This is a genomic window from Ignavibacteriales bacterium (assembly GCA_026390775.1).
Taxonomy (GTDB): Bacteria; Bacteroidota; Ignavibacteria; order Ignavibacteriales; family Melioribacteraceae; genus Fen-1258.
The window spans coordinates 1-57,671 of the sequence record JAPLFF010000007.1 but is presented as its reverse complement, the minus strand read 5'-3'; the positions used below and the strand labels follow the sequence as shown (position 1 = coordinate 57,671).

At 34.1% G+C, this 57,671-nt stretch carries 59 protein-coding genes and 4 tRNA genes (1 of these 63 running past the window's edge); 40 read left to right on the top strand and 23 right to left on the bottom strand.

The genetic code is table 11. From position 1 onward, the window contains the following. The 3 genes from NTZ27_05490 to NTZ27_05480 all read right to left on the bottom strand — a co-directional run. Nucleotides 1–973: the 5' portion of a hypothetical protein gene (locus NTZ27_05490; protein ID MCX6174186.1), read on the bottom strand. Its footprint begins 368 nt before the window's first position; only the first 973 of its 1,341 coding nucleotides appear in the window; its start codon is at nt 971–973; its stop codon lies beyond the left edge, outside the window. A gap of 19 nt (nt 974–992) precedes the next feature. Continuing rightward, the gene (locus tag NTZ27_05485; GenBank protein ID MCX6174185.1) at nt 993–1,451 is read right to left on the bottom strand and encodes a c-type cytochrome; all 459 of its coding nucleotides are present in this window, start codon (nt 1,449–1,451) and stop codon (nt 993–995) included. Between the two features lie 97 nt (nt 1,452–1,548). Further along, entirely contained in the window at nt 1,549–1,965 is a 417-nt protein-coding gene (locus tag NTZ27_05480) for a hypothetical protein (protein MCX6174184.1), read from the bottom strand. Nucleotides 1,966–2,212: 247 nt separating this feature from the next. Here NTZ27_05480 and NTZ27_05475 point away from each other — a divergent pair, with 247 nt between their 5' ends. The 19 genes from NTZ27_05475 to NTZ27_05385 all read left to right on the top strand — a co-directional run bounded on the left by NTZ27_05475 (nt 2,213) and on the right by NTZ27_05385 (nt 21,820). Next, nucleotides 2,213–3,571 (top strand): pyridoxal-phosphate dependent enzyme, encoded by a 1,359-nt coding sequence (locus tag NTZ27_05475; GenBank protein ID MCX6174183.1) that lies wholly within the window; start codon nt 2,213–2,215, stop codon nt 3,569–3,571. A gap of 89 nt (nt 3,572–3,660) precedes the next feature. Continuing rightward, complete coding sequence (locus tag NTZ27_05470) at nt 3,661–4,794, top strand: cystathionine gamma-synthase (protein MCX6174182.1); 1,134 nt, start codon at nt 3,661–3,663, stop codon at nt 4,792–4,794. Nucleotides 4,795–4,938: 144 nt separating this feature from the next. Beyond that, nucleotides 4,939–5,493: a transposase gene (locus tag NTZ27_05465; GenBank protein MCX6174181.1), complete on the top strand. Its 555-nt coding sequence runs from the start codon at nt 4,939–4,941 to the stop codon at nt 5,491–5,493. A gap of 467 nt (nt 5,494–5,960) precedes the next feature. Beyond that, the gene (locus NTZ27_05460) at nt 5,961–6,815 is read left to right on the top strand and encodes a T9SS type A sorting domain-containing protein (GenBank protein ID MCX6174180.1); all 855 of its coding nucleotides are present in this window, start codon (nt 5,961–5,963) and stop codon (nt 6,813–6,815) included. A 255-nt stretch (nt 6,816–7,070) separates the two neighbouring features. Then, on the top strand, nt 7,071–8,393 hold the full coding sequence (locus tag NTZ27_05455; GenBank protein ID MCX6174179.1) for a PLP-dependent transferase: 1,323 nt from the start codon (nt 7,071–7,073) through the stop codon (nt 8,391–8,393). Nucleotides 8,394–8,465: 72 nt separating this feature from the next. Then, a complete protein-coding gene (pgeF, locus tag NTZ27_05450) occupies nt 8,466–9,200 on the top strand; it encodes a peptidoglycan editing factor PgeF (GenBank protein MCX6174178.1) in 735 nt (244 codons plus the stop codon). Then, the gene (locus NTZ27_05445) at nt 9,201–10,118 is read left to right on the top strand and encodes an EamA family transporter (protein ID MCX6174177.1); all 918 of its coding nucleotides are present in this window, start codon (nt 9,201–9,203) and stop codon (nt 10,116–10,118) included. Next, nucleotides 10,115–10,483 (top strand): dihydroneopterin aldolase, encoded by a 369-nt coding sequence (gene folB / locus NTZ27_05440; protein ID MCX6174176.1) that lies wholly within the window; start codon nt 10,115–10,117, stop codon nt 10,481–10,483. The genes NTZ27_05445 and folB overlap by 4 nt, the downstream gene beginning before the upstream one ends. Further along, entirely contained in the window at nt 10,473–10,976 is a 504-nt protein-coding gene (folK, locus tag NTZ27_05435; protein ID MCX6174175.1) for a 2-amino-4-hydroxy-6-hydroxymethyldihydropteridine diphosphokinase, read from the top strand. Before folB ends, folK begins: the two co-directional genes overlap by 11 nt. A 1-nt stretch (nt 10,977) precedes the next feature. After that, nucleotides 10,978–11,622: a deoxynucleoside kinase gene (locus tag NTZ27_05430; protein MCX6174174.1), complete on the top strand. Its 645-nt coding sequence runs from the start codon at nt 10,978–10,980 to the stop codon at nt 11,620–11,622. A gap of 3 nt (nt 11,623–11,625) precedes the next feature. After that, on the top strand, nt 11,626–11,847 hold the full coding sequence (locus tag NTZ27_05425) for a hypothetical protein (GenBank protein MCX6174173.1): 222 nt from the start codon (nt 11,626–11,628) through the stop codon (nt 11,845–11,847). Further along, on the top strand, nt 11,847–12,941 hold the full coding sequence (locus tag NTZ27_05420) for a glycosyltransferase family 9 protein (GenBank protein MCX6174172.1): 1,095 nt from the start codon (nt 11,847–11,849) through the stop codon (nt 12,939–12,941). Before NTZ27_05425 ends, NTZ27_05420 begins: the two co-directional genes overlap by 1 nt. Further along, a complete protein-coding gene (locus NTZ27_05415; GenBank protein ID MCX6174171.1) occupies nt 12,928–14,487 on the top strand; it encodes a Ppx/GppA phosphatase family protein in 1,560 nt (519 codons plus the stop codon). The genes NTZ27_05420 and NTZ27_05415 overlap by 14 nt, the downstream gene beginning before the upstream one ends. 100 nt (nt 14,488–14,587) lie before the next feature. After that, the gene (gene asnS, locus NTZ27_05410; GenBank protein ID MCX6174170.1) at nt 14,588–15,886 is read left to right on the top strand and encodes an asparagine--tRNA ligase; all 1,299 of its coding nucleotides are present in this window, start codon (nt 14,588–14,590) and stop codon (nt 15,884–15,886) included. Between the two features lie 2 nt (nt 15,887–15,888). Continuing rightward, complete coding sequence (locus tag NTZ27_05405; protein MCX6174169.1) at nt 15,889–16,404, top strand: NADH-quinone oxidoreductase subunit J; 516 nt, start codon at nt 15,889–15,891, stop codon at nt 16,402–16,404. Nucleotides 16,405–16,509: 105 nt separating this feature from the next. Next, complete coding sequence (gene nuoK / locus NTZ27_05400) at nt 16,510–16,818, top strand: NADH-quinone oxidoreductase subunit NuoK (GenBank protein ID MCX6174168.1); 309 nt, start codon at nt 16,510–16,512, stop codon at nt 16,816–16,818. Beyond that, entirely contained in the window at nt 16,818–18,758 is a 1,941-nt protein-coding gene (gene nuoL, locus NTZ27_05395) for an NADH-quinone oxidoreductase subunit L (GenBank protein MCX6174167.1), read from the top strand. The genes nuoK and nuoL overlap by 1 nt, the downstream gene beginning before the upstream one ends. A gap of 94 nt (nt 18,759–18,852) precedes the next feature. Continuing rightward, nucleotides 18,853–20,379, top strand: a complete 1,527-nt coding sequence (locus NTZ27_05390; GenBank protein MCX6174166.1) for an NADH-quinone oxidoreductase subunit M — start codon at nt 18,853–18,855, stop codon at nt 20,377–20,379. Between the two features lie 10 nt (nt 20,380–20,389). Further along, nucleotides 20,390–21,820: an NADH-quinone oxidoreductase subunit N gene (locus NTZ27_05385; GenBank protein ID MCX6174165.1), complete on the top strand. Its 1,431-nt coding sequence runs from the start codon at nt 20,390–20,392 to the stop codon at nt 21,818–21,820. A gap of 1 nt (nt 21,821) precedes the next feature. Here NTZ27_05385 and NTZ27_05380 read toward each other — a convergent pair whose 3' ends face one another. Continuing rightward, on the bottom strand, nt 21,822–22,178 hold the full coding sequence (locus tag NTZ27_05380; protein MCX6174164.1) for a GIY-YIG nuclease family protein: 357 nt from the start codon (nt 22,176–22,178) through the stop codon (nt 21,822–21,824). Nucleotides 22,179–22,331: 153 nt separating this feature from the next. Between NTZ27_05380 and NTZ27_05375 the strand changes: the two genes are divergently transcribed. The 5 genes from NTZ27_05375 (at nt 22,332) to NTZ27_05355 (ending at nt 27,287) form a co-directional block, all read left to right on the top strand. Further along, nucleotides 22,332–23,897 carry an NAD(P)H-hydrate dehydratase gene (locus NTZ27_05375; protein ID MCX6174163.1) on the top strand — a complete coding sequence of 522 codons (1,566 nt, stop codon included), beginning with the start codon at nt 22,332–22,334 and terminating at the stop codon, nt 23,895–23,897. Then, nucleotides 23,848–24,297, top strand: a complete 450-nt coding sequence (locus tag NTZ27_05370; GenBank protein MCX6174162.1) for a VanZ family protein — start codon at nt 23,848–23,850, stop codon at nt 24,295–24,297. The genes NTZ27_05375 and NTZ27_05370 overlap by 50 nt, the downstream gene beginning before the upstream one ends. Before the next feature lie 127 nt (nt 24,298–24,424). Continuing rightward, nucleotides 24,425–25,372, top strand: a complete 948-nt coding sequence (locus NTZ27_05365; GenBank protein ID MCX6174161.1) for a YdcF family protein — start codon at nt 24,425–24,427, stop codon at nt 25,370–25,372. A 138-nt stretch (nt 25,373–25,510) separates the two neighbouring features. Next, on the top strand, nt 25,511–25,990 hold the full coding sequence (nusB, locus tag NTZ27_05360; protein MCX6174160.1) for a transcription antitermination factor NusB: 480 nt from the start codon (nt 25,511–25,513) through the stop codon (nt 25,988–25,990). Then, entirely contained in the window at nt 25,953–27,287 is a 1,335-nt protein-coding gene (locus NTZ27_05355; protein ID MCX6174159.1) for an MFS transporter, read from the top strand. The genes nusB and NTZ27_05355 overlap by 38 nt, the downstream gene beginning before the upstream one ends. On the opposite strand, the gene NTZ27_05350 is transcribed toward NTZ27_05355, so the two are convergent. After that, nucleotides 27,280–27,960 carry a M50 family metallopeptidase gene (locus NTZ27_05350; GenBank protein MCX6174158.1) on the bottom strand — a complete coding sequence of 227 codons (681 nt, stop codon included), beginning with the start codon at nt 27,958–27,960 and terminating at the stop codon, nt 27,280–27,282. The two genes, NTZ27_05355 and NTZ27_05350, sit on opposite strands and share 8 nt — an antisense overlap. Nucleotides 27,961–28,040: 80 nt before the next feature. On the opposite strand from NTZ27_05350, the gene NTZ27_05345 reads away from it, so the two are divergent. The 4 genes from NTZ27_05345 to NTZ27_05330 all read left to right on the top strand — a co-directional run bounded on the left by NTZ27_05345 (nt 28,041) and on the right by NTZ27_05330 (nt 30,568). Then, nucleotides 28,041–28,113: transfer RNA gene (locus NTZ27_05345), tRNA-Gly, on the top strand. A gap of 87 nt (nt 28,114–28,200) precedes the next feature. Then, nucleotides 28,201–28,275, top strand: a tRNA-Val gene (locus NTZ27_05340). Nucleotides 28,276–28,366: 91 nt separating this feature from the next. Beyond that, nucleotides 28,367–29,152: a TonB family protein gene (locus tag NTZ27_05335; protein MCX6174157.1), complete on the top strand. Its 786-nt coding sequence runs from the start codon at nt 28,367–28,369 to the stop codon at nt 29,150–29,152. Between the two features lie 195 nt (nt 29,153–29,347). Beyond that, complete coding sequence (locus tag NTZ27_05330) at nt 29,348–30,568, top strand: hypothetical protein (GenBank protein MCX6174156.1); 1,221 nt, start codon at nt 29,348–29,350, stop codon at nt 30,566–30,568. A 27-nt stretch (nt 30,569–30,595) separates the two neighbouring features. On the opposite strand, the gene NTZ27_05325 is transcribed toward NTZ27_05330, so the two are convergent. The 3 genes from NTZ27_05325 to NTZ27_05315 all read right to left on the bottom strand — a co-directional run bounded on the left by NTZ27_05325 (nt 30,596) and on the right by NTZ27_05315 (nt 32,969). Then, the gene (locus NTZ27_05325) at nt 30,596–31,996 is read right to left on the bottom strand and encodes a M20/M25/M40 family metallo-hydrolase (GenBank protein ID MCX6174155.1); all 1,401 of its coding nucleotides are present in this window, start codon (nt 31,994–31,996) and stop codon (nt 30,596–30,598) included. A 119-nt stretch (nt 31,997–32,115) separates the two neighbouring features. Next, complete coding sequence (gene rpmB, locus NTZ27_05320) at nt 32,116–32,355, bottom strand: 50S ribosomal protein L28 (protein MCX6174154.1); 240 nt, start codon at nt 32,353–32,355, stop codon at nt 32,116–32,118. Between the two features lie 122 nt (nt 32,356–32,477). Then, nucleotides 32,478–32,969: a ferritin gene (locus tag NTZ27_05315; GenBank protein ID MCX6174153.1), complete on the bottom strand. Its 492-nt coding sequence runs from the start codon at nt 32,967–32,969 to the stop codon at nt 32,478–32,480. A gap of 169 nt (nt 32,970–33,138) precedes the next feature. Between NTZ27_05315 and mtgA the strand changes: the two genes are divergently transcribed. Next, nucleotides 33,139–33,846: a monofunctional biosynthetic peptidoglycan transglycosylase gene (gene mtgA / locus NTZ27_05310; protein MCX6174152.1), complete on the top strand. Its 708-nt coding sequence runs from the start codon at nt 33,139–33,141 to the stop codon at nt 33,844–33,846. Nucleotides 33,847–33,857: 11 nt separating this feature from the next. Here the strand turns inward: mtgA and NTZ27_05305 are convergent, their stop codons facing one another. Both NTZ27_05305 and NTZ27_05300 read right to left on the bottom strand, forming a co-directional pair. Continuing rightward, the gene (locus tag NTZ27_05305) at nt 33,858–34,310 is read right to left on the bottom strand and encodes a hypothetical protein (protein MCX6174151.1); all 453 of its coding nucleotides are present in this window, start codon (nt 34,308–34,310) and stop codon (nt 33,858–33,860) included. 13 nt (nt 34,311–34,323) lie between these two features. Next, nucleotides 34,324–34,411 (bottom strand) — tRNA-Ser (locus NTZ27_05300). A 143-nt stretch (nt 34,412–34,554) separates the two neighbouring features. Between NTZ27_05300 and NTZ27_05295 the strand changes: the two genes are divergently transcribed. Next, nucleotides 34,555–34,641, top strand: a tRNA-Ser gene (locus NTZ27_05295). Nucleotides 34,642–34,772: 131 nt separating this feature from the next. On the opposite strand, the gene NTZ27_05290 is transcribed toward NTZ27_05295, so the two are convergent. The 10 genes from NTZ27_05290 to NTZ27_05245 all read right to left on the bottom strand — a co-directional run bounded on the left by NTZ27_05290 (nt 34,773) and on the right by NTZ27_05245 (nt 43,475). Then, nucleotides 34,773–35,525, bottom strand: a complete 753-nt coding sequence (locus NTZ27_05290) for a hypothetical protein (GenBank protein MCX6174150.1) — start codon at nt 35,523–35,525, stop codon at nt 34,773–34,775. Nucleotides 35,526–35,617: 92 nt separating this feature from the next. Then, nucleotides 35,618–35,986 (bottom strand): hypothetical protein, encoded by a 369-nt coding sequence (locus NTZ27_05285; GenBank protein MCX6174149.1) that lies wholly within the window; start codon nt 35,984–35,986, stop codon nt 35,618–35,620. Nucleotides 35,987–36,059: 73 nt separating this feature from the next. Beyond that, nucleotides 36,060–36,560 carry an NADAR family protein gene (locus NTZ27_05280; GenBank protein MCX6174148.1) on the bottom strand — a complete coding sequence of 167 codons (501 nt, stop codon included), beginning with the start codon at nt 36,558–36,560 and terminating at the stop codon, nt 36,060–36,062. 24 nt (nt 36,561–36,584) lie between these two features. Further along, the gene (locus tag NTZ27_05275; protein MCX6174147.1) at nt 36,585–37,661 is read right to left on the bottom strand and encodes a tyrosine-type recombinase/integrase; all 1,077 of its coding nucleotides are present in this window, start codon (nt 37,659–37,661) and stop codon (nt 36,585–36,587) included. Beyond that, on the bottom strand, nt 37,662–37,931 hold the full coding sequence (locus NTZ27_05270) for a helix-turn-helix domain-containing protein (protein MCX6174146.1): 270 nt from the start codon (nt 37,929–37,931) through the stop codon (nt 37,662–37,664). Between the two features lie 40 nt (nt 37,932–37,971). Beyond that, nucleotides 37,972–38,757, bottom strand: coding sequence for a hypothetical protein (locus tag NTZ27_05265; GenBank protein MCX6174145.1), 786 nt, complete (start codon nt 38,755–38,757; stop codon nt 37,972–37,974). Then, a complete protein-coding gene (locus NTZ27_05260; GenBank protein ID MCX6174144.1) occupies nt 38,757–40,151 on the bottom strand; it encodes a hypothetical protein in 1,395 nt (464 codons plus the stop codon). The genes NTZ27_05265 and NTZ27_05260 overlap by 1 nt, the downstream gene beginning before the upstream one ends. Before the next feature lie 149 nt (nt 40,152–40,300). Continuing rightward, nucleotides 40,301–40,729 (bottom strand): hypothetical protein, encoded by a 429-nt coding sequence (locus NTZ27_05255; protein ID MCX6174143.1) that lies wholly within the window; start codon nt 40,727–40,729, stop codon nt 40,301–40,303. Between the two features lie 223 nt (nt 40,730–40,952). Then, the gene (locus tag NTZ27_05250; protein ID MCX6174142.1) at nt 40,953–41,450 is read right to left on the bottom strand and encodes a hypothetical protein; all 498 of its coding nucleotides are present in this window, start codon (nt 41,448–41,450) and stop codon (nt 40,953–40,955) included. A gap of 183 nt (nt 41,451–41,633) precedes the next feature. Beyond that, nucleotides 41,634–43,475, bottom strand: a complete 1,842-nt coding sequence (locus NTZ27_05245) for a hypothetical protein (GenBank protein MCX6174141.1) — start codon at nt 43,473–43,475, stop codon at nt 41,634–41,636. A 177-nt stretch (nt 43,476–43,652) separates the two neighbouring features. Here NTZ27_05245 and NTZ27_05240 point away from each other — a divergent pair, with 177 nt between their 5' ends. The 4 genes from NTZ27_05240 (at nt 43,653) to NTZ27_05225 (ending at nt 47,351) form a co-directional block, all read left to right on the top strand. After that, nucleotides 43,653–43,946: a DUF5659 domain-containing protein gene (locus NTZ27_05240; GenBank protein MCX6174140.1), complete on the top strand. Its 294-nt coding sequence runs from the start codon at nt 43,653–43,655 to the stop codon at nt 43,944–43,946. Then, nucleotides 43,915–46,452, top strand: coding sequence for a hypothetical protein (locus NTZ27_05235; protein MCX6174139.1), 2,538 nt, complete (start codon nt 43,915–43,917; stop codon nt 46,450–46,452). Before NTZ27_05240 ends, NTZ27_05235 begins: the two co-directional genes overlap by 32 nt. 313 nt (nt 46,453–46,765) lie before the next feature. Beyond that, nucleotides 46,766–47,191 carry a hypothetical protein gene (locus tag NTZ27_05230; protein ID MCX6174138.1) on the top strand — a complete coding sequence of 142 codons (426 nt, stop codon included), beginning with the start codon at nt 46,766–46,768 and terminating at the stop codon, nt 47,189–47,191. Between the two features lie 25 nt (nt 47,192–47,216). Further along, nucleotides 47,217–47,351 (top strand): hypothetical protein, encoded by a 135-nt coding sequence (locus NTZ27_05225; GenBank protein ID MCX6174137.1) that lies wholly within the window; start codon nt 47,217–47,219, stop codon nt 47,349–47,351. Between the two features lie 393 nt (nt 47,352–47,744). Here the strand turns inward: NTZ27_05225 and NTZ27_05220 are convergent, their stop codons facing one another. Together NTZ27_05220 and NTZ27_05215 are read right to left on the bottom strand one after the other, a co-directional pair. Then, the gene (locus tag NTZ27_05220) at nt 47,745–48,962 is read right to left on the bottom strand and encodes a hypothetical protein (GenBank protein ID MCX6174136.1); all 1,218 of its coding nucleotides are present in this window, start codon (nt 48,960–48,962) and stop codon (nt 47,745–47,747) included. Nucleotides 48,963–49,139: 177 nt separating this feature from the next. Further along, complete coding sequence (locus NTZ27_05215) at nt 49,140–49,493, bottom strand: hypothetical protein (GenBank protein ID MCX6174135.1); 354 nt, start codon at nt 49,491–49,493, stop codon at nt 49,140–49,142. A 368-nt stretch (nt 49,494–49,861) separates the two neighbouring features. Between NTZ27_05215 and NTZ27_05210 the strand changes: the two genes are divergently transcribed. Both NTZ27_05210 and NTZ27_05205 read left to right on the top strand, forming a co-directional pair. Further along, a complete protein-coding gene (locus tag NTZ27_05210; GenBank protein ID MCX6174134.1) occupies nt 49,862–51,091 on the top strand; it encodes a T9SS type A sorting domain-containing protein in 1,230 nt (409 codons plus the stop codon). A gap of 98 nt (nt 51,092–51,189) precedes the next feature. Then, entirely contained in the window at nt 51,190–51,495 is a 306-nt protein-coding gene (locus NTZ27_05205) for a hypothetical protein (protein ID MCX6174133.1), read from the top strand. A gap of 447 nt (nt 51,496–51,942) precedes the next feature. On the opposite strand, the gene NTZ27_05200 is transcribed toward NTZ27_05205, so the two are convergent. Next, nucleotides 51,943–54,207: a T9SS type A sorting domain-containing protein gene (locus tag NTZ27_05200; GenBank protein ID MCX6174132.1), complete on the bottom strand. Its 2,265-nt coding sequence runs from the start codon at nt 54,205–54,207 to the stop codon at nt 51,943–51,945. Nucleotides 54,208–54,384: 177 nt separating this feature from the next. Here NTZ27_05200 and NTZ27_05195 point away from each other — a divergent pair, with 177 nt between their 5' ends. From NTZ27_05195 to NTZ27_05180, 4 genes are all read left to right on the top strand, one after another. Then, on the top strand, nt 54,385–54,687 hold the full coding sequence (locus tag NTZ27_05195) for a hypothetical protein (GenBank protein ID MCX6174131.1): 303 nt from the start codon (nt 54,385–54,387) through the stop codon (nt 54,685–54,687). A 324-nt stretch (nt 54,688–55,011) separates the two neighbouring features. Continuing rightward, a complete protein-coding gene (locus NTZ27_05190) occupies nt 55,012–55,989 on the top strand; it encodes a T9SS type A sorting domain-containing protein (protein ID MCX6174130.1) in 978 nt (325 codons plus the stop codon). A 78-nt stretch (nt 55,990–56,067) separates the two neighbouring features. Then, a complete protein-coding gene (locus NTZ27_05185; protein MCX6174129.1) occupies nt 56,068–56,589 on the top strand; it encodes an HNH endonuclease in 522 nt (173 codons plus the stop codon). A gap of 141 nt (nt 56,590–56,730) precedes the next feature. Beyond that, nucleotides 56,731–57,651 (top strand): ankyrin repeat domain-containing protein, encoded by a 921-nt coding sequence (locus tag NTZ27_05180; GenBank protein ID MCX6174128.1) that lies wholly within the window; start codon nt 56,731–56,733, stop codon nt 57,649–57,651. Nucleotides 57,652–57,671: the final 20 nt, after the last annotated feature.

The following is a 57,671-nucleotide window of genomic DNA, read 5'->3' as shown; positions in this document are numbered from 1 at the left end:
GCGATTCATGAATCCATGAACCTCGTGCGGATAACATGTTTGCACCAAATGTTTTTTCAAAATTCAGATCAAATCCAACATCTGAATATTGATCTGTTAGTCCTGAAATTCCGGCCGGATACATAGTAGCAGATAAACCGAACGTTCCAAGCTCCAAGTAACAATCTTCAAATTGTTTTTGAAGAGCTATGCGCCAGTAAGGAGCGAAGGATTTTAAAACTCCGGCTGATGTACTATCAGGCGGGTTATGGCTTCCTTGCTGTGCTGATTTATAAACACTGAATTCTGTGTACAGCAAATTATTCCACATACTGAAAACTCCAATTCCCGCAACGTTCTGTGCTAAACCTCCATCTATCAAAGGAGAAGCTGAAGGTGTGGGAGATACTGAAGAACCGGCATATGGGAATCTCCATGCTGGTACGGTATTCCATAAATCTTGAACTGTAGGATTATTATTTAAGGTTACACCGTAAGTAAAACTTTCTGAAGCCAATTCAGTTTGGTCTGCATATCTGATTTCTGCATTATCTAATTTGAATGCACCATCCTGATCGCTATAAGTAGCTTGAATAAAGCCACCAACCTTTGGTGTTAACGCCCCTGCTATAAAAAAGCTTAGTTGCTGTGGAAGTGAAAAATTTCCATTCTGCGTTGCCGGCTGTTCTTTACTTTTATAAGTATATGATGCCTGAAGCATTGCAGAAAACGGAGACGATTTTGGTAAACTTAGAATTGTTGTTTCGCTATCAGCTTGAGCCTGGATTGTTTCTGTGGCAACTAAAGTAAATCCGTTTAACTTAAATTGTCTTCCAAAAGCATTTAGCTCCGGAAAAATTGTATGACAAGCATTGCACGACATACCTGTTTGCCGAGCAAAACTGGGGATAGCTTGTGTTTGGTTGGAAAAAAATAAAAAAACAGCTAAAAGAAAAAGCGGACGAATAATACCTGTGTTTTTTTTAGGACCCATATTTTCCTCCTTTCAAGATTTATTTCTTATTTAATTGACGAATGTAGTTAACTAATGACCAGCGTTGTTTTTCTGATAGAGCTGATTTCCATGAAATCATTGGCGGTTTACCTGTAGTGATTTTCCAGTATAATGCGCCATCTGATTGTTCTTGAACCAGTTTAGATGAAAGATTTTTCGGTTTTGGATTTAATGCTGCGGCTGCCGGTCCATTGCCTTCACCTTTATCACCATGGCAACTGGAACAATTAGTATTGTATAAATTTTTACCATCTTTGATAGCCTTTGCATCTTCTACCAAAGGATTTTTTAATTTATCAACAAATTTAGGTGCGTTCCAATCAGTACCGCCAACTTGGTAGCATAATACTATTTCATCTTTAGCAGTTTTAAAATTTGTTCCCGTGGCTAAAAAGCTTGGAACAAGTACGCATAGAATTGCAAGGATTGTAATTTTTTTAATTAAATGGCCTTTCATTTTTTATACTCCGTTTAAAAATATTATGAAAAAGGTTACGTTTATAAATTTTACAGTACGCAAACCCTATAAATTAGTAAGTCAGGAAAAACAGAATTCAAATCAAAAAATTTTTCAATCGAATGACTTTTTCAATAGGAGGATACTGAGGGGACATGTTATTAAGTAAGAATGTTTTTCTGGTGATAAAAGTTCCAGGTAAGTGATCTATATGTAAGTTGGAATTGGCACGGTCTTGTATCCTATGTGGTTTTACGTAATCATCATAGTCTAATAAATCATAGTCGTAAGAATCCATATCAATATTATTTATTGCAGGAGATGATAAATTATTTTCAATTTGATAAGCGATAAGATTGGAAAATTCATTCTGCGAATTAGGTTTGATATCCTTCTCTTGACTTGTTGAATCTAAAGCGAGTGAAAAACTTGAACAAATAATAAATACAACCGTTACAATTAACGTTAGTAAAAATAATTTGTTTCTTTTATTTGCTATAAAGTCACTGTTCATTATTCGTATACTATTTTTTTTGATTTCTTTAATTTCGCAAACCACTGAAGATATAATCAATGTCACAAATCGTTTTGATGTAAATATTCATATTCGGTCACTAATTACATTATTTTATATTTATTATACTATAATATACAACTAAATCTAAAGAATTGAATAGTGCCGATATAGAATCCTAAAAGTTATTTAATTAATTTTCATTGCAATTTTTAAATGAAACTTTTTAAGAGAAAGGATAGCTTGTTTGGAATATAAAAATTCAATTCTAGATTTGATCGGCAAAACTCCGCTAATCAAACTTTCCAAAATTAATAAAGGTCTTAAACCACAGATCTTTGCTAAACTCGAATCCGCAAATCCTGGCGGAAGTGTTAAGGACCGCATTGGTTACAACATGATTGTTGATGCCGAGAAGAAAGGGATTCTAAAACCCGGCGGTTGTATTGTTGAAGCTACAAGCGGAAATACCGGAATTGGACTTGCAATAACTGCAGCTGTTAAAGATTATAAATGTATCTTCGTTTGTACAGAAAAAGTTAGTTCTGAAAAAATAAATTATCTAAAAGCATTTGGTTCCGAAGTAATAGTTGTTCCAAATACTTACGAACCGGATCATCCCGATTATTATGTTAATGTTGCAAAACGGATTTCAAAAGAGACAGGCGCTTTTTTTGCTTATCAGTATTCAAATCCATCAAATCCGGAAATACATTATAAAACAACTGGACCGGAAATTTGGGATCAAACCGATGGAAAGATCACACATTTTGTTTCAAGTATTGGTACAGGCGGAACAATAAGCGGTACAGGAAAATTTCTCAAAGAAAAAAATCCGAATATAAAAGTAATTGGTGCTGATCCGCTTGGTTCAATATTTAAACATTACAAAGAGACGGGCGAGATAATTAAAGGAACTCCATACCTCGTTGAAGGCATCGGGCAAGATTGTTTGCCAGAAAATGTTCACTTCCAGTACATTGATAAAATATTAAACATAAGCGATAAAGAATCATTTGCTGCTGCTAGAAGACTTACAAAAGAAGAAGGAATTTTCTGCGGAGGAAGTACCGGGACTATTGTTCATGTTGCTTTGGAAACTGCAAAAGATTTATCCGAAAATGATGTGATCGTTTTTATAGTGTGCGATACCGGTGAGCGTTATTTATCAAAAGGACACAATGTTGAATGGCTGAAAGATAACCGAATGCTCGATACTGAAATTAAAACTCTGCGTGATATTTCTTATGCCAAAAAGAAAAAAGGGAACGAAGATATTGTTTATGTTCACGATACAATCCTTGTTCGAGATGCAATTAAGATCATGAATGAAAAGGTATTTTCTTACATACCGGTACTTAATGAATTATTACGCCCGGTCGGAAGTCTCCGTGAGAGCAGACTTATTTCTAGAATATTAGATGACAAAAATATTATGGATAAAAATATTAAAGATGTTATGGAAGAAAGTTTTCTTGTTATAAATGCGAAGGCAAGTATAAATGAAGTTCGCCGGGCATTAAAAGATGCGCATGCAGTTTTAGTATCGGATTTTGGAAGGATCACCGATATTATTACACGTTATGATTTAATAGATTTTGAATGATGAAGCGTGAAAGGATTATTTTTTCTTAAGATTTTTTTAAACAACTTAAAACTAATAACTCATAATTATAAATTAATAACGAGAGTAACATGGGCTTTTCAACAGATGCAATTCATGCGGGACAAATTCCCGATCCGACAACCGGTGCAATTACAACGCCGATTTATCAAACTTCTACTTATGCTCAAGATGCTCTGGGCGTTAATAAAGGTTACGAGTATGGACGTACGCACAACTTAACACGCCAAGCACTCGAAAAAAATATCGCAACTCTTGAAAAAGGGAAGTACGGAATTGCATTTGCATCCGGACTTTCATCTGTTCAGGCAATTCTTGGATTAGTTAAATCGGGTGATCACTTAGTTGTTTCAAATAATGTTTATGGAGGCACTTACCGATTAATGGAATTGATCTTTAAAAATTACGGATTGGATTTTTCATGGGTTGACACAAGCGATACGAAAAATATTGAAAGCGCAATAAAGAAGAATACAAAAATAGTTTACATTGAAACACCGACTAATCCGATGCTTAACCTAACGGATATTCAAGCAGTTGCAAAAATTTGCAAAGCACAAAATCTTATTTGTGTAGTTGATAACACATTCATGACACCATATTTTCAAAAGCCATTGGAACTTGGTGCCGATGTTGTTCTTCACAGTACAACAAAATATTTGAATGGGCATTGCGATGTTGTCGGCGGAATGTTGATCACAAATGATGAAAAGATTCATGAGCGATTGCGCTATTTGCAGAATGCAGTTGGTGCGGTCCCTTCTCCTTTTGATTGCTGGCTTACACTCCGCGCAACAAAAACTCTTGCTGTTAGAATGAAACAGCATAACGAAAACGCAATTCAAATTGCCGAATACCTTTCAACTAAATCTTATGCGAAGAAAGTAATTTATCCCGGACTTAAATCTCATCCTCAGCATGAGCTTGCAAAAAAGCAAATGAGCGGATTCGGCGGAATGATCTCAGTGGATTTCGGAAGTCTTGATAACGTAAAAAAAGTTATAAGTAAATTAAAAGTAATTACTCTTGCAGAAAGTCTTGGCGGAGTTGAAAGTTTACTTTGCCATCCCGCATCAATGACGCATGCTTCCGTTCCGAAAGAAGAGCGTGATAAGTTAGGTATTACAGATGGTCTGCTTCGTTTTTCTGTAGGCATTGAAGATGTGGAAGATTTGATTACGGATATTGAACAAGCGTTGAAATAACATTTTTTTCGTCACGGTAGGACCGTGACGTCCGGGCTTGATGTGACGACCATTCACATCGGTGTCCGGACCATTCACATTGGTGTCCGGACCATTCACATTGGTGTCACGGACCATTCCGTGACACTTTAACTTTTGATTTATATGGGGCGTAGAGGAAGAACATATTTAACCGACGAGAATTTTTTCTTCGTTACTACTACAGTAGTTAAATTTCTCAATGTGTTTTCTGATCCAAAAGCTTGTGATCTTCTAATTGATAATATTAAATTTTATCAAACAAAATATCATTTTACAATTCTTTCTTATGTCATAATGCCTTCTCATTTCCATTGGATTGTTGAAGTGCAGCCTAAGTCGGGAACGATATCGGAAATTATGCGGGATATTAAAAAGCGTTCTGCGTGGGATATTATGGAATACCTGCAGCATAACAATTTGTATAATGAGGTTTTTGAAGCTGAGGCAAAACTATATTCTGATCAGGATAGAAAATTTTGGATGAAGAGATTTGATGATGAAGTGATAAGAAATCAAAAAATGTTGTGGACAAAGATAAAGTATATTCATAATAATCCGGTTAAAGCGGGAATTGTTGAGCGACCTGAAGACTATAAATACTCAAGTGCAAGAAATTATATTAATGACGATCATTCTATTCTTTTGGTTGATACTGAAATAGCCGGAATTGAATTATAATTTTTCTTCGCCACGATAGGACTGTGGCTTCGGGGCTACTTTTCTTCGTCACGGTAGGACCGTGACGTCCGGGCTTGATGTCAGACCATTCACATCGGTGTCACTGGGCATCCACATTGGTGTCACGGACCATTCACATTGATGTCACGGACCATTCCGTGACACTACTAACCACAGGCAATCTATATGTAGCTATTAAAAAAATATAAGTATTGACATAAATTTCCTTTTACGCTAAGTTGAGTTAGTACCAAAAACACTTCTTTAACTCGGGGTACTTTGTTTGAATAAATGAACAAAGAAAATAGATTTGCCTTTTTTGTCTTCACATTTTAAAAATAGTTGGAAACATCTATCCCTCATAGACGAAAGTATTTGTAAGGAGACTGATTGCTTATAATGTATATTATAGGAAACTAAATAAAGGAGGGCGTATGAAAGCGCTATCGAAATATTTTCTTGTTCTGTTGTTTTTCTGCCTTCCTGTTTTAACTCAAAGCCAAACTCAGGAGGTACAGTCTGTAAATGGATGGAAATATGGTCCATCGGCTGAATTGACGGATTTTTCTAAAACAAAATCTTTCTTTTTTACAGACCACAATTCGCAGGTATTTGTTAATTATGGAAGTACCAAATATCCTGCGTATTGGAATTTCCAAGTGACTTGGTATAAAGATTTTTCTGGACCTTTTACAACTCCGGATACAATATATCTAGATTGTAAGTTTCTCTCTGGTCTTTCTGGAATAAAAGAGATAAATGTTTACATTGCCGTTCAAAATTCAAACAAGTATTATTTTATTGGAACTCAACATATTTTACCTTCGAATTTTGTCTGGAAAGCATTATCTTGGGATATGAAAATGGTTAAAGATTTTGGGTTAAATTCTTTCACTAGGTTTTATATCGCATTTCAGATAGTAACTCAGGATTCTTGTTATGTGGGGGCTGACATTGTGGTGGATAATTTGAGAGGATATTACAATGATTCACTAAAAACTATCGTTTATGACACTTTTGGGGATATAACAAAAGTCACCGATGAAAATCGAATTCCAGAAGGATTTGTTTTAGAGCAAAATTATCCTAATCCATTCAACCCAACAACAAAGATTAAGTATTCCATTTCAACTTCTAGCCAAGTTAGTGTAAAAGTTTATGACCTACTTGGTCGAGAGATAGAAGAGTTAGTAAATGAGTACAAGATTGCTGGAAACTATGAAGTTCAGTTTAATGCTTCAAGTTTTCCTTCCGGAGTTTATCTGTACAAACTCCAATCTGGTTCTTTTATCCAAACAAAAAAAATGTTGTTCTTAAAATAATTAACTGGTGTTCTCAGAACCTCGAAGGTTTTCAAATAACCTTCGAGGTTGCCGGAAAATTTAGATTGCTTTATCATCATTCTTCGACAAGCTCAGAATGACGATTCGCAATGACAAACTTCAATCTTCTTATTACTCAATTGCTGTCACGGACCATTCCGTGACACTTAAACTTACTTCTTAATTCTTATTTCTTCCGACCAATTTTATTCCCATCCGTTATTTCCGTAATTTTGTTTAGTAAATGGAGGCAATATGTCGAACGAAACTAAAACAAAAAAGAAAAATCAAGTTGATGATTCAAAATATTCAATGGATACGCATCTTATTTATGGTAAGAATGTAAGTGATAGCTGGGACTACTCGCATCATGTAACCGCACCAATCTCATCCTCAACAACTTTCCGTTTAGATTCTGTTGAACGCGGTGCGCAAGGTTTTATGCAATTTGCAAATTCTGAACTGCTTGGTGATAATGCCCCGATCTTTATTTACGACCGTCTCGGTGAGCCGAATAAAGATATGCTCGAAGAAAATTTGGCTTATGTTGAGAAGGGAGAAACTGCCGTAAGTTTTGCAACAGGTATGGGCGCAATTTCTGCTATCCTTGGTGTTCTAACAAACAGCGGAGATGAAATTATTACTCACACAACTTTATACGGATGCACAATTTCTCTTTTCAATAATTGGTATCCCAAATACAAAATTAAAGTATCGCCGATTGATCTGACACAACCTAAAAATATTCTCAATGTTGTAACTGAAAAAACAAAAGTAATTTATTTCGAAACTCCAGCGAATCCTAACATAGAGATTGTTGATGTTCGTGCTCTTGCAAATGTTGTAAAAGATATCAACAAAACGCGCAATGAAGAAGATCAGATCAAGATTGTTGTGGATAACACATTCGCAACACCATTTTGCCAGAGACCAATCGAATTGGGTGCTGATTTTGTTGTTCATTCACTAACAAAAGGAATCGGCGGATTTGGAACTGATATGGGCGGTGTTGTGATCGGGAAGAAAAAATACCGTGATTTAATTCTGCTTTACAGAAAAGATTTTGGCGCAGTGCTTAATACAAAAAGTGCTTGGGCAATACTTACTTATGGATTACCGACTCTTGCACTTCGTCAGCGTCATCAAATTAAATCTGCTACACGTATTGCAGAGTTCCTTAATGCACATTCCAAAATTGAGTTCGTAAATTATCCCGGATTACCAGGTTCTAAGAATTATGAAATTGCAAAGAAACAGATGATAGATTTTAACGGCAACTTTGCGCCCGGCAGTATGCTTTATTTTGTTTTAAAAGGAAACTCTCCTGCTGATAGCAAAGAGAACGGAAGAAAATTTATGGATTACGTTGCAGATAACGCATACACTATGACTCTTGCAGTTTCACTTGGACATACGCGCACATTGATAGAACATCCAGCTTCGATGACGCACTCTATAGTTCCGCCGGAAAAATTATCTGAACGCGGAATTGATCCTGGCGGCGTTCGTTTGGCAATTGGTCTTGAAAACACTGATGATATTTTGCTCGATCTTGATGAATCACTAAAAGTAATTTAGCCCCTTACGACCCCCTTTAGTTCCCCATCCTTTGTTAAGGAGGGGGATATGGGGGAGGTCTAATAAAATAATATGCAAATAATTAAAAGTTCACTCTTTCAAAAATTTCCGGAAATTATTTTTGGCTTAAGTACAAAGATCGGATTGGATCGTACCGAGCCATTTTATTTTAACATGTCGCTCACTGTTGGCGATGATAAGGAAATTGTCCGCGCAAACCGTGAAGCTTTCTACAATGAACTGGGATTAACAACAGAACAAATTGCAATCCAGAAACAAATTCATTCCGATATAATTACGATTGTTAGCGAGCCTGGACTTGTCGGCGAGAGCGATGCAATGATCACAACTCAAAAAGGAATAGGTCTTGCAATATCAACTGCAGATTGCACACCGATTTTTATTTATGATAGAAATAATCAGATCATAGCGACAGTTCACTCCGGTTGGCGTGGAACTGAAAAACAAATATTACGGAAAACAATTTTAATTCTATTAGAACAATTCAATTGTTCATCAAACGATCTGCTTGTTTATTTAGGTCCGTCTATTTGTCAAAAGAATTATGAAGTCGGTGATGAAGTTGCAAAACATTTTCATCGTACATATTTAAAAAGTATTGATCATAAACATTATCTTGATATAGTTGGAATGAACAAAGATGTACTTTTAGATTTAGGGATTCGAGATTCTCATATTGAAATTTCATCTTTATGCAGTTATGAAGTAGAATATTTACAATCATATAGAAGAGACGGGAAAAAATCCGGGCGCGCTCTTGGTGTAATTGCTATGAAAGGGAAATAAGTGTTTACAGAAAAATTTAAAATCGCTGCGGGATATGTACTCATCTGTTTGATCTGGGGCTCAACATGGCTTGCAATTCGTCTTGGGCTTGGTTCACTTACACCTCTTATTTCTGCCGGTTTACGATTCTTCCTTGCATCACTATTTGTCTATGGAATGATGCGGATAAAAAATATTTCACTTCAAACCGATCAGCTTTCAATAAAACTTTATGCCGTGCTGAGTTTATTTTCATTTGTAATCCCATACGGATTAGTCTATTGGGCAGAGCAATATATTCCATCAGGTCTCGCATCAATCGTATTTGCAGTCATGCCGTTCTTTGTAATACTTTATTCGATGATTGCATTTAAAAAAGACAGTGTTACATTTCATCAAATCTTTGGTTCAATTTTAGGTTTTAGCGGTATCGTAATAATCTTCTCAGAAAATTTATCGCTTGATCTATCACAACAACTTCTGGGAATTATTGCTCTGTTGATCAGCGCTTCAATACAAGGTGCTATCGGAGTTACGATAAAAAAATACGGGCATCATTTAAACCCACTCTCAATGAATTTCATACCTCTATTCTTTGCCGGATTGATCTTGATAATTATATCATTTCTCTTCGAAAATTCTTCAACATGGGTATTTGATTTCAAAGCGGTTGCATCCATTACCTTTTTAGCTTTTTTCGGAACACTTGTTACATTCACTACATACTACTGGTTATTGAAAAGGATGAACGTTGTAATCCTTTCACTTTCAGCGTTTATTACTCCGATAATAGCGGTTATTCTTGGCTGGCTGATTATGAAAGAAAATTTTTCTTTTCAAACTCTTGCCGGAAGCGCATTAGTGCTAATCGGAATTTTATTTGCTAACTTTAGAGGGTTAATGAACTACTATCAAACTAAAAAGAAATTTGCTAAATGATCAATATTATCAGGATAAAGAACGCTTCATTTTATGCATATCATGGTGCTCATCAAGAAGAGCAAAACATGGGTGGAAAATTTGAAGCTGATGTTGATATCTACACCGATTTTTCTTCCGCTGCAAAAAAAGATGATCTTAAACTCACGATCAATTATACTGACGTTTATAAGTTTATAAATCAACTTGTTCATGAAAAGAAATATTATCTGATTGAAACTCTTGCAACTGTTATTGCAGATTCTCTCTTAAAAAAATATTCTGAAATTAAAAAAATTGCTGTGCGAGTACGTAAACATAGTGTTCCGGTCGGCGGTGTACTCGATTGTGTTGAAGCTGAAGTGATCAAAGAAAATGGGGAGTAATGTTTATCTTGGTCTCGGTTCAAATAAAGGAGACAGATTTAATTATTTAGTAAGTGCTGTAAAATTAATCTGCCAAGATAAAAATTGTAGGTTAACAAAATCTTCATCCGTTTATGAAACAAAACCATACGGTAATTTAGATCAGGACAATTTTTATAATGCCGCTATTTTAATTAATACGGATTACGAATTAGAAGCTCTATATTATTTTCTAAAGGAAATTGAAAAGAAAGTTGGAAAAAAAGAATCTGAAAAGCGGTGGACTCCAAGAGAAATTGATGTTGATATTCTTTTCTATAATAACTTAATTTATAACAGCGAAATATTAACGGTGCCGCATAACGATATTATGAATAGAGATTTTGTTATTGTTCCATTGATTGAAATTGCCGGCGAGTTTGTACATCCGGTTCTGAATAAGAAATTGAATGAGATTAATCTTTCTTTAATTGAAAAACATATAATTCAAAAACTTAATTATAGATTATCATAAATTGTCAGAGATTAGATACATAGCGATTGAAGGTGTAATTGGTGCGGGCAAAACTACACTTGCTCAGAAATTGTGTGATAAACTTGGCGCGAATTTAATTCTTGAACAATTCGAAGAGAATCCATTCCTTGAAAAATTTTATGACGATAGAAAACGTTTTGCTTTTCAAACGCAAATGTTTTTTCTTATCAATCGTTACAAACAGCAGCAGCAGCTAAATCAACAAGATCTCTTTTCCAAATATATTGTCTCTGATTACATATTTGAGAAGGACAGGATATTTGCTTACCTAAATCTATCAGGTGAAGAAATTAAATTGTACGAAAGTATTTTTCCACTATTGGAAAGAGATATTCCTCAGCCTGATCTGGTAATATTTTTGCAATCAAACATTGATAGATTAACTACAAACGTTAAGACACGCGGAAGACAAATAGAACGGAATCTTACTCGGGCATATTTAAGTGAACTTTCGGAAGCTTACAATAATTTTTTCTTTAAGTATAATAATACCCCGCTTTTAATAGTCAATACCTCCGAAATTGATTTTGTAAACAGAGAAGAAGATTTTGATGAACTTTACGAACAAATTTTCAGAGATGATAGGGGCTTCATCGAATATTTTAATCCAGAAGCCAAAGGTTAGAGTATGAGTTTATTAAAATTTATTCTTTGGTCTCTAATTTTCTATTTAGTTCTTAGAACTATTAAAAATGTTATGAACTTTTTAGCTCCTAATAAAAATAATCCTCCCAAGAAAAATGTAAACACTACACCTTCAAAATATAAAATTGATAAAGAAGATGTAATCGAAGCGCATTTTGAAGAATTAGATTCTACAAAATCAGAAAATCCAAAAGAAAAATCTTAATGTCCCTTAAAGATAATTTTAGAAAAGTTGTCATTAATCTTTTAGAAAAATTTTTAGCGGTTCCGGAATATTTTGATAGATCACTCGGGAGTCCAAAAAATATATTGGTTATCTGCCAGCACAATCAATTTGGCGATCTGTTGGCAAGTGTTTCTTTATTCCGTGCAATGAAAGAATCTTATCCCGATTCCCACCTTACTCTAATTGCAAGTCCTAAAAATTATTATGCAGTTGATAAGAACAAATACATTGATGAAATATTCATCTTCAAGAATAATAAACTCTTACTTCCAAACTATATATATCGTTTGAAAAAATTTCTCAGACGTGATTGGGATCTTGCAATTGTACCGGCTACAGTTTCTTTAACAAGTTGTATCCTTACCGGATTAACAAAGGCGAAAATTAAAATTGGTCCAAAAGAATCAAACGGAGATAAAAATAATCTCGCGTTTGTGTTCAATCACAGGATAAAATTAGACTGGCGTAAATGCCCGGATGCACATGTCTCTGATTTTATTCTAGATATAGTTAGACCGTTTGGAATCAAAACAAAAAATTATTCTTCGCAAATTTCGATTAGCCCTAATGATATTAAGTTTGCTCAAGATTTTATCCAGAAAATTGGCAAACAACCGGATGAAATTTTGGTTGGCATTCACATCGGCGCCGGTAAACTGCAGAACAGATATCCATTAGTTAAGTACGTCGAGTTGATTAATGAACTGAAGCAAAATTATAAAATGAAATATTATTTTACGTGCGGACGCGCTGATACTGATGAACTAAATTTTATGAGACAGCAACTTGGCAATGTTAATAATTTTTGGAACAAAACTATTCCGCAACTTGCTGCGATGATTAGTTTATCCGATCTGTTTATCACTAACGATACCGGTGTAATGCATGTTGCAGGTGCAACTGCAACTCCGCAAATTTCAATTTTTGGTCCGACAAATCCATTTAACTGGGCGCCTGTAGGTCCAACAAAATATTTTTTGCGTAAATCTGAATTTATATCCGATGTATCTGTTGATGCTATTTTGGATCTATTCAATTATTTAATAGAAAAACAGAAAAATGAAAAACAATAATCAAAATTTGGCTGCAATTGATGTAGGCACGAACTCTTTCCATCTAATTGTTGTGAAAACAAAAGAGGGTAGTGGCTTTGAAATTATTGATAGAGAAAGAGAAGTAATTCGTCTGGGTGCAGGTAGTAGCGGAAATATTAAATTTATCAAACCGGAAGTTTTTGGAAGAGCAATTGCGACTCTGAAAAGATTTAAAGGTATTGCTGATTCTCATAATGCAGTTGTAAGAGCTGTGGCTACCAGCGCTGTACGGGAATCATATAATAAGAATGAATTCATTCAAACTGTTTTGAAAGAAACTGGAATTGAGATAGAAGTTATCAGCGGTTACGAAGAAGCACGTCTTATTTATTTGGGTACAATGAAAGCTGTGCCAATCTTTAATAAGAAAGCTTTGGTGATTGATATCGGAGGCGGTAGCACAGAATTTTTAATCGGTCATAAAGGGATTTCAAATTTTTCAATTAGTCTAAAGATTGGTGCCGTTAGATTAACTGAAAAATTTTTCCCGGATTATGTTGTAACAGATTCTAGAATTAAAGAATGTAAAAAATGGGTTGAAGTTGAAATGGTCCAAGCAGTATCTGTAATCAAGAAGATGGGATTCAGTATTTGTATTGGTTCATCGGGAACAATAATGTCAACCGGTTTTATTATTCAAGCCATGCGCAAAGGGAATTCAACTCCGGGAACAATCCTAAATAATTTTGAATTTACCAGGAAAGAATTAGAAAAAGTTAAAGAAGATATTCTTAGCAGAAAAACTGTTGAGAAGAGAAAAAAGATTCCCGGACTTGATGAGAAAAGAGCGGACATTGCACCTGCCGGAATAATTATTCTTTCAGAAATTTTTCAATTATTAAATCTCAACACGCTGACAATATCGGGATATGCGCTACGGGAAGGAATAATTCTAGATTCGCTGCAAAAACTTCATGCAGATTCTTCAATGCCGAATTTGTCTGATATCAGAAATGAAAGCGTGAGAAACCTTGCCGAATCTTGCAAATATGATCATCTGCATTGTAAACACATTGCCAAACTTTCGGTTGATTTCTTTGATCAACTAAAGAATTTGCACAAGCTTGATGATGAATGTAAAGAATATCTATATGCTGCGGCTATGCTTCATGATATTGGTTATCATATTTCGCACACGAACCATCATCAGCATAGTTTCTATATTATAAAAAACAGCGAGCTGCTTGGTTTTAATGAAAATGAAATCAGTATAATTGCTCATACTGCGCGTTACCATAGAAAAAGCCATCCAAAGTCTCGTCACGAAGATTTTAATTTGTTATCACCGGCAACTCAAGAAGTGGTAAAAAAACTTTCAGCAATTTTAAGAGTTGTTGATGCTTTTGACCGCACTCATAAACAGCTGGTAAAATCAATTAAAGCAGAAATAAATAAAAACTCAATTGATCTGACCCTAAAATGTCAAAATGGAATCGTGCCCGAAATTGAATTATGGAATCTTGAAAGACGTAAAGGTTTGTTCGAAGAAGTATTCCAAAAGAAAATAAAAGTTAGTTGTATATAGTTTTTGATTTTACTAACCCGATTTAAGTTTTTCTCTCTTTTGCATTATTAACAAGCTCTTAGTTATATTTGAAACCGATTTTCAAATAAAAATTACTTAAATGAGACCTTCGGTTTATATTAAAGATCTAAAAGATCATGTAGGCAAAGAAGTTACCTTAAAAGGGTGGCTCTATAACAAAAGATCCAGCGGTAAAATCAAATTTTTAATTATGCGGGACGGCAGCGGGTATGTCCAATGTGTTGTGTTCAAAGGAAATGTTACAGATGAAATTTTTGAAAATGCCGATAAGCTCACACAAGAATCATCATTTGAAGTAACCGGAAAAGTTAAAACTGAACCGAGGTCTGTGGGCGGTTACGAGCTTGATGCCACCGATGTAAAAATAATTTCCGTTGCAAGCGAATACCCGATCACACCAAAGGAACATGGGATAGAATTTCTAATTGATAACTGTCATCTTTGGGTTCGTTCTAAAAAACAAGTTGCGATATTAAAAATCCGTGCACGCGTTGTAAAAGCTATCCGCGATTTCTTTGATGAACGAGGATTTGTATTATTCGATCCGCCGATCATAACGCCGAATGCTTGCGAAGGAACTTCTACACTTTTTGAAATGGAATATTTTGATCTCGGCAAAGCATATCTGACACAATCAGGACAACTTTACGAAGAGAGCGGTGCTATGGCACTTGGAAAAGTATATTCCTTCGGTCCGACATTTCGTGCAGAAAAATCTAAGACACGCAGACACTTAACCGAATTCTGGATGGTTGAACCGGAAATGGCTTTCTACGATCTTGATGATGATATGGATCTTGCAGAAGAATTTTTAGAGTATATTGTTCAGACAGTCCTTTCTGAAATGAAAGAAGAATTAAAAGAAATTGAACGCGATATATCCAAGCTTGAATGTGTGAAAAGACCTTTCACAAGAATATCTTATACAGAAGCTGTTGAGATTTTGAAAAAGAAAGGTGTTGATTTCCAATGGGGCAATGATCTTGGCGGAACCGACGAAACATTGATCGGTGAAGAATTCGATCGCCCGGTAATGATTCATCGTTATCCATCCGAGGTAAAAGCATTTTACATGAAACGCGATCCGGAAAATCCCAAAGTAGCTCTTGCAGTTGATGTAATTGCACCGGAAGGATACGGAGAAATTATTGGCGGAAGTCAGCGTGAAGACAATTTAGATTTTTTACTTGAAAGAATTAAAGAACATAATTTGCCGCAACCTTTTTTTGAATGGTATCTGGATTTAAGACGATTCGGTTCTGTTCCTCACGCCGGATTTGGTCTTGGACTCGAAAGAACAGTAAGCTGGATTTGCGGATTAGAACATTTACGCGAAGCGATTCCATTCCCAAGAATGATTTATAGGAATACACCTTAAGAATGAATGTACAGATAATTCTATTTATTGTTCTCGCATCAGTAGCCGCAACATCATCTGTTGTGATGATCACACGCAAGAGTCCAGTAATCTGCGCTGTATTTTTAGTCCTTAATTTTTTTGCACTTGCCGGTTTATACTTACTGCTTAATGCTCAGTTTATTGCTGTTGTTCAAGTTATTGTGTATGCCGGTGCAATTATGGTTTTATTCCTTTTTGTTCTTATGTTATTGAACACAGAAACTGAACACAAATTATTTGCTGATAAACGCGCCATTAAATTTTTTGCAATTCTAATTAGTGCATTTGTATTTGTTCAAGTGGCTTATTTAATTTTTCACGGAAGTCCTTCCCGTACATTAACACCAGATGAAACAGCCAGTGTTAAAGCCGGAACAATTCAAGCAATTGGTCAACAGCTTTATACAAATTATATAATTCCTTTTGAGGTTGCAGGATTTTTACTTCTTGCTGCAACAATTGGAGCTATGGTTTTAGCAAAGAAAAAATTCGAGTAATGTTTGCCATTCTGACCCCGATGAAAATCGGGGGAAGAATCTCAATACATATGAATTAGAGATTCTTCGTCGTTACACTCCTCAGAATGACATGGAGAGAAAAAAATGTCATCGTTACCAATGGAATATTATCTTATACTCAGTGCCTTCATGTTTTGTGTAGGTGTTGCTGGAGTACTTATCAGAAGAAACGCGATTGTGGTGTTCATGTGTATTGAACTTATGCTGAACTCTGCGAATCTAACTCTTGTAACTTTTTCATCTTACCTTGGAAATTCCATCGGACAAGTTTTTGTATTCTTTGTTATGACAGTTGCCGCCGCAGAAGCAGCAGTAGGTTTGGCAATCATCATTGCAATATTTAGAAATAAAAAGACAGTCAACATTGACGAGATAAATATCTTCAAATGGTAATGATAAATCTTATATACCTAACAACACTTTTGCCGTTACTTGGATTTTTAATTAACGGATTGTTCGGAAGAAAAATCAAGAACGAAAAAGTAATTGGTCTAATCGGCAGTGCTACTATTGGACTTTCTTTTCTAATTGTTCTCGGTGCTTTTATCCAAACGGTTGGACTTCCAATTGAAAACAGATCTAATACTGTTAATTTGTTTTCATGGCTAAATGTCGGTGGACTTCAAATAAAATTTGCTTACCTGGTTGATCAACTTTCTCTTACAATGTCTTTAATTGTAACCGGCGTAGGATTTTTAATCCACGTTTACTCTATCGGTTATATGCACGGTGATAAAGGTTTCTGGAGATTCTTTGCTTATCTAAATCTTTTCATCTTTGCGATGATGAATTTGGTTTTGGGCGATAACTTCGTTGTTCTTTTTCTTGGATGGGAGGGTGTCGGGCTCTGTTCTTATTTATTGATTGGTTTCTGGTATGATAGAAAATTTGAAAAGGGAACAACATCACAAGCGGCTAAAAAAGCTTTTGTAGTTAACAGAATTGGTGATTTCGGATTTCTACTTGGAATGTTTTTAATCTACATGACTTTTGATTCACTCAACTTCAAAGAAGTTTTTGCGAGAGCTGCATCTTTCCCAATTGCAGAATCAACATTTGGTTTGATCGCACTATTTTTGTTCATTGGTGCTACCGGTAAGTCTGCACAAATTCCTTTGTTCGTCTGGCTGCCCGATGCAATGGCTGGTCCAACTCCGGTTTCAGCGCTCATACATGCTGCTACGATGGTCACTGCCGGTGTTTATATGGTTTCGCGTGCATCAATAATTTTTGCTTCCGCTCCTGCTATAATGACAGTAGTTGCAGTTATCGGATTACTGACTGCAATCATGGCTGCGACAATTGGTTTAGTTCAGAATGATATTAAAAAAGTTTTAGCTTACTCAACAGTAAGTCAATTAGGATACATGTTTCTTGCAGCAGGCGTTGGTGCATTCAGCGCATCAATTTTTCATGTGATGACTCACGCATTTTTCAAAGCACTTTTATTTCTTGGTGCCGGTTCTGTAATTCATGGAATGCATGATGAGCAGAACATTCAAAAATACGGTGGTTTAAAAAAATATATGCCGAAAACTTTTCTAACATTTTTTATTGCAACTCTTGCTATCTCAGGTGTTCCTGGTTTTTCCGGATTCTTCAGCAAAGATGAAATTTTGTGGAGCGCTTATGCGAACGGCGGATTTGTATTTTGGTTGATTGGTGCGATTACCGCAATGTTAACCGCGTTCTACATGTTCAGATTAGTTTCACTAACATTTTACGGTAAAGAAAGATTTGATCATCATCATATTCATCCGCATGAATCACCAGCATTAATGACTGTCCCTTTGATAATTCTTGCAGTACTTTCTGTAATCGGTGGATATATTGGCCTACCAAAAGTTTTTGCGGGAGAGCATGGTAATTTATTTGAAGGTTGGCTTGAACCAATCTATGCACCGGCTATGAATAAATTGGCGCTGTATGGTGATCATACTCATTTAGAAGAAATTTTATTAATGGCTGTTTCTGTCGCAGCAGTTTTAAGTGCTCTATACTTTGCTCTGCATGTTTATAGAAAAAATCCTCAGATTGCCGAAAATGTCTCCAACAAGTTCAAAGGATTATACAACTTACTTCTAAATAAATATTTTGTTGATGAGGTTTACGAAGCGTCAGTAGTTCAGCCGATACAAAAGGGAAGTGAGAAATTTTTGTGGAAAATCTTTGATGTAAAATTCATTGACGGAATGGTAAATGGTGTTGCTTCGCTTGTAGAAAAAGGTTCTGGTGTAATTAGAAAAATTCAAACCGGAGTTGCGCAATCCTATGCATTAATTATGATGGCGGGAATTGCATTAGTTCTTTTATGGTTGATACTTAGTTTGTAAACTCTGCGCCTTCTTTGCGTTCTCTGCGGTTAAGAGCTTTAACGCAAAGGTCGCAAAGGATTTCGCGAAGGACGCAAAGAAAAATTTAAATCTTATGAAACAAAACTTACTCTTAACATATTTACTACTTACTCCGATCATCGGAAGCGTGCTTGTTCTATTCTTCAAGCAAGAACAGAAACAGCTCATCCGCTGGTTTGGTTTAGCAATATCTCTTATTGCATTTATTATTTCATTGATTGTTTATTTTGGATTCGATTCCGCCAATTCCCAATTCCAATTTATTCATCAAATTGTTTGGATAAAAAGTTTGAACATCAGCTATCATGTTGGTGTTGACGGAATTTCACTTCTTCTTGTTCTACTTACAACATTTTTAACCCCGCTTACACTTCTTTCAACTTGGAAAGCGATTGAAAAAAATGTGAAGATGTTCACATTCTCTATGCTCTTTCTCGAAGTCGGAATGCTCGGCGTTTTTATTTCGCTCGATATTTTCTTGTTCTATATTTTCTGGGAAGCAATGCTCATCCCGATGTACTTCATCATCGGTATTTGGGGCGGTGAAAGAAAAATTTACGCCGCAGTTAAATTTTTTATCTTCACAATGTTCGGAAGTTTGTTAATGCTTGTTGCAATTATCTGGCTGGCGGTTTATGCTTCAAGCACGCTTGGATATTTTACAACGAACTTATTAGATCTTTATAAAGTTGGTCCAACAATTCCTCACGAAATTCAATCGTGGATGTTCGGAGCGTTCTTCTTGAGCTTTGCAATCAAGGTTCCGATCTTTCCACTTCATACGTGGCTGCCCGATGCGCACGTTGAAGCACCTACTGCCGGTTCTGTTATTCTTGCCGGAGTATTGTTGAAGATGGGAACTTATGGTTTGATTCGATTTTGTCTGCCTTTGTTTCCACAATCGTCAGTTCAATTTGCGCCAATCATTTCTGTGCTTGCTGTTATAGGAATTATTTACGGTGCGCTTGTTTCGATGGTGCAGACCGATATGAAAAAGTTGGTTGCGTATTCTTCCGTTTCCCATCTTGGATTTGTTGTGCTCGGAATTTTTGCAATGACTATCGAATCTGTTCAAGGTGCGGTTATTCAAATGATCAATCACGGTTTATCCACGGGAGCGTTATTTCTTTTAGTAGGTATTCTATATGAAAGAACACATCACCGCGAGATTTCTTTTTATGGAGGAATTGCTAAACTCGTTCCATTATATTCAACTGTGTTGATGATAGCGATGTTGTCATCAATCGGTTTACCTGGATTGAACGGATTTATCGGAGAGTTTTTGATTTTGATCGGTTCGTTCAAATCATCTGTTCTGAACAGTTGGTGGTTTACAATTTTTGCCGCAACGGGAGTAATCTTATCTGCAGTTTATATGTTGTGGATGTATCAGCGTGTTGTTTTTGGTGAAGTAAAAAATGAAGAATTGAAACACAAATTGACCGATATGAACTTGCGAGAGATGATTGTGGTTGTACCGATTTTTGTTTTCATAGTTTGGATTGGTGTTTACCCGAGTACATTCTTAAAACTTACTGAAGCATCAACGCAATCAATACTTCAGCAAGTTGGTTCATATACAATAAATTTGTTTAAATAGAATATAGCTTATGCCACAAAATAATTACGAATATTTTTTATTGATGCCTCAAATTATAATTGGAGTTGGAATTGTATTATCGGTTCTAATCGAGATCTATACTAAGAAGAGCGAGCAAATCCTTCCTTGGTTTTCAATTGCAATGTTTTTTGCAACTGCATTTTATTCTGTGTTTAACATAAATCAAAATTTTGTTTTGTTTGGCGGAATGATTGAAGTGGGAGGCAAACCGGCAATCTTCAATTTCATTTTTAATATCGGTGCCGCGCTTGTTGTTCTTTCATCAATTGATTATCTAAAAAAATACGGCACTTATTTCGGTGAGTATTATATTCTCATTCAATCAGCGGTATTAGGAATGATGGTGATGTCCGGCGCTAAAGATATTATAATGATCTTCATGGGTTTAGAGCTGATGTCGATCTGCTTTTATGTCCTCGCGGGAATCAACCGCAAAAAACTTTCTGCTAATGAAGCATCAATGAAATATTTTTTACTTGGTGCTTTTGCAACGGGATTTATTGTTTACGGCATTGCATTGATCTACGGAGCCACGGGAACAACTAGTGTCCAAAACTTGGTTGAAAATTTTGTTGGTTATTCATCAAATATAATTTTTATTCTTGGAATGATTTTTTTCTTGATCGGATTTAGTTTTAAAATTGCAGCTGTTCCTTTTCACATGTGGGTGCCGGATGTATATCAAGGTTCGGCAACGACAGTTGCTTCACTTATGTCCACAATCGGTAAGGCTGCAGCCTTCAGTGTATTGATAATCATTTTATCGGTTGTTTTTAATTTTAATGCACCGAATGTTTTCCAACCTTACTTTGCAACAATCTCTGCTCTCTCAATGTTATTTGGAAGTATTGTTGCAATCTCTCAAACAAATTTGAAAAGAATGCTTGCTTACTCATCAATCTCTCATGCGGGTTATATGGCAATCGGTCTTGCCGCAGGAAATGTTTTTAGTGTAGCGGGAATAATTTTTTATCTGGCAGCTTATACATTTATGAACATTGGTGCATTCACTATTATTTCGATTGTTGAAGGAGAGAACGATTCCAGAATAGATTTAAATTCTTTTGCCGGATTAAATGCAAAGAGTCCCATTCTTGCAGCGACGATGGCTCTATTTATGTTTGCGCTTGCCGGAATTCCGCCGCTTGCCGGTTTCTTCGGAAAATATTATGTGTTCATTGCGGCTATACAAAGTAAGTTAACTTGGCTTGCAATTTTAGGTGTGCTTTCAAGCGTGATAAGTGTTTATTTCTATATTCGGGTTGTTGTGTTTATGTATTTCAGAGATGCTGCTGAAGATTTCAAAATTATAATTTCACCATATAGCTTAACCGCAGTTATAATCGCAGCGTTGTTAATATTAGTTTTTGGTATTCTTCCAGATACTCTAATGAATGTGATCACTTCTGTATTGAAGTAAACTACTTCTTAAATTTATTATATCCTTTTTCACCAAACGGTTGAAGTTTCTCAAGCCATAAATCTTCTAATGTTTTAAGATCATCATCATATTTATATGCGGGATCGTCTTTAGGTTCTAATGTATCGAGTATCTCAAAAGTAAAATTTTGTTCACCGTATTTAATATAATCCTCTTGTAGATCTCTGTTAATATGTAAACCGGAATTTAACTGGAACTTATAGCTGTTAGATTTTCCATGAAGATTTTTACTGTTGCCAATAAATATTTTTCCGTTGATAAAATTTTTTATTTGATAAATACCCATGAATGGTAATGTTTGTTTGTATTGTTTCTTCATTTCCTTTTTATCAATCATCATTTCTCCCGTAATAAAACAATTAATTATGGGTAGCAATTTATCAATTAAGAAATTAATATTTCGAAGATTTTGTTATCATAAAAAATCATAACTAATATTTATCCCAATTCTTTCTTATTTTACACTTAGAAAATCCGCACAGGATCATTTATGATACCACTTTATACATCACAGCAGGTCCGCGAAGCTGACAACTTTGCAATTAATACTCTCGGTATTCCAAGTATTGTTTTGATGGAGAATGCAGCGAGAAGTCTTTATCAGGATATCCTTCTTAATCTTTCTGAAAAATTAGAGAATAAAAATGTTGGTATTGTTTGCGGTAAAGGGAATAATGGCGGTGATGGATTTGCTGTTGCACGTCATTTTATAATAAATGAATATTTTGTAAAAATTATTTCTCTTGGCGCTGAAGAAGAATTAAAAGGAGATGCTTTAACAAATTTCAGAATTATTAAAAATTTAATTAATGAATATCCTTCTTCTAAATTAATGATCTATGAAAGTGCAAAAGATCTATCTCAATTTGATGATTGTTCTTTAATAATTGATGCGATGCTCGGAACCGGAAGTCGTGGTGAATTAACGGAACCTTATAAAGAAATTGTAGAGAGAATAAATCAGTCGAATGCTTTCAAAGTTGCGGTAGATCTACCAACAGGTTTAGATTTAGAAAACGCCTACGGTGAAGTTGTATTCAATGCAGATCTTACAGTTACACTTTCTAACTACAAGACTGGATTGTTCTACGGAAAGGGTTATGTTAATTGCGGAAGTATATCAAGGGGAACGATTGGAATTGGAAATGAATTTTACAGTAAACTTATTATTTCAGATTATCTAATTGAGCCGGAAGATGCGTATTACGGATTACCGGCTAAAAAATTAGATCAGCATAAATATTCTGCGGGAAAAGTTTTTGTTATTGCCGGAAGCGGAAAACTTCCGGGTGCTTCATTCTTAACTGCAAATGCTGTCTTAAGAAGCGGTGCAGGTTCTTCTGTTCTTGCATTCCCGAAATCTATTAAAACACTTGCTCAGCAGATGCTTGATAGCGCAATTGTTTATGCTTATGAAGATAGCGGACAAGAAATTCTTAGTGATAAAAATCTCAAGGAACTTGATGATAAAATTAATTGGGCAAATGTTGTTGCAATTGGTCCGGGATTGGGGAGAGATCAATCTACGATTGATGCAGTTATCGAAATATTAAAAAAGCATAAATCTAAAAAATTTGTAATAGATGCGGATGGAATATTTGCTCTTCGGAATGAGGAATATAAAAAGTTGAATCTAAAAGGGAATGTGTTAACACCTCATCAAAAAGAATTTTCGGATATGATAGGAATTAGCTTAGATGAACTTGAGAAAAATATATTAAAATATGGCAAAATATTTTCTACTGAAAATGGTTGTTACTTAGTATTAAAAGGTGCGCCTACAATTATTTTTAATCCAGGCGGAGAGACATTTATTAATAGTGCAGGTAATCCCGGATTAGCAAAATTTGGAAGCGGAGATGTTCTTACCGGAATGATCGCCGGCTTTCTTGCCCAGTCAAATGAAATTGAAGACGCACTTATTAGTGCGATTTATATCCACAGCTTAGCCGCAGATCTTTTACTTGAAGAAAAGACCGAATACGGCTATACATCAGAGGACTTAATTGATCAGATCCCGCATGCAATCAAATTCATTCTTAATTCGTTTGTATAAATATCTTGGCAGTAACACAATTACTTTAATTTATATTCCATTAATTGTGTATTGGATAACTCTTTTTATACTGACAACTATACCTGCTGATTATGTTCCTCGATTATTTGAGAATCAAGATAAGTACGAACACTTTATTGCGTACTGCGGATTAGCAATTCTATTATCTCTGACTCTATATTTCCAGAAGAGGTCTATACTAATATCATCCAAAGCTTTTTTATTTGCATTACTTTTAATGCTTGCATACGGGGCTGTGGATGAACTCCATCAACTTTTTGTTCCCGGTAGATATTGTGATTTTTATGATTGGCTGGCAGATTCTTGCGGTGGAATTTTGGGTATTGGGATTGTTTTTTTATTTGTAAGAAAAATATCTAAGAATTATTCTATAACTTAAAAATGTTTTCTGCTATCGTATAATAAAAATTATATTTGAGAGATAACGATTGAAAGGGAACACGCGAAATAATCGTCCTATAATTATTATTACATTCTTTGCAATAATATATTTATTAGGATTGCTGATGCTAAAATATAATCTTAATAATTTACCTTTAGCAGAATTTAGAGTTGATTATATCGGCAATATTCTTAACATACTAATAACATTATTAATTGTTATCGCATGTATTATTTTATCAACCGGCAAAAAGAATATTGACAACAGAAAAGCAAATCTAATTTTTGCATTTCAAATTATTTCTTTACTGTCATTAGTTTTCGTTTTCTTTGTGCAAAAATTAAATCTTATAAATAACAGCAATTATTTATTCAGCTTTCCCGCAAAAAAAGTTTATGTAGGATTCTTGTTCGTATTCAGTAATTTACTGCAAATATTCTCGATGATTTATTTATGGGGAATTATAATTGGCAGCGAAAATTACTTAGCACTGCGGGCATTGGTTCGCACAATAGTTTCAGTTGTTATTCTTCTTGTATTTTCACTTCTCTTTGTTTGGAATGTTAAAGTTTATGATGAATCCAAACTGGCCAAAACAAAATATGATTATGGTTTCATACCTGGAGCAGCCGTTTATAGCAGAGGTCAACCTAGTCCAATCTTTGAAGCAAGAATAAGAAAAGCTCTTGAATTATATCGCGAAGGAATAATTAAAAATTTTCTTCTAACCGGTGGGAAAGCCCCTGGCGAAATAAGTGAATCTGAATCAGCATTTAATTATTTAACAAATTTAGGAGTTCCGAAGAAAGATATTGTAATAGAAAACCGGTCATCAACAACATCGGAACAAATAAAATATCTTAGAAACGAAATTCTTTCATTAAAAAATAATAATACTGTCTTGATTATATCCGATGGATTTCATCTTTCACGGATTATCCAAATTGCAAGATTTTTTAAAATAAAAACAATTGGTGTTTCATCAGATTACTCAATGTCTTTCAGCAAAACTATTTTTTATCGTGCGCGTGAAAGCGTTGCTTTACTTTTATTCTGGTTTTTTGCTATTTAGTCATTGATTATAAATCAGTTGGTCAGGCGAGCTAATCAATAAATAATTTTTTACACCTTTGGGTGAGAAATCACTTTTTTTTGTTTTTTGAAATTAACCGATTAAATTTGGCGTCACGATTTAAACACTTAATAAAACATGAAAAAATCGAATAGAAGAGAATTACGGGAAAAAGTGCTGCAGGTTCTGTATGCTTATGAATTTAACGGTGAAGGATTAACTTCTTTAACTGATGGAATTCTTACTGATGTTAATTCACCAACTGATAAACAGTTTGCTAAATCATTAATTGATAGAGTTGTTGCAAATCAAAAACAGCTCGAAGAAATGATAAAGGAGAAAGTTGAAAATTGGGAAATGGAGCGTATCGCACTTATTGATCGTATATTACTTAAAATTGGAATTGTTGAAATACTTTACTTCCCGGATATCCCGCCAAAAGTTTCTATTAATGAAGTAATAGAAATTGCGAAAGATTATTCTACATCAAACAGCGGAAAATTTATTAACGGTATTTTAGATGCGATTCTAACAGAAGCAAAAAAGGACGGCAGATTAAATAAAAGCGGTAGAGGACTTATTGAAGAATCCTTACCAAAAAAGTCCGATGAAGATTAAAGAGAACGAAAAATTTCGTGTATTTGTCTGGACTCTCTTTGATTTTGCCAACACGTCATATTCAATAGTTGTAGTTACATTTCTTTATGCAGTTTATTTTAAGCAAACGGTTGTAGAAGGTAAAGCAGTCGGGGATTTATATTGGAGTATTGGTACAAGCATTTCGATGCTGATCACAGCACTAATATCACCGGTTCTGGGTGCTATCGCAGATTATTCAGCCGGTAAAAAAAGATTTTTATTATTCTTCACATTTACTTGCATTATTTCTACTTGCTTACTTTATTTTGTGAATAGGGGAGATATATTTCTCGGATTGGCTTTGTTTATCATTGCTAACGTCGGTTTTGAAGCGGGATTAGTTTTTTATGATGCATTCTTACCAGAAATCACAGCACCAAAAAATTACGGCAGAGTAAGCGGTTATGGTTTTGCCATGGGTTATTTGGGTTCATTAACTACATTAGCTTTAGTGTTTCCTTTCATTAAATCACATATGATAAAAGAAACATTTCCGGTTTCTGCGCTTGTCTTTTTCTTTTTTGCAATTCCAATCTTTCTATTTATTAAGGACAATAGGAGAAATGTTGTTAGAGATAAATCATTTATAAGGATCGGAGTTACGAGAGTATTCAATACAATTACCCATTTAAAAAATTACAAAAATCTTTCAATATTTCTACTTGCTTTCTTTTTTTATATCGAAGGTGTAAATACTGTAATTTATTTTTCCGGAAATTATGCAAGTACAACACTCCACTTTACGATGGAAGAACTTATAGTATTTTTTCTTATAGTTCAGACAACAGCCATTTTAGGTTCTTTAATTTTTGGTTTTTTTGCAGACTCTTACGGACAAAAGAAATCTTTGGTAATCTCATTAGTGATTTGGATATTGACCATATTATTAGCTTTTGCCACTAGTGATAAAAATAATTTTGTAATACAAACGTTCAGCAAAATATTTAATTCTGATCCTGAACGAATCTCAAGATTAAGTTTTTATCTTGTAGGATTATTGGCCGGCAGTGTAATGGGTGCTACTCAAAGCACAAGCAGAAGTTTAATGTCTAAACTAACTCCATTTGAGAGGAAGACAGAATTTTTTGGTTTCTATTCTTTGTTTGGTAAAAGCTCCGCTATTTTGGGTCCGTTGGTTTTTGGTTATGTAAGCTATATAACCGGGGAACAGCGTTTTGCAATCTTAACGATTTGTATCTTTTTTATAATTGGATTAGGTGTTCTTAGTTTTGTCAAAGATGAGAGAGAAGAACAAATACAAATTGATATCACTTAGATTTTTGAATGTAACTTAATTTCATAACAAGAAATATTCCTGCCAAGGAAATAATCAGCCATATTAAACCAATCATTATTGTTGGCACATTAATAAGCTCAGATAATATTGATGCATCTGATATTGCAGAATTAGTTGAAAGTATATCTTCTTTAATATCAAATAAAACATAAACACAACTTAACATTCCAAACAGTCTGAGAATATAAGAATCAATTCTAATCTGGAGGAAAAAAGCAGAAACGAATAATAAAACTGAATAGAGAACGGCTAATAATATGAGAGAAAAATTCTGCATCAAACTTACAGAGGTTATTAATATTAGTATTGAAATAATGATTAATAACCACTTACCAATTTTTTTATTGTAAGTTGAATAAAAAATTAGGAGACCAAATAACAGACTACCCAAATAACCTGAAGTAGCAATCAAAATATTATTTCCGCTTTCGGTTTCGCATTTTCCGCTAAGATCGAAACCGATATTAAATGCTATTACTTTACCACCGGATAAAATTGCACTTAATGCGTGACTGATTTCATGAATTAAAACGACGAATAATTTGATAGGATAAACAAGGTAAGTATCCCAGAATAAAAAACTAATTATAAGAATAAATGAAAGAAAAACCAGTTCGATGATATTTTGATTTTTGTTTTGAGTTTTAGCCATAGTGTTCAATAATTTTCTTCTGAAAAAATAGTGAAAAAAATCTTGATTAAGATTCCATTACCGTTTAATTTTATCTTCGTGCGGGCGTAACTCAGTTGGTAGAGTATCGGCTTCCCAAGCCGGTTGTCGCGGGTTCGAGTCCCGTCGCCCGCTCAAAATTTTTATGCTATATTGAATCTTAGAAGCAAATGTTCTATAATTGGTGCGCAAAATTTTAGTTTATTGATTTATTTTAAACTCGGGGGCTTAGCTCAGTTGGTTCAGAGCATCTGCCTTACAAGCAGAGGGTCGGTGGTTCGAACCCATCAGCCCCCACAAATGAAAGCTGCAGTTCATATCGAATTGCGGCTTTTTCTTTTTTATATTGCTACTATAATTTCAACCATAATAATATTTATTCTTCATCATGCTAAAGCCAATTAAATTATTATTGATTTTATTAACTATCTATTCAATTTCTTCCGCTCAGAATGGAATTGTTAAAAGTTATTATCCGGATGGCTCTGTCCAATCAGAAATTTCTTATGTGAATGATGTATTAGATGGAAATGCGATTTGGTATTATCCAAGCGGACAATTGAAATCCGAGAAGAATTTTAGTAAAGGTATTTTAAATGGTTGGGTAAAAGAATATTATGAATCCGGATTACTAAAAGAAGAATATTTTGTTAAGAATGGTATGAAAGGCGGTGCCAATCGAGTCTTTTATGAAAATGGAACACTGAAAGCATTATCAAACTATATTAATGGTAATCAAATGCAATTACAATTATTTGATTATGATCCCAATTATCATCCAGTTGCTGCAGATACTAGTAAAATAAATTTTTCGCAAAATAAAATTAAACGCAGCAGAAACAATTATCAGTGCAATGTTGAAATATGTCCGGAACCGGTTGGAGGAATAAAATCCATACAAGACAATTTAGTTTATCCTGAACACGCATTGCGTTACGGTTCGGAAGGAACAGTTACTTTGATTGCTAAAATTAGTTTTGAAGGGAAAGTTGTTAATATAGAAATTATTAATGGTATGGGTTTTGGCTGCAGTGAAGCGGCTAAAGAAGCTGTTAAGAAAACAAAATTTTTACCCGGAGAGAATAATGGTGTCCCGGTTGAATCTGAAGTTACACTAAATATTGAATTCAAGATTTTTGAGAATAAATCTTTCCTGAAATCAAAAGAGAAATAAATTTTGATAAAAAATTGATTTAAGAATATTGATAAACTCGCTTTCTAAAAGGTTTGGTTTGTCTTAAAAATTATAGCAATTGTCTTGTTGAATGAACACAATTCATATTGTAAACCTCATTTCGCACAATTTTTATTAAAAATCAATGGCATATTACTTGTCCAATAATAGATAGCATTATTTGAGAGGTCTGTCATGAAAAAGACAATAATATTAATAACGGCGCTCTTAATTTTTATGAGCATAGAGTTAGATGCAAAACCAAGTTTTGAAGTTTCATTTAACTTTTTTTATTCTTCTTTGCGACCATATGGAGAATGGATTCAATTAGATAACGACTTAACAGTTTGGCGACCGAATGGTAACCACAACGGATGGCGTCCTTATTCCGATGGTAGATGGAGTTGGACATCTGACGGTTGGTACTGGGATTCTTATGAACCATTTGGATGGGCAACATATCACTATGGACGCTGGTACAATGATGATTATTACGGATGGATCTGGATACCGGATTATGATTGGGCTCCGGCTTGGGTAGAATGGCGTTATGATGATGATTATATCGGATGGGCTCCGCTTCCTCCATACGCAAGTTTTGAAATCAATTTTGGAATTCATTTTTCTATCGGTTGGCATTCTCATTTCAGTTATTGGAATTTTGTAACATACAATCGTTTTTGCGATCATAGAATTAATAATTACTTACTTGATGACAGAAGAGTTTCGAGAATATTTGAGAACACTAGATATAGAAACAATTATTATTCAAATAAAGATAGAATTATTAATGGCGGAATAGATAAATCATTCATAGAACGTAAAGCAGGATATCGAATTGCAGAGAGAGAAATTACTTCGATAGATAATTACAGAGATTATGATCGTGTCCGTTCTGAACGTGGTGAAAAAATATATTCATACAGACCATCAGATAGAGAAGTAATTAACGAACGGACTGCTGATAAATATGATATTAAACAAGGAGATAATCGCTCGACGATCGAAAGAGAAAAAGTTAGAATGCCAATGTCACGTGAATGGAACAGAAATCAAGGTATTACTAATGACAGGAGTTCTGAAAGAGGACGGGATGTTACAGTTGAACGTAATGCGGCAAGAAATGATGAAGGGAGAATTCGCAATGAAGTAAATCGTAATAATGAAAGAGATCAAGTTAGAAACAATTCTGAAAGAGAACGATTAAATGTTCCAAGAATTAGTCGTGAGACCCCAAGAGAAAGAGAACCGGTTTATAGTCAACCTGATAGAAGAGAAAGAACTCAATCTACTGAAAGAAAAATTGAACCTCGAAGAGATTCAGGTTTTGAAAGATCAACTCCAAGATCGCAAAGGGGAGAAAGAGCACCAGAAAAAAGTTCTGGTAAAGAAAGATCTTCCGAAAGAAAAAGATAAATTAAACCCCGCAGCAGCGGGGTTTTTTTATAATCCTTCTTCGCTTAATAAATAACTCATGATTGCAATTGCAGCAGTGCCAAGTTCCATTTCTCTTGGATGAACAGCAGTGTAAACATCATTATCTGAATGATGAAGATCCATATATCGTTGATCATCAGGCACATAACCTAAAAGAGCTTTTGCATTTTTTATTTGTCCAACATCGCCGCCGCTGCCGCCTTTGCGAATCCATTCTATATCAGCTTTATTTAATACGGGTAACCAACTTTGCATTTTCATTAATGAAAGAGAATCTGTTGTTACTGAAAAACCTCTTGGAGTAAAAGCACCACGATCGGATTCTATTCCTGCTAAATTAATTTCTGATGAGGTAGAGGAAAATTTTCCGTACTCAATTCCACCACGCAAACCATTTTCTTCATTAATAAAAAGAACACAACGAATGGTTCTCTTTGGTTTGATGTTAAGTCGCTTTAATAAATCCAAAGCTTCCATCGTTTGAAGACAAGGAGCGCCGTCGTCATGAGCACCGCAGCCTTTATCCCAACTATCAAAATGACCGCCGACTACAATAACTTCATTTGGTTTTTCGCTGCCGGTTGATTGCCCAATCACATTGTATGATTCTACTTCAGGAAAACTTTTACAATCCATTTTTATGGTTATGTTAAGATTAGGTTCAGACTGAATCGCTTTACTTAAAAAATCAGCATCAATCACACTTATAGCCGCACTTGGAATTTGTTTAACATTATCATCATAAAGCATAACGCCGGTATGTGGAATGTTATCATAACTAGATTGAACAGACCGAACAATTACAGCAGCGGCACCAATCTTTGAAGCTTCTATAGCTCCATTAATTCTTTGATCAACTGCTTTTCCATAACCTTCAAATGTGTTTAGTAAACCGTTATCAAACGGACGGTTATAAAAAACAATTTTACCTTTTGCTTTGTCACCAAGATTTTTAACTTCATCTAACCCTTTCACTTCAATTACTTGCCCGGAGATTCCCGCTTTTGAAGTACCAATGCTTCCGCCATAGGAAACAATGGTTATTTTTTTGTTCAAATATTTTTTTGATTTTGAAATGTATGCCTTTTCAATTTTTCCTCTTACCCACTTAGGAACCATAACAGGTTGCAGCCAGACAGAATCGAACCCGCATTCCTTCATTTTATTTTTTGCCCAGGTAATTGCTTTAGAAGAATTTTCAGATCCGCTTAACCTTGGACCAATCGAACATAATTCATTTAACCATTTGTAACCTTTTTTATCTAATAATGCAGAACGAACAATTTTACCGGCAATCTCATTATAGTTTTGAATTTTATCTGGTGGCAATTGCTGTGCTTGTAATTTTATTCCCATTGCGAATAAAATTGTAAAGGTAAGTAATGGTAAATATATTTTTCGATTCAATTTATCCTCTCGAGTTTTGTTCGGGCAAAGTTATTAGTCCACTTTGCTAAAATCAATGAAATCTTTTTAAAACAAAAAACCCCCATTTAATCGGGGGTCTTCTTTCGAGAAACTAAAGTTTATCTAACCTTAATCTTTTTCTCATTTACAAGTTTTGCAATTTGGGATGTTCCGTTCTTGGATATAGTTCTCAATGCACTTGCAGAAACTTTTACTGTTACGAATTTATTCAATTCTTTTACCCAAATTCTTTTTTTCTGAAGATTTGGCAGAAATCTTTTCTTTGTTTTATTATGTGCGTGAGAAATACTGTTACCGGCCACCGGACCAATGCCAGATACTTGACATCTTCTAGCCATTTTTTAACCTCTTTAATTCGATTTTTGGTGGCGAAAAATAGTAAAAAATATCTTAACGAAAAAATTTTTGAACAAATAAAAAAAAGCGGCTGAATAGCCGCCTTTGTAAAGCAATTAAAAGATTATTGAGCCCTCATTCCTAGCTCACGATCGAGAAGGAATAGGGAAGTTTTGTTATCATTCAATAATTTGAATTTGTGGACGATTTGAGCAACCGTTGAGACTTCTTCAACTTGTTCTGTTATGAAATAATTTAGAAATAAACTTGTTGAATAATCTTTTTCTTGTACCGCTAATCCGGCAAGACTGTTAATCCTTTCGGTAATGTAGAGCTCATGTTTATGAGATTCTTCAAAAACCTCCAGCGGCGTTTTCCACTTTGATTTTGGTTTTTCTATGCCATCAAGTAAAACTCTTCCATCTACATCATTTAAATATTTAATAAATTTCATTGCATGACTGTATTCTTCTTGTGATTGAACTTGCATCCATTTTGAAAAGCCAAGCCAATTTTCACTTTCAAAATAAGCCGACATTGATAAATATAAATATGATGAAAATAATTCCGCATTGATTTGTTCATTCAATGCTTTTTGCATTTTATCGGATATCATTTGAACCTCTCATTATTAAGTAATTTGATTTCTTATTATTCAACTTACTATTTAATTAACAAATCCGTATTAGATTTAGTTCTAATTAGCGCTTTATTTCTGTAAGAAATTTTAAGTATGTTCATTCTAAAGTCATTAAATTTATTATGTGAAAAATTCTTATTAGAAAATGAAAATACCACTCAAAGTCGTCAAATTTTTAGCTTCATTATTTGCTCTATATACGGCATTTTCAATTTTCATAATACTCTTCTTCAGAATAATTGACCCGCCAGTTTCTGCATTCATTAATTCTAGAACAGATCCGTTTTTAGGGTTGATCTCTTTTTCAGATGTAAAACAAAAATCTGTATCAATCCAAAATGTTTCAAAATATGCAGCGTTGGCAGTTATTGCATCTGAAGATCAAAAATTCTTTGAACATTTCGGATTTGATTTTGAACAAATTGAAAAAGCAATGAAAGAAAATGAACACCGGAAAAGAATTCGCGGGGCAAGTACAGTCTCTATGCAAGTTGCAAAAAATATGTTCTTATGGTCTGGTAAAAATATTATCCGTAAAGGATTTGAAGCTTATTACACTTTGATGTTGGAATTACTTTGGAGTAAGGAAAGAATTATCGAAGTATATTTAAATATTGCAGAGATGGGAAATGAAATATATGGGATTGAAACCGCTTCAAAAATTTATTATGGAAAACCTTCTATAAAACTAAATCCCACAGAAGCCGCAACTATAATTGCAGTATTGCCAAATCCAACCAAACGCGATCCTCGTAGACCGAGCGGGTATCTAATGCATCGTCGTGATAATATTTTACAGCAAATGAATTTAATCGGCGGGGTAAATATTTTGAATGAATATATTTCCTACTAATATCACATCATTTAATGGTTACTTCCATCTGGCGTAATATATTCCAAACACTTTACTAAGATCTTATAAATATCTGAGTTTTTCATTATCGGAAAGTTGTAAATAAAATTCAGATTTTCTGTATTGCGATAATAATTATAATGTTTTAACACATTATTATTCTTATCATAATAAATGATTTGCATAATTCCATATCTGAAAAGTTCTTTACTAATATGATAGTAAGTTTTTACTTTATAGATATCGCCGTTTACTTCTTCCATTGTTAATGGAGGATTTACTTCTTCTAAAGACCAGACATAAATTTCATTACCTTGAAATCCCGACAAACCGGTTACATTGATATAGAGAGTTTTATCGTTTTCGATTGAAACAGAAACCCAATTTTCTACAGATGATTGAGCTTGTAATATTTTTGTAGGAAAAAATATCAAGTAAAGAAAGAGAGGAATATAAAAGTGCAAAAGATATTTATTGCGGAAAGGGGGGGATTCGAACCCCCGGTTCCGGAATCCGGAACAACGGTTTTCGAGACCGCCGCATTCAACCACTCTGCCACCTTTCCTTTATGATTAAGTTTGGATACAAAGTTATAAAATTAATAACACTTTATCATTTTGAAGAATTAGAAATCAATTTAGTATTACATCTCTGAACAAATTTTTTTCTGTTACCGATTCTTAATATATTTACAAACCAAACTTCAACGGAGAGGTGCAGGAGTGGTTTATCTGGCTACCCTGGAAAGGTAGTGTACCTGCAAGGGTACCGAGGGTTCGAATCCCTCTCTCTCCTCATAGAAAATAAAAACCTCGACTATAACAAATGAATGCTGTTTTCGAGGTTTTTGTTTTTTAAAGGGGTCTGTGTAGTCTGCCTAATGAGGTGTATTCTGCCTAGTTGGTCATTTTTTGGTCACAAGATTTTTATTCCAATTCTGAAAAATCATGGGGTTGTGTAGTTTCGACCACCCTGTTAAAATTGATCATTTCCAATACTGTTTCGAAGAAATTTCTTGATCTATTATTGAATTTAAATATCACTATAAACAAATATTCCATAAAATATTTTTCAGATATACCCGCGTAATTAAGCGACCTAACTTTTAAGAAACTAAGGAAATTATTCACTGTATTGAAATCATTTGTTTTTTTACCGATCCATTTAGAGTTAAGTAGAAAGGAATAAATGTTTCCAAATTTTCTATAACGTATTGGTTCAATTCGCATATATGATTTATTCTTGAAGCAACTATTTACTTCTTCTTTATTAATAATAATCTTCTCATCCAATACATATAGAACATATCTATTATTATTTTCTCCTAAAATTGAATAATCTTTGAGAATTAGATTATTGATCGAATTAATAATATACAACACTGCTCGTCTTTCAACCTCTATTTCTTTGCTAATCATTACCGGGTTATTGTCTTCTAAAAATAATTTTAATAATGCTATAAATTTTGCTGCCGAAATATGCCTCCCTTCAAGAATACTATCCTTTCTTTTATGCCATTCTTTTTTGCATTTATAACACTTTATTCTACTGCGACTTATTTTTCCTATCTTGTTAGAGTTGCAATGAGGGCAGTTGGTCCAGGTCTTTAGAATTCCTTTCTCTAGCAAATAACGTTCTGCGAGATTTTCATCTTGTAAATATTTTGATAATTCAATCATGTTCACATAGCCTCCATTAAACAACAAAAGCCGCCACAGGTGTGACGGCCTTTTATGTTGATTTTAATTTCCTTCTTTGAATATCTATTAGGTCATAAAATCTCAGTCACATATGTTAATATCTCTTCGCCTGACGGTTGTTTGTAATTTAAGAATGGCAAAAACCGCAAATGAATTCGTTTATCTTGAATATCGATATAACCATCAGTCAAGAGATTTTTTACTTTTTCAAGGCGTATGTTTTCCGGCTGTCTTTTAAGAAATGGTAATACATTCTCCTCAAAAATGAAATGCAATCCACAGTTTTTTTCTGCGTAGAAGGCGCTGATTGATTCAATAATTTGTAATGAAATTTTTTCACTCTCTCGATCAAGGAAAGCAAGATTCTTAAAAAGTTGATCGACAATTTTCAGCACTTCATTTCTTAAATCTAGATTTACATGATTAGAATTATTTTTCAAAGTTTCCTCACGAATTTTATTAGTAAAACAGCCACATTAGTGACGGCTTTATAATGTTTAATTGAATCGTTAATTAATTACTGGAAGTTGTTTTTGCTTCAGAAGCTTTTAGTTCGTCACGTATTTCCATCCAGAGTTTACCAAGTTGATTTTCGCCCACCCATATGCCATCTTTTTTAACAGCGCCCCAAAATCTAGCTGACTCTCTATCATGTGTTGTACAATCTTCAATAATAATTGCATCACCGGTTTCGAGTAGTTGTTGTTTGAGATCTGGACGCTGCTCGATTTTTAATTTAAGGCACATTTTCATCCATGGAAGATCTTCAGCAGCTTCATCCCATTTTTCACCACGATTGAGAAGATCTCGATTCTTACGAGCTTTCATCTTAGCACCCATTGGAGATTTTTGAATGAAGATTTCGTTTTGAACATCCGGATAATTTTGAAATCTAAGCCATTGGACTAAAGCTTCTGCAGTTCTGAATACTTTGCCAGCATACTGGATTTGATGTGGTGACATATTTGAAAGCCAACCACTAGGCTCTTTTACTTTTGTAATTGTTATTGCCACAATTTATTTCCTTATAATATAAACCTACTCTTTAGTACGCTCGTTAATTAATTGATCTAGTTTGGAGACTTGTTCATACAACTTTGTAGGATCAATTTTAGTGTAGTGACCGGTCATAGTCTTTGGCTTATGGCCCATCAAATATCCACGAACACTCTCGCTAACCCCAAGCTGTTCAAGATGCGATGAAAAGCTATGTCTCCATTTATGCAGCGTTGCATTCTTGGAAATTCCGGCTTCCTTTGCTATATCTTTGCAAACACGGAGCAGTTTGTCCTCATCCATTTTTGTATTTCGAGAAGAAGGAAAAACATATTCCGAATTTTTGGTGTTATTCATTTCAGTAAGCATTGTGAATAAATAATTACTCATAGGAACGTCCCTTTCGGATGATTCGGTTTTAGTTGTGAATGATCCATCGGTTCTTATTTCAATCATTCGTTTTACGAAGCTGACTCTATGCCATTTAAGTGATAGCAGTTCTTCTCGTCTCATCCCAGTTAGAAACATTCCAAGAAATATTTTTTTATAAATAATATCCATATTGACAGCAAAGAATGATTTGATCTCAGTTTCCGTGTAATATTCTTCTTCACGTTCTAGCATAGTCTTGTTCTTTTTCCTTTCCATCTTAATATGTGAGAATGGATTTTTCAGAATCAAATCTCTATCAACGAGATCCTTAAACAATGACTTGATAGTTGAGAGATAGAAGTTTTTAGTTTTTGCAGATGCTTTTGTATTTATGATTATGTCTCTATACTTATCTGCATGCACACGAGTAAAGTCGGCCGCAAAGTTTATACGCTCATTGTCTACGAAGTTTCTGAAGAATTCAAACATACTTTTGTATTTGGTATAAGATGCTGGAGCGAGTGCTCCCTTACACTTTATCGCTTGGTCAATAAGGGCGGGGAGAGGAGTCGGAATACTTTTCAACCCTACCTTCGCCAACTTTAATGTGTATTTTTCATCTTCTGTCATCGCGATATACTTAGATGCTTCCTTTCTATTTCTAAATACTTTTCTGTAGCGCCTGCCTTGTTTATCCCTAACATCAGCTTGGAAGTTTCCACTTTTTGTTTTTCTAATTGTTCCCATTTACACACCTTCCTCTAATATTCGCGCTAATTCAAAAACATTTACCATGTATCTATCGCCAAACTTGATTGCAGAGATTTCGCCGCAAGAAATTTTTTCACGTACGAAATCATAACTGAGATTCAATACTTCAGCTACTTCTGCAAGAGAGTAATTAATCTTGTTCGGAAATCGATTATTCAGTATGTCAAAGAACTTAGTGCTGTTTAACAACTGGTCGTTTGAAGAACTCCCACTACTAGGAGCGGGGATACATATCTTCTTTGCCATTATGGATCTTATACCTGATTATATTCATAAGTATCAATCATCAAACCGGCAACGAGTGCTTCTGCAAGACAGATTTAATACTCGTCTTCCAACGAATTTTCGGATTAGTCCGAAGTTGATCGTACAGCTTGATGATGTTCTGATCGCTCTGCCACTGAATTAATTGCAGAGCTTTCTTTTCTGTTTTGGGATTAAAATGACCATTAAACTCTAGACGTCCCCGGCCGGTGGTGCCCAGAAGTCGATTGATCTTTCCAATCCAGATAGTCTCCGTTACATAAGGATCAACTTTTTTAACTACCCGCTCAATGTGATCATCCAACATCGGTTCGCAGCTAACACTTGTCTGAAACCCTTTATTAGAAGCATGTTTCAAACAAGAAAATCTTTCCTTAAAGTCAGGAGCTCCTGGTTCCCAAAATTTTAAAACATTATCATCCACTGAACCAATACTGAATCTGAACAATATTTTATCTTTATTTTGATCAAATTCTTTACAGATTCTTTTGATGCATTCGAGATGCGGCTTACTGACTATTAATAGATCATTACCCGCCTCAAGAATTTTTCTAAGGAACTGAATTGATTCATCGAGATGATTTGGTGTAATATCATGTGAAGTTGGAAACATAACTTGCTTATCATATTTCTTGAAGTTAGTATCTAGAGCATGCTGCCTTACAATTTCTGTTGTCCAATTATTGTTTTTTAACCAACCATATTTCTCAGCCAATTCATTAGAATAACAATACAGACAGCCGTGCTCGCAACCGATTATATAGTTAGCAGATTGGCATTTCCAATCGTCGTGTTTATTAATATTCATTATTTTTTCCTTTTACGTTTTGATTGATAAACTGTATTACTGTGGACAGCGATGTTATCAAGACCTAATTTTTCCCACATATCGGGCGTTTCAGCAGCGAGTTTTATCAGTTTTTTATTTTTAGGTTTTAGTGCATTAATCATGGCAGAGTATATTTTTATTCGCTCATCTTCTGAGTAACGCCAACGCTTATCTCCCTTCATTGGTGGAACGAGTTGTTGTTGATTATTGAATAAGGTAATATTAAGATTTACTTTCTTGATATGATTTATGAGTTGCGTTTTGTATCTGACACATCCAACTTTAATATCTGCTACCTTTGACAGGTCAATCTCTTTTTCAATTTTTAATATCAGTTTCTTGTAGTCATTCTCATAATTTTTATACATGATAATTGGTTCTATAGCGAGTTGCACATTAACGCCGGCAGCAATTAATTTATTTGTTGCTTTAATTCGATCATTTTGGGAAAAGCAACGGTTCTCGAAATTTTTTATTGCAAAATTTGTGTTAAGATCAATATTGATGTTCAACCGATCTAGGTTACTATGCTTGAGAATATTTGTAAGATTAGGACATTTAGTTCTTAGTTTAATTCGAAGATTTTTATCTTCCTTTAACCAAGAAAGAAGTTCATCCATTATGCCTGTTATATGATCTAAACCTAACACATCGGTATATTCACTTATATTAATCCATAGCGGATTTTTCTTGTTCTTACTATAATATTGAGGAAGGTTGTTTAATATCTTCTTGTATGCCGGATCGTTAATATCTAACCCCAACTCCTTAAAGTAAGCCTCTATATTTAATTTCAAATACTCTAAAGCTTTTTTATGCGTGTTAATATTATTTCTTTCTGATAGGACAGCTTTGCGTATTCTATTATCACATACATCTTTAAATCCCTCGGGGACTTTCATTAGTGCTTCTTTATTATAAAATGATATTGCAGACCACAACGTCAAGCACATTTCATGAACGAACTTTTCCTTTTTGACTTCTTCCCGAAATCTTTCTAGATCTACATAAACCCGATTCCAAGGAGTTCCTCTTCCTGCGACTTGTAAGTAACAAAACTCACATCCCAATGGACAATGAAAAGCGAGTTTTCCCATAATCCCAATATTTTCTGCAATGTTGCCTGGCGACGCAAAAACTTCCATGAAAGGAGCACCGATAGAACGGGTGCAAAGCAGAAGAGTTTCATCTAAATATTCTTTTTGTTTAACCGGCGTTAACCCCTTAGGTAATTTGGGTATTTGGTTATTGGAATAAATTATTTGAACAGTTGGATTTATTTTTTTTACTCTGGATATAATTAAATCTGTTCTCGAATTAACTTTTGCTGTTGATGTAATTATCAGTCGAGTTGGTTTATATAAATTATCCAATATATGGTACTCCTTCAGTTTAATTTTTTATTATTATAGTGTAGCTACTACTCTGCTTTTTTTTTAATTATTGATTTGAAGAACTTATGCGGCGCTAATCTTGATGGAGTAAGTAGGACTAAAGATTAATTTTTATAAATGATCAGACTTTATTTTTTCTTTTTCTTAAGATGTTGTGCATAGCCTAAAAGATTCCTAACGTGAGAAAAATCAAAAACTATTGGTTCATCATCTTTTGTATTGAATGCCAACATTCCCATTGTTAATAAATAATAAACTGCATCAAGTCTGTAATATTCTTCTTTCAAATGAGCGAAGCTTTGATACACTTTCTTAAAAGTCGTTCTATCATTTTTGTGAATAAAGTATTCCGAATAAAAATCAAGAATACATAAAGCAAGAGAGAGATCGGTGCTCTTCGGCTCCTTAGCGACTCTATTACGAAGGAACGACAACAATTTATTGCCAAATAAGAATTCACCTACATCCATTACCAGTCTCTGCAAATCTTCATTGGGACCTACTTCAACTAATCTAAAATCAAAATGAGAGGTCTCTTTGTCTACTTTTGAATTCATAAGAACTCCTTTTTTTAGTTTATGTTATTGTTATTTGCTTTCCTACTCAGGCTAAACCATCAAGATAGTGCCGCAGCAGCTATCTTCAATCAATCAACATTTCAAAGAATCTTAAAAAAATTATTTTAATTACGCTTAAAACATGACAAAACATTTAATGAAACGTTTTGAAATCAAGTGTAGTCATTTGAAATTATGTGTAATTAAATGTTACTTGATGAAGTCATTTAATAATTTTGATTATTGCATGGTCTTGCTTGTCATATACAATAAAAAAATCTTTTCTGGTTAGCTTAAAAAGATTTATCGTATTTCTAAAAACATCTGCTAATGTTGAATCATGTTCCCCAGTACTACATAAAGTGTCTATTTTTTTTATAAGCCTATGTTTGTTTACTTTTAGTCTATTATAAAAATCAAGTTCACTTTCTTTTTCTAATTTTATTCCAGACTTACGTACATAAGATTCAATAGTGTATTCTCCGGGATTCAATAAGAGATAATTAAGAATAGTCAGGGAGCTGCTTCTAACAATTGATCCTATGGGTAATTTATCGTTATCGAAAAATTCCCATGTAGACTGTCCATTTGGGAAACTCTTAATGTTGAGGTAAAATATTTTTGTATTTTGTTCAGTGAAAAAGTCAATTCTGCAAATAGAAGAGGAACCCGATTTTTCCTTTCCACTCTGGTTTTTTTTTGATCCTACTATTTTTCTCATTTATACACTAAAGTTTATTTAGAAGAAAACCTTTCTTGGGTGATTCACATTGAAAAAGAAAGGATCTTTATATATAGAGGATCATATATGGAGTGAGGAATTCATCAAAAGACGGAACGTCTTCTCTCACTCGTGGTGTGAGTAATTCCTATTGTAGTCGATTAGTGTAGGATGGGGAAAGCCTTATTTAAGAATCCAATCAATATCTTCTGATGGATTAAAACGATATGCATATACTCCTGGCACTTTCTTAACTGATTTATTAAGACAGTCGTATAGTTCCTTAAACTCTTTTAAACTTATTTTTGCCCTTTTCATAGCTATTGATATTTTTTTATAGTTAGATTCTGAGGTGGTAGATGTTCTGTCGGGGTTGCCATGTATATCAGTTTTTGATTTTATATCGCTCTTTATGGCCGCAATTTCTTCTTTATATTTTTTTATCAATTTTGGATTAGTTGTCTTTGCTGTTTTTTGCTCAAGTTCATTAATCTCATTCTTTTGTCGATTGATTTCTTTTTTTGTGTATGGGATTGTAGAGCTCTTCTCAGAGCTCGTATACCAATATTCCGCTAATTGATCTACATGAATATTTTGAAAGGGATATTTTGATTGAAGGTACATTAAAGTATAAATCCATAAAAACCCAATTAAATTAGGATCCTTTGGAATAATAACTCTCCCTTTAAAAATAATTTCTACTTGTTTATTGAATTCAGCTTTAAAAACAGAAATCTCACCATGTGGTTTACTTAAAGTTTTCTCCAGCTTATATTTATCTGAACGAAGATTTTTAATCTCTTTCTCGTATTCATCTTTTTGTTGGTTTACCGCTTTTAGTAATTCATATTTATCATTTTTAGTTTTATCAAGATTTTTTTTTAGCTTGGAATATGGAAGGTAATCTTTCCATCCAAGTTCTTGAGTTAAGCAGTACCAGAAAAGATAGTCTGTTGGAAAGTTTTCCTTCGATATGCTTTTTCTAAATAAAAGTGAGAGTTCCAATAGTTTATTAAATGAACCAGCTTCCAACAAGATTTTATTGAAATAATTCAGCAAGGAAGTATTAATTGTGGAAGCTTTTGCAAAAAGGTTTAATGGTAAATCTAGAAATACCAATAAGCATTCATATAAGTATTTTTGATTGGATCGAAATTCAGGTAGTTGTGTTCTGTTACTTGTTGGAATATTTAATTCATTTAGAAATTTACTTTGTCTGCCCAATAAGATTAATTTATATTTATGTGACACCAATCGACTAATCTGAGAGATCATAATACTATTCTGATCGGGGGATAATTCTTCATAATCTGTGATTATAATCAGTTGTATGGATTCAGGCATTATGTAAAGATTATTAGATATATTAATCAAATAAGTATGTGGATATAAGTTTTTAAATGATTCTAGGAATCTCTGTTTTACTAAATCACCATCTACTTCTAGAAATGATATTGAATTTTCTTGCCGACTATTTTGGAACTTAGCAATATTTTGAAAGCATCCGATCGATAACATGTTTCCATGTTTAATATTAAGTGTAGTTATGTTGTCTGAATCACTTAAAATTTGCGTTATGCTTTCTTTTAAACCAAAGTAGCGAGGTCGATCTGCAATCATCTTTTCTGATATTGTTGGATTCTTAAGATCAAAGATTTTATAATTTTTCAACTGAGGTCTGATTTTGTGGATAACTCTCGAATCTTTATCAATCCATAAAAATAATTCTCTTTCGTAGTCATTCAATCTATGAACTAGAGATTTTAATGAATCAGAACTTCCATTTGTCCCAACCATCTGAATTTTATAGCCAATCCTTTTTAAAAATGTTCTCTGATTCTTAGGTACATTTAACAATGTGTTATTGAGTTTTTTGGAGTCAAAACTGCTTTTAGGTTTCGTAATTACTATTACTTGATCAATCAAGCCAATATTGATATATCTCCATTTATCAACAAATTTATTTATAACGTAAGATATTTTTGAACCTTGATTACTATTCGGAATTTCTATAACAATATTCATGAATTACCTCAACAGTGATTTTTATTCTATTCTCTCTAGAAATAGTACATATCTTAATGCAAAATAAAATACAAAAAGAATGTTTCAAAATTTGCCTTTCAAGAAACCATAGTTTATAATTATACAGAGGACTAATTAAATCTTTGTCCTTTATAAACTTCTAATCCTGGGGGGATTATGAACACCTTCTTAACACAAGATTTTTACCTAGCAAGTTTCCTCATGGCAAGTAATTACCGCATTCTGGATTATTATAGAAAGGCTGGGTTTACTACATTCGTTTTTGAAGAAACACCGCAATTAAAAGACTACGTAAATAACTTCTACGCAGAAAAAACCTTGATCGAACCGGTAAAACACGGTCGAGCAATCAAGGCCTTGAAGAGCATGATACATAGCATCAACTCTTCGTTATCAACTTCTAATCTGGAATTAAACAATGGATCCAATAATAAAAGCAAAGGTATTTAATGAATACAAAGCAGTAAGACAAGAAAGAATAAATTTTACAAAGCAACTGCAACTTGTAACTCTTGAAAAAATATTCAAAGAAATACAAACCTCACAAAAACTTAAAAACCTAACAACACAACTTCGTGCAATTAGTGACGAAGAAGAACAGAGAATATTTAAAACAAAAAACTTTCCTTATTTCAATCTGGGTACATTCAGAAACGATCACCGTAAAAATGAAAACTTAATTTCAACATCTTTTTTCATTTACGATTATGATCATCTTGATAATAGACTTAGTGCTATGATAGAAGATCTAAAGCAAGATAAAAGTGTTTTTGCTTATTTTGTTTCTCCTCGTGGCAACGGATTGAAAGTCATTTACCGATTGGAAGAACCGATTACCGACCACAAAAAGTATTCTATATTATATAAACACTATGCAAATATTTATAAAATAGATCTTGGAGCCGATCCAGATAAAACATCGGATGCATCTCGCGCATGTTTTTTTAGTTATGACCCGGATATGTACGTTAATATCGGAGCAGTCCCACTTGAGATTTCAATGAACAATGAAATAAAAGAAACATCAATTAATAGTTGTGACATCGACAAGATTGAAAATCTTTCTGGAACCACACAGGGGAATAGAACTCACCAAGCAACACAGATTATAGGAAAATTTATTGCGAAGGAGATGGATAGGGAGTCAACACTTGGATTCATGTCTATCTGGAACAAACAAAATACACCACCGCTACCAGATGAAAAAATAATTTATACGGTAAATGATATGTATGACCGGTATGAACAAAAGTCAAAACTACTTTCAGTAAATTTTACTGAAGAAAATAATTCGTACTTCAAAACGGTAAAGAAGGGAAAAGAATTCTTCACAATAATGATAACATCATTTATAATTATTCCAAGGGAACTTCTAGTGATGGATCACGGAGACTGTTTGAAATGTGACGTTCAGTCATCCCAGGGGAATTATTATAAAGACATATTGATTGAAAATATTGATTGGCATACAAAACAAAAATTCTTGAAATCATTAGGACACCAAGATTGTGTTTTTTTAGGTTCGGAGAATGATCTTCAGGCACTGTGTCAGTTTACACAAGTGAGTATTCCGCTACGCAAAACAGGAACAAAAGTTGTCGGATTACATGAAGATGTCTGGGTTGTTGAGGGAGTAAATATAACTCACGCCGGCGCAGAACAAGATCAACGGATAGTTCCTTACGATAAAGGCTGCGATGCTTTTTATCATAAAATAAAATACAAAGAGCTAAGTAAGGCAGAGCATCAGTGTATGATAGGGATTTTCTATGACCAGATTCTAAATGTTAATAAACCAAATAAAATTCTAGCTTATCTTGGATGGCTGTTCGCAACTCCATTAAAACCGAAGATTGAAAATATGATGGGTGCATTCCCACTTCTATTTGTACACGGCAGTCACGGTTCAGGTAAAACAAGTATGTCAAAGATATTTGCGAGGCTTGTAGGTTATTCTGATCCAACACCAAACAGTGTCACACTAAAAACCTTCCCCTTGCTTAAGATGTTATCAAGTACAAATGCAATACCTCAATGGTATGATGAATTCAAAGTTGCCGATATGAAAGAAAATGACGTGGATAATATTCTACGTTTTATGAGAAAGGCATATGCTGGAGAACTGGAATCAAAAGGAAGAGCTGATCAAACAGTGGAAAATTACAAGATTTCAGCTCCGATGGCTGTAATGGGAGAGTGGAATATCAATCAACCTGCAATAATGGAACGTGTACTAATCATAAGATTAAATGATGAGATTAAGAAAAATGTTGAAATGAGAAGAGCCTTTGAAATTATTAATGATCTTGAGTTGGAAGGATTTATGCCCAAATTTATAAAGTATTGTTTGAATATAAATGTTACAGATCTACTTCAAACAGCACAAGCATTTGTAACTGATCACTTCAAATCAATTAATGTTCCACCAAGAGTCCAAAATAATATGGCTGTAATGGTACTTGGATTAGAGTTGTTACGTGAACATGCTCATAAAAACAAAGTGGTCGTACCGGAAGTATATTATGAACAACTTCTTGATGATCAACTAGAAGAACTAACGGGTTCAAAGAACGGAACGGTTCGTTCTGCAGTAGACCAGTTAATTGAAGAGCTGTCTATAATGGCGGAGAAGAAAAGAATTAATGAAACTGAAGATTATAAAATAGTAAAACTTAAGAATGGTACGAGCTTTTTAGCTATTAAATTTATGAAGGTGTTTAGGGAATTCAAGATTTATGCAAAGCAGACAAACTATGAAGGAGATTTATTGGACGAGTTTTCATACGGGAAGATGTTCGATGATTGTAGCTATGTCTTTCAAAAGAACTGGCCAGTAAAGTTTGACGACAAAACTTGTAGATGTTTGTGTATCGATATTGAGAAAGCAAAAGAACATGGAGTAGTATTAGAGGGATTTGGTTACAATGGGTTACATCTGGTTACATCTGAATTGTAACCGAAAAACCGAGATTTTAAACTAAAAAACAAGAATATAATTACTGGTTACATAGTTACATAAATTATGATATACACTCAACATTAGAGATAGAATGAGCACTTATATAAGAATAGAACATATAACGAAAAGGGTAGGTGTGTAAAAATATCGTGTAACTGTGTAACCGTGTAACCGGAGGGTGGTGTGGTGTAGGTTAGACCGGATACAACTTGTGGGGGATTTATGTGGTGTAGGTTGAATTCGGTAATGGTTGCACACCCTACACAACCTGCACGCCCCATTATAAACATAAAAATAAAGGAATAATAAAATGATTGACATAAATAAATTACTAGCGAAAGAACCCAGACTAACAAATGCTGGGATTGAATTAGATGAAACTAAACTTCCTACGAACGAACTTCCGGAAGTAACAGAAATCCAGAGAGTAGTCGACTGGTTAGAAACAAGAGAACTAAAAATAACTAAGTGTGCGAAAGCCTACAGCGGCAGTATTAAGCACAATGTTGAACAAGAAATGAAAACTTATGTATCGAATGGTGCTGTTGTGGCAGCTCTTGTTCATCTAGATATACCTTATAAAACAATTAAGAAGTCAAACCGAGTCAACGCACACTTAACAAAAAACATTTTCAATCGTCCACATTTTAAAAGGAAAGCGGTTCTAAAAACTAATAACATCCTGGTATCGATCACCTTACAAGGACAAGCAAAAACACCGATCCTTGATTATTAAACATGGGAAAGAAAAACTGAGTAAAATGATTGCAACCTACGGGATGTATACCGCTGCACATTTCTTAAATACAAGTCCGTGGGTAATTCGTTATATAAGGAGGTATAAACTAAATGGAACAGAAAAAGCAGAATCAAAAACCGAGCAGAACAAACAATGAAGAAGTGCGAAATACGTCCGAAGAACTGGGACAGATTATTTAACGACATAAGAAATAATTACCTAGAGCAACAAAAAAACGAGCCTTCGGAGATATGAAAAGATGAAGATTGAAAATAATATTTACGAACTTATACCGTTTGGATTTATCGATACACATTCGCAATAGCGAATAAGGTTAACGATTCGTTGCAACGGTGAGATATGTGGTTTGTTGTTGGTTCTGTTAGTAATGGCGGGACCAACAATAACCAACAAAAGAAATCTTATATTTTTTCTTGTTTAATAATTATTTATGCACCTCAAAAATTTAGATCTAAAGAATTCGGGTAATATTATATTTTAATCGGGTCAAAAATCCGACTCTTTTATTTGAGCATCCCATATGTGTGCTTCAAGTGCTAGCATAAAATTCTGTAGTCTTGTGGGAAGGGAAAAAATCTTTGATCCATTTTATCGCCGCCTTAAGTCCTCTTATGGTCATGCTCTCTCGGACATCCTGAATATTTAGATGTTTTGCAAATGCTGCTTCATGTGAGCGGTACCGTGGAGGAAAATCAAAGATACGTTTATTCTGTTCGCAATCGAGCAGTGAAGGAAAAATTATTCCCTTTACTACAGCAAGCTTTGTTGTCTGTAATGGAACTCGTCGCTCACGAAAGATAAGCCAAGGTCTGTAAGAGAACTGAATTGATTCATTTGATAATTTTGAGATTGAGCCTAGAGTTCGTTTAGGTACATGATGGAATTTCCCTACGGTGAAAGCCCATATGCGAGATATCTGCCGACCTCCACGTTTATGGGATAAAGTGATTAAATCCCATGCGAAGATAGTCCCAAATACCGTTAACCGAAAGCACCAACCTGAAATCTTAATCGATGTTATGATGATAACAATACATATCAATAGAGACAAAGTCGGGAAAATAGTTGCAGTAAGAAGAACAATTGCAAGCATGGAGTACTTCACTATATTGAAAAACCAGTCGATCATAAAGTGCGGACTAATGAGCATGAGAGAGTTTATTGCTTCCATTAATATCCAAACAAAAAAGAAAATTGTTACATATACAGGTATCAATAAAAGAGTAATAGAAAACGGAATAACTAAGGGCATTATGAATGCCAAGTTGTGCCCTAACGTGGTAGAGATAAAGTATGTTTGATTGAACGTCTGAGAATTGACTATATAAGATACTTGATTCAGGATAAGATGAACTGCTATAAAAATGGCTGTAACTTTAGTTATGTTAATCTCAGTTGCTTTAAGAAACTTACGTAGGAAAGGAATGATTGGACTTAACATGAATATTATACCAAGGAGAAGTGAAGGAATCCAAAAGTAAGGAGAGGCTTGAAGAGGAAGATGCGCTTTCTGTTCAGATGAAGCGGCAAAGTATCGTAAGGCGCCACTCCCTCCAGAAACCATTAAAGGATTTATTGCTAGGCCAGTGATATTGCTAATTGTTTTAGAGAATTCAATTTCAGGTATTCCAATAATCTCTTTTGGAGTTATTTGCTTGTTGGTGATTTGTCTATGAGCATCTTGACTATATACAAGTGCGGAGAAAAATAAGAAGACTCCTAGCAGACTCAATAATTGCCATTTCATATTAATATCCCTGTATCTAATTAAAGTAAATGTTTGCTTCAAGAAATCGAACCAAGGAAGTGTGTCAAACTCTCCGTCTGATCAAGGCACCAAAATATGTTATTATTTTCTACCTCTATAAAAATAAATTATGCACAAACCATTTCACACAGAGGAATATTTTGAATATATATCCGTTCAACTTCCATTTGTTTTTTCCTCCAACTTTATTTTCTGCCTTTTTTTCCGCCATCTTTTATCAAAAGGATTTTCATTAGTCTTAAATGCTCTGATTGGATGGAAAATCACCCATATACCCCATAAAATAAAACGCGTATAACCTATCACTAACAAAAAACCCACACCAAAAAACAAAATCATCAGGATTAATGGGAAGAACAATAAAAAAATAAAGATAGAGCCACATCCTATTTTAGGCCAAAGTATTGGAATAATAGTAAAGGGAAACAACGCTATGTGTTCAGATATTTCATACATTTTGAAAAGAAGTCTCGCCAAAAATTTCATGTTAATACCTGTTGATTTTGTCAACTATCGTGCTGTATTAGCAACATTGATACACAGAGCATTTGCTACAATACAAAGCTTTCTATTCTTTTTAATATAATGATTCACTCTATTCCATACAATATGATGACTTACCAGAATTCTTTTATAATATTTCTATTTAATAATTATTTTGATAAGTTGCATCAGCAACAAAGAGAATCCCGCAATGGGGAAACAAATTCAAATAATCCTTTCTTGTAAACACTCGCGAATTATAAGTCGTAAGACTTTATATATATAACAAAAGTTATTATTTCTTTTTCTCGGTTAATATAATTCAAATACCAGAGATGACGTATTTACAATAGTTAACAGTAAGTATGTGCCATCTTGTAACCAATGGACAAAGTATGAAACATATTACTTTATGTCTTATTGTGTATTTCTCTATTATCAACTTTGGAAATTTATCGCTTGCCCAGTGGATACGAACGAATAACTTCTCAGGTATCCATGCTGGTGTTGCTACGTCAGGTACGGATCTTTTCGCATCGTATGATAATCGTATTTATCACACTTCTGATTTTGGTGTGACTTGGAGTCGAGCGGATAGCACCATACCCCCGAATATTTTAGTTTTGTCATTGTGTTTTCATGGCACAAATCTCTTAGCAGGGATAGAGCGAGAGGGTGTTTTTGTCTCTTCTGATTACGGTAAAACTTGGAAACAAAGTGGATTGAAACGATTCGACTCTGACGGGACAATGGTACATTCGATTGTATCTGATAACATCAATATCTTTGCCGGAACTAATAAGGGTGTTTTTCGTTCTTCCGATTCTGGTTCAAACTGGATGCTAGTCGGCTTTGAGAATATTAATGTCGACAATGTCTTCATTTGTCCCAATGGAACTGGCGGGACTAGTGTCTTTGCTTCAACCAATCCTCTCGGTTTTTATCGTTCTACAGATGATGGAATGAACTGGACTTCGATCAATCCTGGGTTACCCAATCCCTATGGTGTTATTGTTACCGGAATGGGATGTTCAGGAACAATTCTGTTTGCTGGAACCGCCGTTGGAGTCTACCGTTCTAATGACTACGGATTTAGTTGGACCGCTGTCAATAACGCAATGATAGAAGATTATGTAACTGCAATAGCAGTATACGGAAACAAAATCTTTGCTGGGACTGAATGGAAAGGAGTTTTTCTTTCGATGGATTCTGGTGCGAGTTGGAGTACAGTTAATTCCAATGTGACGGATGGTGTAAACACTCTTATCATTTGTGGCCCATATATTTTTTGGGGCGGCACTTGGAGACGGCCATTATCAGAGATGACCACAACATCGGTAAAGTCTTCAACAGATTTACCAATAAATTTTATTCTTGAGCAGAACTTTCCGAATCCATTTAACCCATCAACATCAATTGCTTATGAAATTCCCAAAAGTTCATTTGTGAGTCTAGATGTTTACGACATGCTTGGCAGAAAACTTAAGACATTAGTAAAAGAAGATAAAGCAATTGGGAAATACAATGTTCAGTTCAATGCAGATAAACTTAGTAGCGGAACATATTTTTATTCATTGCGAACAAAAGATTTTATACAAACAAAGAAAATGATTTTACTGAAATAAGGTTTAACAATTTTTTCAAATCTGCGTTGCTGTAATGGGCGGCGGTTTAGACAACACCGTTGGTTGGCAATCAATAAATATTTTCTGAGGAGGGTTTTATGAAATGGTACCATTATGTTGCTTGCATCTTTGCTGGTTTATTCTTGACCAATACTGTTCCACATTTCGTTCATGGACTATCCGGTGATAGTTTCCCAACCCCATTCGCAAATCCACCGGGCAAAGGATTATCATCTCCAATGGTTAATGTTTTGTGGGCTTTAGTAAATTTAATTATTGGGTATATTCTCTTGAGGGTAGGTAAGGTCTCCCAAACAAATAAATGGAGTCTTCTGATATTTTTCTTAGGCATTGTTTGCATGAGCATAATGCTAAGTATAGAGTTTGTTGATAAAGTTCATTAATAACTTTTGATTTAAAATTTACACATAAAAGAATGTGCCACCGAACCCGGCCTCAACAGCGTCCGCTTCTTCTAAATCAACTTTAGCATTGCCAGAAAAGCAAAGGGGTGTACCCCGCCAACTTTTACCACGCTGAGCGACTTCGAATATACCCCCCCACCAATGCTAAGTGTAAAATTTTATTTGTGTAAAAAAATAGGGAAACATATGTTTCCCTTGATGCTAATTGGATATATAAAAAAATTATTTTAATAGAATCATTTTCTTAGTTTGAGAAAATTCTCCAGCTTGAATTTTGAAGAAATATACTCCACCGGATAGATCTGTACCATCAAATATCACTTCATAATTTCCAGGTAATTTTTCTTATATAATCGGGCTGATTTTTAGATCAGCCCTTCTACTTAGTATTAAAAATATATTTACAATTCTTTTTATTTTAATCCCTTACTTCATAAGAATCAATTTCTTAGCTTGTTTTTTTTCGTTTGTGATTAATGTATAAATATAAACCCCGCTCGTTATTAATGAACCGGAGTTATTTCTTCCGTCCCAGAAAACGAAATGATTCCCTTCATTTTCTGTTTGGTCAACAATAGTTTTTACTTCTCTTCCAAGCATATCAAATATTTTCAGTTTTACATTACTCGTTTGTTTTAATGAGTATTTAATAATTGTACTTGAGTTGAAGGGATTTGGAAAATTTTGATTCAACTGATTTTCGATATTATCATTAACCTGTTCCCAACTCAGATTTACTTCCTTTGCATTATAAATTGAAACACCGCCATCACAAATAACCCAGACATTTCCATTTTTGTCAGTAGTTACCGATCTGATATATGGAAATCCTAGTCCTGAATTATTGAATGTGAAGTTTTCCCATCTCTCATTAGTAAGTATTCCCAAACCACCTTTATTATATGGATCGAAGGAATTATGATTTGCAACTATTACTTTATTATTTTCATTTACATATAACGCATGGATGAAGTTTGTCATTATTTCTGAGTTACTTGTATTATAAGTCTTCCAATTCTTACCATTATATTTTGCAATCCCTTCATTATAACTTCCTGCCCATAAATTACCTTCTTTGTCAAGTTGTGCAGATGTAATTTGATCTAATGGAGAATCAATCGTTTCATAAATCAGTTTATCATTAGTCCTTGCTATATTTATCTTTGCAATTTGATAGCCACCACCGACGAAACAGACCCATACATTAACACCATCTGCAAGTATGCTTGAAATAGATCTTCTAAATAATGGATCATCTTTTTTACTGAACGTTGTAAATTTAACACCATCAAACTTTATAATATTTCCGTTACTATTTCCTATCCAAATATTTCCAGCATAATCAGAGCACATAGATTGGGGGTAGAATTCGAAATAATTATTGTAGTTGTATTTGGTTATTTGTCCATTATTATACTTGTATAGTCTTCCTGTTGTTGCAATCCAAATATTATCATTAAGGTCGCTTGTAATTGCTTGTATTTGGTTGCTGGTACTTTCTATTTCCTGTGTACTTATAAATATGAAATCTGAGCCGTCATATCTTACAATTCCATTTGTTGTTTTATTTGAATTGTCCGGAGAACCATAATCTTCTGATATAAACCAGATATTACCTTTTGAATCTGTAATTGATTTTGAAAGATTAGCTGATGGTAAATCTGAATTGCTTATATTAATTTCATTAAAGTCTCCATTCTCATATCGGTAAAGTCCTATTTCAGTTCCTACCCAAACTCTTCCTTTATAGTCTACAGCCAATGAAATAATCATATTGCTTCTTAGCTTTGAATTATAACCATTAAATAGTTTCCAATCGTTTCCATCATATTTATAAATACCGCCATCAAACATTCCTACCCAAAGATTGTTAGTGCTATCAACTGCTAAGGCTGTTACCTTGTTATATGTTTGCGGAGAATTATTTATTCCAGTTATATCATATTTTGTCCATTCGTCATTTGAAAATTTATAAACACTTTCTTTTTCAGTACCAATCCAAACATCATCGTTTTTATCAAGAACAAGGCTTGAAATTTGATTCGTTGAAATAGGTGAATTTAGTTTATTGTATATAGTCCAATTTTGACCATCGTATTTTACTACTCCGCCAATAGATTCTGTAAAATCATAATTGAAAGCAGCTATCCACAAATTTCCTTTCTTATCAAATTGAATTGCTTTGATATTATCACTTGGTAGTGGCGAATTATTTGTTCTCCATTGAAAGCGGCCAATTGCGTAAGGAGAATTAGTTTGATAATAAGTTTTTTCTATACCTCCGTAAGGACTTCCCATCCATAATTCATAATCTTTATCTTCAATAATTGTTGTAACAGCAAGCATAGAACCCCAACTCGGCCAAGTATATTGATTAAAGTACGTAACACCATTACCGCCCTGGCTGAATATTAGATCTCCATTTTGCCTTATGTATAAAGATGTCACATAACCATATTTTATTCCTGAGTTAGTTCTATCATAAAACTTTACCTCATCAGTTTCTAAATTGATATGTGCTAATCCATTATTAGTGCCTGCCCATAGATCATTTCCGCGTGCAGCTATACTATTAATGTGTCGTGCATAATAATAGGTTTTCCATTTTGAAAATTGGTTGCTTGTTTGAGCAAAGAATGAAGATGAAAGAAGTATTGTTAAGAGAAACATTAAAAATCTTTTATTAACCATGATCGTCCCCGTACTTATTAAACTACTAACTAAATGTACTCAAGAATGTTTTAATAGTTCATAAAAACTTAATGGATTTATTTTTTTGCACTATCGAAGTTACTATATCCATGTAAAAATTTAATATTGTGTTCACTATTTTTTATTCAAAACTTCTATTATCTTCCAAATAAAAAAATGCCATTCAAAAAACATCTTAGCGGATACTTTTCACCTTCCGGGGTTTCTAGATTAACTTATTCAGTTAGTGGTTGTTTCATTATTAAGAATGAAAAAGGAGAAGTGATCTATCTTGATTGTTCGGATGATGTTTCAAAAACTATAAAAGAAATGTTTAACAGCAATCATTATGTATGGAGATATAAGCCGGATAAGTATGAAATCGAAGATTGTGTTTTCAAAGACATTAATTATAGACTGAAACAGTTGCAAGGTGAAATAAAAACACTAATGCAATCCGATTTTGAGTATTTCGATTAAATATTTTTATTGCTTTTTAACTTACAGCTTTTTAGATTTCATACGGTACTTGTGTCTAGTGTTCCCCCCACGCTAGATACTAAAAAGCCGCCAATAGGCGGCTTTGCTTTTTTAAATAATATTTCCATTTGAAAAATATTTCATTAAGTTGCATCTGCAACAAAGGTAAACCCAAAATTGGGGAAACTAATTCTAAATATCTCTTCCTATAACCAATCGCGAATTATAAGTCGTAAGACTTTATATATAAAATAAATTACTTCTCTTATTCTCTATATACATTTCGAGGAAAGATAATTTATAAAAATACATTAAGAGGGTAAGATGAAAAAAGTTATTTTCCTTTTATTCATTTTATCGACTTCAATTTATTCTCAAACTCCTTGTCCAGGCACTCCAACGGTAACCTATGAAGGCAAAACCTATAACACTGTGCAGATAGGTAACCAATGTTGGTTAAAAGAAAATCTTGATATAGGTACAATGATACAAGGAAATCAAGATCAAATGAATAATGGTATAATAGAAAAGTATTGCTATGATAATAACCCCAGCAATTGTGCAACGTATGGTGGATTATATCAATGGGCAGAGACAATTCAATACGAAAATGGTGCAACAAATACATCATGGCCGAACCCAGCATTTAGTGGAGATGTACAAGGTATATGCCCTAGCGGATGGCATATACCAACTAATGCAGAATTTCAGACATTAGAAACTTCAGTGAACCGTGATGGCAATGCATTAAAGTCAATTGGTCAAGGCAATGGGAGCGGAATTGGCACAAACACGAGTGGATTTTCCGCTTTGTTAACTGGTGGCCGCCATGCTGCTGGTTACTTCGTCAATTTTGTTTCATTCTCTTACTTTTGGAGTACTACTGATGACTATGGTAATACCGCATACTTACAATACCTGGACCATGGCAATAGTAGTTGCTACCTTAGCATCGAAAATAAGAAAGCTGGTTTCAGTATTCGTTGCATTAAAGATGAAGCAACTGTAGTTGGAATTGATAACGAGAAAGGATTTCCGTTAGAGTATTTACTTGGTCAAAACTATCCCAATCCTTTTAATCCAAGTTCAACTATAAGTTTCGCAATTCCTAAATCTTCACATGTTTCGATTAAGGTTTATGATTTACTTGGAAAAGAAATGAAAACATTAGTAGATAAAGAATTATTAGCTGGTAATCACGAAATTAGTTTTAATGGTTCAGTTTTGCCAAGCGGAATATATTTTTACAAGATTCGAGCTGGTGATTTTACTCGAACTAAGAAAATGATTTTGATGAAGTAATAAGGAAAAGACTGGTAGATAAACAACAACCGCTATATTGTCCGTTGGCGGATTAACTAATAGTTAGGCAATAGTGAAATGAATAAAACAAGCATTAAATCCCAACTCCGGAAGTATTCTATATTTCAGAAGAGATCGACAACGATTAATCATGCATTTGCCTCAGCGATGGCGCCTTTTGATGAATATGCAGAAAAAAAGATTGATGCAATATTGAATGAGTTGGAATGTTTTAGAAATGGGAAGATTTATTGTGTGTATTGTGGAAAAGTTGAAGCACAGACATGGGATCATTTATTTGCGCTTGTGAAGAATAACGAGCCATCTGGATATGGGCACAGATATGGGAATCTTGTTCCTAGTTGTAAAGAGTGTAATTCAAAAAAAGGAAACAAGGACTGGGCTATTGCAAATGAATTAATAAACGTAAACAATCCTAAGCAAAAATCTAAAGTAAAACGAGTTATATCATATCATATTAAGAAATACCCTCCAAATGGGAAATTAGTTTCTGATGATCAAAAAAAAAAGTTGAGTGTGATCAAAAATAAAATTCATAAGTTAATGAAAGATGCAGATAATGTTTTAAACGGGAAATAATAAATTGCTTAACCCGCCAATCAAGCGGACGCCGTTTTCGCATCTGGCATTTGTGTAATTATAAAGTTGCGTTGTAAGATTTAGTTGCTCTTTGAGTTTAGTGAACAAAATAGATTAATAAATAATTTTTAAAAGGTTATTATGTTCGAAGAAGCTCTAAAGGATAATCCTCTTCTTTCTTATTTTATTATATTTTTAATTTTTTCTGCTATCCTTGCGATTATCCGTTGGATTGTTATTCTCTATAAAAAGGGAATTGATACTGCATCCAAGACAGAGTTTATCAAAGCAGCGGAAAAAGGATTGCTTGCTGAATGCACAAGACTAAGCGATAATGGGACAGATGTTAATCAGACAACAAAGCTTGGTAATACCGCATTAATAATGGCTTGCCGCAGCGGACAATTTGAAACTGTAAAATTTCTAATCTCCAAAGGTGCCGATATTAATCGCTTAGGAGAAGACAATCAAACAGCATTAATGAATGCTATCTTTCACAATAAAGAATCAACTTTTGAGATTGTAGACTTTTTAATTAAGAATGGAGTTAATATTAATTTAACTGATAAAAAGTATGCTACTGCCCTTGCATACTCAGTAGTCTATAATAATGTTAAAATATTTGATTTACTCCTTGAAAAAAAAGCCGCAATAGATGAGTCGTCGCTTATAACTGCTGTAAAAAACAATAGAACAGAAATGTTAAAAAAATTAATTGAACAAGGTGCGGATATAAATATGCTTTTGTCAGGCGACAAAAAAAGTTTATTACGAGTAGCTGTGGAAGAATTGAATGAGGAAATGGTAAAAGTATTGCTGGAAAAAGGAGCAGATATAAACTCTAAAGACTCGAACGGTGTATCAGTTAAAAACTATGGGACAAACTTTGTATATGCAAATAAAGCAATTAAAAAATTACTTAAAAAAGCCGCAGAAAAGAATGAATTAGGCGGGGGTGAGAAAAACCCAGAGTCCGATGGATGGCAATGTTCCATATGTAAAGCTGAGGTTGGAGAAGAAGATAAAGTATGTCCTAAATGTGGAGCGAATTTAGAAGAGTAAATTGCATAACCAGCTTTTCC

Bases quoted from the DNA above. Each gene is read 5' to 3' on its own strand.
- NTZ27_05485 (MCX6174185.1), bottom strand. From the start codon at position 1,451: ATGAAAGGCCATTTAATTAAAAAAATTACAATCCTTGCAATTCTATGC.
- NTZ27_05480 (MCX6174184.1), bottom strand. From the start codon at position 1,965: ATGAACAGTGACTTTATAGCAAATAAAAGAAACAAATTATTTTTACTA.
- NTZ27_05470 (MCX6174182.1), top strand. From the start codon at position 3,661: ATGGGCTTTTCAACAGATGCAATTCATGCGGGACAAATTCCCGATCCG.
- NTZ27_05465 (MCX6174181.1), top strand. From the start codon at position 4,939: ATGGGGCGTAGAGGAAGAACATATTTAACCGACGAGAATTTTTTCTTC.
- NTZ27_05455 (MCX6174179.1), top strand. From the start codon at position 7,071: ATGTCGAACGAAACTAAAACAAAAAAGAAAAATCAAGTTGATGATTCA.
- pgeF (MCX6174178.1), top strand. From the start codon at position 8,466: ATGCAAATAATTAAAAGTTCACTCTTTCAAAAATTTCCGGAAATTATT.
- folB (MCX6174176.1), top strand. From the start codon at position 10,115: ATGATCAATATTATCAGGATAAAGAACGCTTCATTTTATGCATATCAT.
- folK (MCX6174175.1), top strand. From the start codon at position 10,473: ATGGGGAGTAATGTTTATCTTGGTCTCGGTTCAAATAAAGGAGACAGA.
- NTZ27_05425 (MCX6174173.1), top strand. From the start codon at position 11,626: ATGAGTTTATTAAAATTTATTCTTTGGTCTCTAATTTTCTATTTAGTT.
- NTZ27_05420 (MCX6174172.1), top strand. From the start codon at position 11,847: ATGTCCCTTAAAGATAATTTTAGAAAAGTTGTCATTAATCTTTTAGAA.
- NTZ27_05415 (MCX6174171.1), top strand. From the start codon at position 12,928: ATGAAAAACAATAATCAAAATTTGGCTGCAATTGATGTAGGCACGAAC.
- asnS (MCX6174170.1), top strand. From the start codon at position 14,588: ATGAGACCTTCGGTTTATATTAAAGATCTAAAAGATCATGTAGGCAAA.
- NTZ27_05405 (MCX6174169.1), top strand. From the start codon at position 15,889: ATGAATGTACAGATAATTCTATTTATTGTTCTCGCATCAGTAGCCGCA.
- nuoK (MCX6174168.1), top strand. From the start codon at position 16,510: ATGTCATCGTTACCAATGGAATATTATCTTATACTCAGTGCCTTCATG.
- nuoL (MCX6174167.1), top strand. From the start codon at position 16,818: ATGATAAATCTTATATACCTAACAACACTTTTGCCGTTACTTGGATTT.
- NTZ27_05390 (MCX6174166.1), top strand. From the start codon at position 18,853: ATGAAACAAAACTTACTCTTAACATATTTACTACTTACTCCGATCATC.
- NTZ27_05385 (MCX6174165.1), top strand. From the start codon at position 20,390: ATGCCACAAAATAATTACGAATATTTTTTATTGATGCCTCAAATTATA.
- NTZ27_05380 (MCX6174164.1), bottom strand. From the start codon at position 22,178: ATGATTGATAAAAAGGAAATGAAGAAACAATACAAACAAACATTACCA.
- NTZ27_05375 (MCX6174163.1), top strand. From the start codon at position 22,332: ATGATACCACTTTATACATCACAGCAGGTCCGCGAAGCTGACAACTTT.
- NTZ27_05365 (MCX6174161.1), top strand. From the start codon at position 24,425: ATGCTAAAATATAATCTTAATAATTTACCTTTAGCAGAATTTAGAGTT.
- nusB (MCX6174160.1), top strand. From the start codon at position 25,511: ATGAAAAAATCGAATAGAAGAGAATTACGGGAAAAAGTGCTGCAGGTT.
- NTZ27_05350 (MCX6174158.1), bottom strand. From the start codon at position 27,960: ATGGCTAAAACTCAAAACAAAAATCAAAATATCATCGAACTGGTTTTT.
- NTZ27_05335 (MCX6174157.1), top strand. From the start codon at position 28,367: ATGCTAAAGCCAATTAAATTATTATTGATTTTATTAACTATCTATTCA.
- NTZ27_05330 (MCX6174156.1), top strand. From the start codon at position 29,348: ATGAAAAAGACAATAATATTAATAACGGCGCTCTTAATTTTTATGAGC.
- rpmB (MCX6174154.1), bottom strand. From the start codon at position 32,355: ATGGCTAGAAGATGTCAAGTATCTGGCATTGGTCCGGTGGCCGGTAAC.
- NTZ27_05315 (MCX6174153.1), bottom strand. From the start codon at position 32,969: ATGATATCCGATAAAATGCAAAAAGCATTGAATGAACAAATCAATGCG.
- mtgA (MCX6174152.1), top strand. From the start codon at position 33,139: ATGAAAATACCACTCAAAGTCGTCAAATTTTTAGCTTCATTATTTGCT.
- NTZ27_05290 (MCX6174150.1), bottom strand. From the start codon at position 35,525: ATGATTGAATTATCAAAATATTTACAAGATGAAAATCTCGCAGAACGT.
- NTZ27_05275 (MCX6174147.1), bottom strand. From the start codon at position 37,661: ATGGGAACAATTAGAAAAACAAAAAGTGGAAACTTCCAAGCTGATGTT.
- NTZ27_05270 (MCX6174146.1), bottom strand. From the start codon at position 37,931: ATGGCAAAGAAGATATGTATCCCCGCTCCTAGTAGTGGGAGTTCTTCA.
- NTZ27_05265 (MCX6174145.1), bottom strand. From the start codon at position 38,757: ATGAATATTAATAAACACGACGATTGGAAATGCCAATCTGCTAACTAT.
- NTZ27_05255 (MCX6174143.1), bottom strand. From the start codon at position 40,729: ATGAATTCAAAAGTAGACAAAGAGACCTCTCATTTTGATTTTAGATTA.
- NTZ27_05250 (MCX6174142.1), bottom strand. From the start codon at position 41,450: ATGAGAAAAATAGTAGGATCAAAAAAAAACCAGAGTGGAAAGGAAAAA.
- NTZ27_05245 (MCX6174141.1), bottom strand. From the start codon at position 43,475: ATGAATATTGTTATAGAAATTCCGAATAGTAATCAAGGTTCAAAAATA.
- NTZ27_05240 (MCX6174140.1), top strand. From the start codon at position 43,653: ATGAACACCTTCTTAACACAAGATTTTTACCTAGCAAGTTTCCTCATG.
- NTZ27_05235 (MCX6174139.1), top strand. From the start codon at position 43,915: ATGGATCCAATAATAAAAGCAAAGGTATTTAATGAATACAAAGCAGTA.
- NTZ27_05230 (MCX6174138.1), top strand. From the start codon at position 46,766: ATGATTGACATAAATAAATTACTAGCGAAAGAACCCAGACTAACAAAT.
- NTZ27_05225 (MCX6174137.1), top strand. From the start codon at position 47,217: ATGATTGCAACCTACGGGATGTATACCGCTGCACATTTCTTAAATACA.
- NTZ27_05220 (MCX6174136.1), bottom strand. From the start codon at position 48,962: ATGAAATGGCAATTATTGAGTCTGCTAGGAGTCTTCTTATTTTTCTCC.
- NTZ27_05210 (MCX6174134.1), top strand. From the start codon at position 49,862: ATGAAACATATTACTTTATGTCTTATTGTGTATTTCTCTATTATCAAC.
- NTZ27_05205 (MCX6174133.1), top strand. From the start codon at position 51,190: ATGAAATGGTACCATTATGTTGCTTGCATCTTTGCTGGTTTATTCTTG.
- NTZ27_05200 (MCX6174132.1), bottom strand. From the start codon at position 54,207: ATGGTTAATAAAAGATTTTTAATGTTTCTCTTAACAATACTTCTTTCA.
- NTZ27_05195 (MCX6174131.1), top strand. From the start codon at position 54,385: ATGCCATTCAAAAAACATCTTAGCGGATACTTTTCACCTTCCGGGGTT.
- NTZ27_05190 (MCX6174130.1), top strand. From the start codon at position 55,012: ATGAAAAAAGTTATTTTCCTTTTATTCATTTTATCGACTTCAATTTAT.
- NTZ27_05185 (MCX6174129.1), top strand. From the start codon at position 56,068: ATGAATAAAACAAGCATTAAATCCCAACTCCGGAAGTATTCTATATTT.
- NTZ27_05180 (MCX6174128.1), top strand. From the start codon at position 56,731: ATGTTCGAAGAAGCTCTAAAGGATAATCCTCTTCTTTCTTATTTTATT.